The 57,671-nt window shown below is 27.4% G+C and carries 47 protein-coding genes, 1 tRNA gene, 1 CRISPR repeat array and 3 riboswitches (1 of these 52 only partly in view); of the genes, 35 read left to right on the top strand and 13 right to left on the bottom strand.

Annotated features, from left to right (window positions below; all coding sequences use genetic code 11):
- Positions 1-49 precede the first annotated feature (49 nt).
- The 9 genes from Q3223_RS16370 to Q3223_RS16330 all read left to right on the top strand — a co-directional run bounded on the left by Q3223_RS16370 (position 50) and on the right by Q3223_RS16330 (position 10,598).
- The gene (locus tag Q3223_RS16370) at positions 50-418 is read left to right on the top strand and encodes a GntR family transcriptional regulator (RefSeq protein ID WP_074179812.1); all 369 of its coding nucleotides are present in this window, start codon (positions 50-52) and stop codon (positions 416-418) included.
- A 1-nt stretch (position 419) separates the two neighbouring features.
- The gene (locus tag Q3223_RS16365; RefSeq protein ID WP_054270106.1) at positions 420-1,145 is read left to right on the top strand and encodes an ABC transporter ATP-binding protein; all 726 of its coding nucleotides are present in this window, start codon (positions 420-422) and stop codon (positions 1,143-1,145) included.
- Entirely contained in the window at positions 1,139-1,903 is a 765-nt protein-coding gene (locus Q3223_RS16360) for an ABC transporter permease (protein ID WP_054270107.1), read from the top strand. The genes Q3223_RS16365 and Q3223_RS16360 overlap by 7 nt, the downstream gene beginning before the upstream one ends.
- A gap of 248 nt (positions 1,904-2,151) precedes the next feature.
- The gene (locus tag Q3223_RS16355) at positions 2,152-3,402 is read left to right on the top strand and encodes an MFS transporter (protein ID WP_407812209.1); all 1,251 of its coding nucleotides are present in this window, start codon (positions 2,152-2,154) and stop codon (positions 3,400-3,402) included.
- Between the two features lie 199 nt (positions 3,403-3,601).
- Positions 3,602-4,486: a mechanosensitive ion channel family protein gene (locus tag Q3223_RS16350; protein ID WP_074179809.1), complete on the top strand. Its 885-nt coding sequence runs from the start codon at positions 3,602-3,604 to the stop codon at positions 4,484-4,486.
- A gap of 286 nt (positions 4,487-4,772) precedes the next feature.
- Positions 4,773-6,218 (top strand): cell wall-binding repeat-containing protein, encoded by a 1,446-nt coding sequence (locus tag Q3223_RS16345; RefSeq protein WP_407812208.1) that lies wholly within the window; start codon positions 4,773-4,775, stop codon positions 6,216-6,218.
- Between the two features lie 293 nt (positions 6,219-6,511).
- Positions 6,512-7,129, top strand: a complete 618-nt coding sequence (locus Q3223_RS16340; protein ID WP_054270110.1) for a PepSY domain-containing protein — start codon at positions 6,512-6,514, stop codon at positions 7,127-7,129.
- 107 nt (positions 7,130-7,236) lie between these two features.
- The gene (locus Q3223_RS16335) at positions 7,237-9,768 is read left to right on the top strand and encodes an FAD-dependent oxidoreductase (RefSeq protein WP_284181878.1); all 2,532 of its coding nucleotides are present in this window, start codon (positions 7,237-7,239) and stop codon (positions 9,766-9,768) included.
- A gap of 209 nt (positions 9,769-9,977) precedes the next feature.
- Positions 9,978-10,598: a TVP38/TMEM64 family protein gene (locus Q3223_RS16330; RefSeq protein ID WP_054276579.1), complete on the top strand. Its 621-nt coding sequence runs from the start codon at positions 9,978-9,980 to the stop codon at positions 10,596-10,598.
- A 134-nt stretch (positions 10,599-10,732) separates the two neighbouring features.
- Here Q3223_RS16330 and Q3223_RS16325 read toward each other — a convergent pair whose 3' ends face one another.
- A complete protein-coding gene (locus Q3223_RS16325; protein WP_021384404.1) occupies positions 10,733-11,269 on the bottom strand; it encodes a metal-dependent hydrolase in 537 nt (178 codons plus the stop codon).
- Between the two features lie 112 nt (positions 11,270-11,381).
- Positions 11,382-12,086: a superoxide dismutase gene (locus tag Q3223_RS16320; protein WP_054270114.1), complete on the bottom strand. Its 705-nt coding sequence runs from the start codon at positions 12,084-12,086 to the stop codon at positions 11,382-11,384.
- Positions 12,087-12,258: 172 nt separating this feature from the next.
- On the opposite strand from Q3223_RS16320, the gene asnB reads away from it, so the two are divergent.
- Positions 12,259-14,142: an asparagine synthase (glutamine-hydrolyzing) gene (gene asnB / locus Q3223_RS16315; protein WP_074179805.1), complete on the top strand. Its 1,884-nt coding sequence runs from the start codon at positions 12,259-12,261 to the stop codon at positions 14,140-14,142.
- 118 nt (positions 14,143-14,260) lie between these two features.
- Here asnB and Q3223_RS16310 read toward each other — a convergent pair whose 3' ends face one another.
- Positions 14,261-15,697 (bottom strand): trypsin-like peptidase domain-containing protein, encoded by a 1,437-nt coding sequence (locus Q3223_RS16310; protein ID WP_074179804.1) that lies wholly within the window; start codon positions 15,695-15,697, stop codon positions 14,261-14,263.
- Positions 15,698-16,027: 330 nt separating this feature from the next.
- Between Q3223_RS16310 and Q3223_RS16305 the strand changes: the two genes are divergently transcribed.
- From Q3223_RS16305 to Q3223_RS16260, 10 genes are all read left to right on the top strand, one after another.
- Positions 16,028-16,606: a TerD family protein gene (locus Q3223_RS16305; protein WP_003420269.1), complete on the top strand. Its 579-nt coding sequence runs from the start codon at positions 16,028-16,030 to the stop codon at positions 16,604-16,606.
- 37 nt (positions 16,607-16,643) lie between these two features.
- On the top strand, positions 16,644-17,222 hold the full coding sequence (locus Q3223_RS16300) for a TerD family protein (RefSeq protein ID WP_054270117.1): 579 nt from the start codon (positions 16,644-16,646) through the stop codon (positions 17,220-17,222).
- Between the two features lie 84 nt (positions 17,223-17,306).
- Complete coding sequence (locus Q3223_RS16295) at positions 17,307-17,936, top strand: TerD family protein (RefSeq protein ID WP_054270118.1); 630 nt, start codon at positions 17,307-17,309, stop codon at positions 17,934-17,936.
- The gene (locus tag Q3223_RS16290) at positions 17,926-20,685 is read left to right on the top strand and encodes a calcium-translocating P-type ATPase, PMCA-type (RefSeq protein WP_074179803.1); all 2,760 of its coding nucleotides are present in this window, start codon (positions 17,926-17,928) and stop codon (positions 20,683-20,685) included. The genes Q3223_RS16295 and Q3223_RS16290 overlap by 11 nt, the downstream gene beginning before the upstream one ends.
- 86 nt (positions 20,686-20,771) lie before the next feature.
- On the top strand, positions 20,772-22,334 hold the full coding sequence (locus tag Q3223_RS16285; protein ID WP_054270119.1) for a YceG family protein: 1,563 nt from the start codon (positions 20,772-20,774) through the stop codon (positions 22,332-22,334).
- Positions 22,335-23,471: a toxic anion resistance protein gene (locus Q3223_RS16280; protein WP_054270120.1), complete on the top strand. Its 1,137-nt coding sequence runs from the start codon at positions 22,335-22,337 to the stop codon at positions 23,469-23,471.
- A gap of 60 nt (positions 23,472-23,531) precedes the next feature.
- On the top strand, positions 23,532-24,608 hold the full coding sequence (locus Q3223_RS16275) for an HpcH/HpaI aldolase/citrate lyase family protein (protein WP_231301329.1): 1,077 nt from the start codon (positions 23,532-23,534) through the stop codon (positions 24,606-24,608).
- On the top strand, positions 24,586-25,824 hold the full coding sequence (locus tag Q3223_RS16270; RefSeq protein ID WP_284181880.1) for a phosphoribosyltransferase family protein: 1,239 nt from the start codon (positions 24,586-24,588) through the stop codon (positions 25,822-25,824). The genes Q3223_RS16275 and Q3223_RS16270 overlap by 23 nt, the downstream gene beginning before the upstream one ends.
- 53 nt (positions 25,825-25,877) lie before the next feature.
- The gene (locus Q3223_RS16265) at positions 25,878-26,966 is read left to right on the top strand and encodes a cysteine protease StiP family protein (protein WP_074179801.1); all 1,089 of its coding nucleotides are present in this window, start codon (positions 25,878-25,880) and stop codon (positions 26,964-26,966) included.
- A gap of 27 nt (positions 26,967-26,993) precedes the next feature.
- Positions 26,994-27,785: an HAD hydrolase family protein gene (locus tag Q3223_RS16260; protein ID WP_054270124.1), complete on the top strand. Its 792-nt coding sequence runs from the start codon at positions 26,994-26,996 to the stop codon at positions 27,783-27,785.
- A 116-nt stretch (positions 27,786-27,901) separates the two neighbouring features.
- On the opposite strand, the gene Q3223_RS16255 is transcribed toward Q3223_RS16260, so the two are convergent.
- A complete protein-coding gene (locus Q3223_RS16255) occupies positions 27,902-28,456 on the bottom strand; it encodes a cupin domain-containing protein (protein ID WP_161803435.1) in 555 nt (184 codons plus the stop codon).
- Positions 28,457-28,649: 193 nt separating this feature from the next.
- On the opposite strand from Q3223_RS16255, the gene Q3223_RS16250 reads away from it, so the two are divergent.
- The 7 genes from Q3223_RS16250 to Q3223_RS16220 all read left to right on the top strand — a co-directional run bounded on the left by Q3223_RS16250 (position 28,650) and on the right by Q3223_RS16220 (position 37,187).
- The gene (locus tag Q3223_RS16250) at positions 28,650-29,852 is read left to right on the top strand and encodes a DUF819 domain-containing protein (protein ID WP_054270125.1); all 1,203 of its coding nucleotides are present in this window, start codon (positions 28,650-28,652) and stop codon (positions 29,850-29,852) included.
- Positions 29,853-29,926: 74 nt separating this feature from the next.
- A complete protein-coding gene (locus Q3223_RS16245) occupies positions 29,927-30,907 on the top strand; it encodes a membrane dipeptidase (protein ID WP_231301331.1) in 981 nt (326 codons plus the stop codon).
- 258 nt (positions 30,908-31,165) lie between these two features.
- A complete protein-coding gene (locus Q3223_RS16240; protein ID WP_074179798.1) occupies positions 31,166-32,119 on the top strand; it encodes an ABC transporter permease in 954 nt (317 codons plus the stop codon).
- Positions 32,109-33,065, top strand: a complete 957-nt coding sequence (locus tag Q3223_RS16235) for an iron chelate uptake ABC transporter family permease subunit (RefSeq protein ID WP_074179797.1) — start codon at positions 32,109-32,111, stop codon at positions 33,063-33,065. The genes Q3223_RS16240 and Q3223_RS16235 overlap by 11 nt, the downstream gene beginning before the upstream one ends.
- A complete protein-coding gene (locus Q3223_RS16230; RefSeq protein WP_054270129.1) occupies positions 33,062-33,817 on the top strand; it encodes an ABC transporter ATP-binding protein in 756 nt (251 codons plus the stop codon). The genes Q3223_RS16235 and Q3223_RS16230 overlap by 4 nt, the downstream gene beginning before the upstream one ends.
- Positions 33,818-33,916: 99 nt before the next feature.
- Positions 33,917-34,885: a siderophore ABC transporter substrate-binding protein gene (locus Q3223_RS16225; RefSeq protein ID WP_231301332.1), complete on the top strand. Its 969-nt coding sequence runs from the start codon at positions 33,917-33,919 to the stop codon at positions 34,883-34,885.
- A 427-nt stretch (positions 34,886-35,312) separates the two neighbouring features.
- Complete coding sequence (locus Q3223_RS16220; protein ID WP_407812207.1) at positions 35,313-37,187, top strand: putative bifunctional diguanylate cyclase/phosphodiesterase; 1,875 nt, start codon at positions 35,313-35,315, stop codon at positions 37,185-37,187.
- A 50-nt stretch (positions 37,188-37,237) separates the two neighbouring features.
- Here Q3223_RS16220 and Q3223_RS16215 read toward each other — a convergent pair whose 3' ends face one another.
- From Q3223_RS16215 to Q3223_RS16205, 3 genes are all read right to left on the bottom strand, one after another.
- Positions 37,238-37,837: a TerD family protein gene (locus Q3223_RS16215; protein WP_054270132.1), complete on the bottom strand. Its 600-nt coding sequence runs from the start codon at positions 37,835-37,837 to the stop codon at positions 37,238-37,240.
- A gap of 102 nt (positions 37,838-37,939) precedes the next feature.
- On the bottom strand, positions 37,940-38,737 hold the full coding sequence (locus Q3223_RS16210; RefSeq protein ID WP_054270133.1) for a MetQ/NlpA family ABC transporter substrate-binding protein: 798 nt from the start codon (positions 38,735-38,737) through the stop codon (positions 37,940-37,942).
- Positions 38,738-38,848: 111 nt separating this feature from the next.
- A riboswitch (SAM riboswitch) is annotated at positions 38,849-38,954 on the bottom strand.
- 90 nt (positions 38,955-39,044) lie between these two features.
- Positions 39,045-40,031 (bottom strand): lipoate--protein ligase, encoded by a 987-nt coding sequence (locus Q3223_RS16205; RefSeq protein WP_054276593.1) that lies wholly within the window; start codon positions 40,029-40,031, stop codon positions 39,045-39,047.
- Between the two features lie 258 nt (positions 40,032-40,289).
- Positions 40,290-40,466, top strand: a riboswitch (Lysine riboswitch).
- A 137-nt stretch (positions 40,467-40,603) separates the two neighbouring features.
- On the opposite strand from Q3223_RS16205, the gene Q3223_RS16200 reads away from it, so the two are divergent.
- The 5 genes from Q3223_RS16200 (at position 40,604) to Q3223_RS16180 (ending at position 50,069) form a co-directional block, all read left to right on the top strand.
- A complete protein-coding gene (locus tag Q3223_RS16200) occupies positions 40,604-42,334 on the top strand; it encodes a Na+/H+ antiporter NhaC family protein (RefSeq protein WP_054270135.1) in 1,731 nt (576 codons plus the stop codon).
- Between the two features lie 109 nt (positions 42,335-42,443).
- Positions 42,444-42,524, top strand: a tRNA-Leu gene (locus Q3223_RS16195).
- 519 nt (positions 42,525-43,043) lie between these two features.
- Positions 43,044-43,148, top strand: a riboswitch (glycine riboswitch).
- A 209-nt stretch (positions 43,149-43,357) separates the two neighbouring features.
- Complete coding sequence (gcvPA, locus tag Q3223_RS16190; RefSeq protein ID WP_407812206.1) at positions 43,358-45,832, top strand: aminomethyl-transferring glycine dehydrogenase subunit GcvPA; 2,475 nt, start codon at positions 43,358-43,360, stop codon at positions 45,830-45,832.
- Complete coding sequence (gene gcvPB / locus Q3223_RS16185) at positions 45,832-47,289, top strand: aminomethyl-transferring glycine dehydrogenase subunit GcvPB (RefSeq protein WP_219673113.1); 1,458 nt, start codon at positions 45,832-45,834, stop codon at positions 47,287-47,289. Before gcvPA ends, gcvPB begins: the two co-directional genes overlap by 1 nt.
- Before the next feature lie 422 nt (positions 47,290-47,711).
- On the top strand, positions 47,712-50,069 hold the full coding sequence (locus Q3223_RS16180) for an HAD-IC family P-type ATPase (protein WP_223195540.1): 2,358 nt from the start codon (positions 47,712-47,714) through the stop codon (positions 50,067-50,069).
- Positions 50,070-50,155: 86 nt separating this feature from the next.
- Here Q3223_RS16180 and Q3223_RS16175 read toward each other — a convergent pair whose 3' ends face one another.
- The 3 genes from Q3223_RS16175 to Q3223_RS16165 form a co-directional block, all read right to left on the bottom strand.
- Positions 50,156-50,473 carry a pyrimidine/purine nucleoside phosphorylase gene (locus Q3223_RS16175; RefSeq protein ID WP_054270138.1) on the bottom strand — a complete coding sequence of 106 codons (318 nt, stop codon included), beginning with the start codon at positions 50,471-50,473 and terminating at the stop codon, positions 50,156-50,158.
- 726 nt (positions 50,474-51,199) lie between these two features.
- Positions 51,200-52,477 carry an amidohydrolase family protein gene (locus tag Q3223_RS16170; RefSeq protein ID WP_219673110.1) on the bottom strand — a complete coding sequence of 426 codons (1,278 nt, stop codon included), beginning with the start codon at positions 52,475-52,477 and terminating at the stop codon, positions 51,200-51,202.
- A gap of 205 nt (positions 52,478-52,682) precedes the next feature.
- Complete coding sequence (locus Q3223_RS16165; RefSeq protein ID WP_207644662.1) at positions 52,683-52,847, bottom strand: integrase; 165 nt, start codon at positions 52,845-52,847, stop codon at positions 52,683-52,685.
- A 657-nt stretch (positions 52,848-53,504) separates the two neighbouring features.
- A CRISPR array of direct repeats spans positions 53,505-54,252; the repeat unit is 29 nt; unit sequence GTTTTATATTAACTATGTGGTATGTAAAT.
- Positions 54,253-54,410: 158 nt separating this feature from the next.
- Here Q3223_RS16165 and Q3223_RS16160 point away from each other — a divergent pair.
- On the top strand, positions 54,411-54,668 hold the full coding sequence (locus Q3223_RS16160) for a hypothetical protein (protein ID WP_074178329.1): 258 nt from the start codon (positions 54,411-54,413) through the stop codon (positions 54,666-54,668).
- A 59-nt stretch (positions 54,669-54,727) separates the two neighbouring features.
- Here the strand turns inward: Q3223_RS16160 and Q3223_RS16155 are convergent, their stop codons facing one another.
- Positions 54,728-55,075 carry a hypothetical protein gene (locus Q3223_RS16155; protein ID WP_407812205.1) on the bottom strand — a complete coding sequence of 116 codons (348 nt, stop codon included), beginning with the start codon at positions 55,073-55,075 and terminating at the stop codon, positions 54,728-54,730.
- 625 nt (positions 55,076-55,700) lie between these two features.
- Between Q3223_RS16155 and Q3223_RS16150 the strand changes: the two genes are divergently transcribed.
- Both Q3223_RS16150 and Q3223_RS16145 read left to right on the top strand, forming a co-directional pair.
- On the top strand, positions 55,701-55,877 hold the full coding sequence (locus Q3223_RS16150) for a hypothetical protein (protein WP_407812204.1): 177 nt from the start codon (positions 55,701-55,703) through the stop codon (positions 55,875-55,877).
- A 136-nt stretch (positions 55,878-56,013) separates the two neighbouring features.
- Positions 56,014-56,301, top strand: coding sequence for a hypothetical protein (locus tag Q3223_RS16145; RefSeq protein ID WP_054276600.1), 288 nt, complete (start codon positions 56,014-56,016; stop codon positions 56,299-56,301).
- Between the two features lie 232 nt (positions 56,302-56,533).
- Here Q3223_RS16145 and Q3223_RS16140 read toward each other — a convergent pair whose 3' ends face one another.
- Both Q3223_RS16140 and Q3223_RS16135 read right to left on the bottom strand, forming a co-directional pair.
- A complete protein-coding gene (locus tag Q3223_RS16140; protein ID WP_227832301.1) occupies positions 56,534-56,719 on the bottom strand; it encodes a hypothetical protein in 186 nt (61 codons plus the stop codon).
- 893 nt (positions 56,720-57,612) lie between these two features.
- Positions 57,613-57,671, bottom strand: partial view of a VOC family protein gene (locus Q3223_RS16135; protein ID WP_407812203.1) — the 3' portion only. 307 nt of this gene lie beyond the right edge of the window; the window shows 59 of its 366 coding nt (coding positions 308-366); the start codon falls outside the window, past its right edge — the gene reads right to left on this strand; the stop codon is at positions 57,613-57,615.

Raw genomic sequence — 57,671 nt, 5'->3', positions numbered from 1 at the left:
TTATTGTATTAAGTTATTAATACAATAATATAAACAAGGAGGTATAAACATGGAATGGGAACTTGATAATAATAAGCCTATATATATACAATTAGTAGAACATTTAAAATTGAAAATAATTTCAGGTGAGATTGAAATAGGATCTAAACTAGAAACAGTAAGAGCACTAGCAGAAGATGCTGAAGTAAATCCAAATACAATGCAAAAAGCTCTAACAGAGCTTGAAAGACAAGGATTAGTTTATAGCCAAAGAACTAAAGGAAGATTTGTAACAGATGATAAGGAAAAAATAAAAGCTATGAAAGCGGAAATAGCTAATGTTGAGATAAATACATTAAAAGAGACTTTAGAAAAACTTGGGTATGATAAAGATGAAATGATAAAACTTATTACAGAAAATTTGAAAGGAGAATTATAAAATGGATAAAAATATAAATAATATTTCTCAAGATGGAATAGTTGAATTTAAAGGTGTAAATAAAAGTTATGGAACTAAAAAGGTTTTGAAAAATGTTGAATTGAATATACCAAAGGGAAAGATAGTGGGATTGTTAGGTCCTAATGGAAGTGGCAAAAGTACAATGATTAAGCTAATAAATGGATTATTACAGCCTGATAATGGTGAAATTGTAATAAATGGAATGAAACCATCAATAGAGACTAAGAAAATAGTATCTTATTTACCAGAAAGAACTTATTTAAATGACTGGATGAAGGTATCAGATTTACTGAAATTTTTCTATGATTTTTATAGTGACTTCGATGTTAGAAGAGCAAATGAGATGATTAAAAGTTTAGATATTGATGTGAATGAAAAACTAAAAACAATGTCTAAAGGAACCAAAGAAAAGGTTCAACTTATCTTAGTTATGTCAAGAAAAGCAAGTATATATATCCTGGATGAACCTATTGGTGGTGTTGACCCAGCTGCAAGGTCATATATACTTAAAACTATATTAAAAAATTATTCTGAAGATAGTACTTTACTAATCGCTACTCACTTAATAAGTGAAATAGAGAATATATGTGATGAAGTAATATTTATATCTAAGGGACAAATAGTATTGCAAGGAGATGTTGAAACAATAAGAGAAGAAAAAGGAAAATCTATAGATGCATTATTTAGGGAGGAATTCAAATGTTAGGTAAATTATTAAAATATGAATTAAAGGCAAGTGGAAGAACATTTATACCATTATATATAGCTATATTGGTAGTAGCTGTATTCAATGGAATATTTATAAACACAGATATATTCCAAATACAGGGAATAGGAATACTGGTATTGACGAGTCTTTTCATGGCATTAGGTGTTTTAACTATTGTAGTTACAATTCAAAGATTCAGAAAAAATCTTTTGGGTGATGAAGGGTATTTAATGTTTACTCTTCCTGTTAGTACTAGTTCACTTATTTTATCTAAATGTATAACAGCACTTATATATGCTGTACTTAGTTTTATAGTTGCAATGTTCACATTTGGAATGCTTATGCTTTTTAGTGCTTCTGGAATACACTTACCTGAATTTTTAGATTTTTTTAATACTGTTTTTACAAAAGGTTCTGAATATTTTTTAGATGTTGTATTATTTTCAGTAACAATGCTTATTTCATATTCATCATTTATTTTGTTATTATATACATCAATTTCAATGGGTCAATTGCCAAGATTTAACAAGCATAGAAATATAGTAGCATTTGTTTCTTTTATAGCTATAAATATAGTAATATCAAGTGTTGGAAATGCTATAGAAAGAATTTTACCACATAAAGATACAAATATGATATACCATTTTTATCAAAGTCCTCATTTTGCACTTGCAATGCTTGGGAGTATTGCAGTTGTAGTAATATTATTTTTCGCTACAAAATATATATTAGATAAAAAATTAAATTTAGAATAGATATTTTTATAGAGAGCCATCTTTTGAGTAATGTTCAAAGATGGCTTTTTATATTTAAGGAGTTAATTTATATATATAACAGGAATGAAACTTTATTTCTAGTTAAATATGTATAGATGTAGTATAATGAGACTATATGTTAAAATTTGTAATAAATAGATGTATACTTGATATAATCACTTAGGAAGCATGAATTTTATAGAGTATATCAAGAAAATTTAAAGCTATGTAGATTTGAGGGAGAAAATATGAAAAGTTATACAAAGGCTAAATGGAGTGTTTGGGGCATAATTACATTTTCATTCATTTTAGTCTTATTTTTAAGGATGTCAACTGCTGTTGTTTCAGATAATTTATCAAATGAGTTAGGTTTTAATTCTATACAAATTTCAAATATAGCATCTTTTTGCCTCTATGCATATGCATTTATGCAAATACCAGCAGGAATCTTAATTGATAAATATGGAGCAAGAAAAATTAGTAGTCTTGGAATAATAATGGCAAGTTTAGGTTCTATTTTATTTGGATTGATTCAAAGTATAGAGTTAGCATATATTTCTCGTATAGTTGTAGGTGCAGGGACCTCAGTAATATTGCTTTGTATTTTAAAAATTCAGGGTAGATGGTTTAATAAATCAGAATTTGCTTCTGCAACAGCTAAATTTTCATTTGTAGGGAATTTAGGGGGAGTTCTTGCTACTTTTCCACTTGTGTTTCTATCTGAATTTGTTGGCTGGAGAAATTCATTTTTATTGATAGGCATAATTGGTGTTGTAATCGGATGTTTTATGTATATTATTGTTAGAGATACTCCAAGAGAATACGGATTCAATATAGATATGGAACCTAATGAAGAGCCAGAGAAGATTGGTATTGTTGATGGAATTAAGTCTGTTATAAAAAATAAATCAACATGGTATAACTCAATGATAATGTTCTCTTTTGTAGGTCTGACAAGTGCATTTACAAGTCTATGGGGAGTGAAATACATAATGGATGTTTATGGGGTTAGTAAGAGTTTTTCTGCATTTATAGTATCATTTTTTACATATGGATTTATATTTGGTTCAATAATTATGGACTTTGTATTTGCTAAAACAAGCTCTAGTAAATTTAATATAATCAAATATGGAGCAATAATAGATTTATTTATATGGATTCTAATTGTAGTTGTATATAAAGTAAAACCACCAATAATGATTTTACCAATAGCATTTTTTATTATGGGATGTATAGTGATGTCTCATTTACAAGTTTTCAATGATGCTAAGTATAAAAATAAAGAAATTTATTCTGGATTGGCAACTAGTGTCATTAATACTTTCGAATTTATAGGTAGTGGTATTATTAATTTAATTATAGCAGTATCTTTGCAAGTAAATTCACATAATGTAGTTGATGGATATAAAAGAGGATTTGTGATATTTATAGTACTCAGTATTATAACTATAACAGCATCTCATATAGGTGTAAAAAATGATAATTCTAAGACTGAATAGAATCTTATTATTGATTCAATTTAATGCAATATTTTATAGATAAAAAAGAATTTATATTTATTACAAGGATATATACCAAGATATAATTGGAATATAAATCTTGTTTACTATGTCGAAATGATATTGTATTATATTAAATAGAAAATAAGAACTTTAAACTATAATATTGGTTCTAAAAATATAAAGTAAGGAGTTTTTTATGGATACGACAAAAATAGATGATATAAGCAAGTTGGATTTAAACAATCTAGATATTAATAAAATGGATATGGGCGGTATAATGGAAAGCTTTTTAGAATGGGCTACTACAAGTGGAGTAAAACTTATAATAGGTATACTTATACTTTCCATTGGATTTAAAATAATAAAGAAATTTGTAAACCATGTAATGTTATTACTTGGAAAAAGGGATATTGATTTAACCCTAAGAAGGTTTTTGAAATCTCTTCTTTTAAGTGTGCTTAAAGTTGCTGTTGTAATCATTGTTTTAGAATATTGGGGAATGAGCTTATCTAGCTTTGCTGCTGTGATAGCATCAGCAGGGGTAGCTATAGGTTTAGCATTACAAGGTAGTTTATCAAATTTTGCTGGAGGATTTATCATACTTTTGATTAGACCTTTTAAAGTAGGAGATTACATAGAAGCAGCAGGTCATGGAGGAACAGTTGAGCAAATAGGACTTTTTTATACACAATTGGTTACTCCAGATAATAAGCAGATACTTATACCTAATGGCTCTGTATCAAATGATAGCCTAACAAACTATTCAGCAAAGAATACTAGACGAGTTGACTTAACTTTTAGTGTAGGATATGAAGATGATATAGTACAGGTGAGAAGAGTATTGAAAGAGATTGTGAATAGCCATAAATTAATAATAAATGAACCAGAACCATTTATAGGAATAGTGGAACATGGAGATAATGCCATTAAATTTGCTGTTAGAGTTTGGTGTAATACAGAAGATTATTGGACAATTTATCTTGATTTATTGGAAGAGGTTAAAGTTAGATTTGATGAAGAAGGAATTACAATTCCTTATCCTAAGATGGATTTAACATTAAGAGAGCTAAAAAGAATTTAATATTATAAAGTCAAGGCACCTTTAGATTTAATCTTTGGGTGCCTATTTTTCATTTTTTTCTTATGAGGGCTGATTTAATATCTATAAGAATCTTATGTTTTGACTTAAAACAATTAACTACTTATATATTATATATAAGAGTTTTTTATATTTTATTAAAAAAATATTTTGTTTTTTTACAATTTAATGTCGTTAAATGATTGGAAATAGTTTTTGTTTTCGACAACATATAATATGTGCTTGTTATACAATTTAATTATGAAGTATTAATAAGGGGGGAAATATTGTGAAATCAAAGAAATTATTATCGTTAGGGATAGCTATGTCAATGTTTGTTGCTGGTTGTCCTATATCTGCAAATGCACTTGATAAAATTGATAAAATTCAAGGTGCAGATAAATATGAAACTGCTGGACTTATTGCAGATAGAGAAAACTATACTACTGCAATACTTGTAAATGCAGATAGTACTATGGCTGATGGATTAAGTGCGAGTGGTCTTGCAGGAGCAACAAATGCACCAATTCTTTTAACTAAAAAGAATAATATACCAAGTGCAACTATGAAAAGAGTTGAAAAAGCTAATAAAGTGTACATAATTGGTGGTGAAAGTTCTATTGATAAAGCAACTGAAAACGTTTTGAAAGGTAAGAATATAGAAGTTAAAAGACTTCAAGGTAGTGATAGAATTAAGACAAGTTATAATGTAGCAAAAGAAATAGGAGCTATTAACAAGGTTAGTAAGGTTATATTAACTAATGCTTTTAAAGGTGAACCAGATGCTATGAGTATTGCATCTGTAGCTGTTAGAGATAAAGCACCTATAGTATTAACTGATGGAAAGAGTGTACCATTTAACACTACTGGAACAGAAAGTTATATAATAGGAGGTACTTCATCAATGAGTGATAACTTAGTAAATGATACTAATTCAACTAGATTGGGTGGAGTAGATAGATATGATACTAATAAGAAGATAATAAATAAGTTCTATAATGGAGCAAAAGAGTTTTATATAGCTAGCGGAACAGATTTAGTGTATGCACTTGCTGGTTCTACAATAGCTAAAAATACTCCAACAGTTTTAGTTGATGATAATAGCAATAAGACTGTATTAAAAAGTGCAACTAAAATAACAGCAATAGGAAATCTAAATGATAGTATATTACAGCAGTGTTTAAATGTAACAAAAAATATAGGAAATTCAGATACTGGAAAACAATATACAGTAGAGGATGCTGCTAATGCTGTGAAAAAATTGCTAGGTGTTGATAAACTTTATTATAATGAAAATTATCCAGAAGATGAAGACTTAATATTTTTATTAGATACTAGCTTTGAATATTCAGGAAAACAATTCTACGTATTTGGTTATGTCACAGAGAATTCTGAAGGTGATGTTAGATATTGTGTAGAGAAAAATGATATGAGCAAAGTATATACATACAATGTTAGTGGCATTATGGAAGTATGTAACCCAGCTGACTATGAAAATAGAAAAATGATAACAGAAGATAAAGCGAAAGAATTAGCATTAGCAGAGTGTGCTAGAAAGCATAAGGTTAGTGTTAATTTATTAAGAGTAAATACTGCTTATATTGATAATATTAATAATATAAAAGTATATGCTGTAAGAATAGATTCAAAGCCACAACCAAAACAGACTTATGGATGGTATTTCATAGATGTTTATAGTGGATATGCTTATAAAGATATTTGGAATAACATTTAAAAAAGTATTTTTAAAAATAATTACAAATATATTCCTTCTGTAAAAGATAATAAAGCAATAATTAAAAGTATTAATCGAATAATTTTATAATTACAATTAAGCATTCTCGTACTGGGGAATGCTTTTTTTATTTATATAAACAACATATTTTGTTTTAGTAAATTTATTTTAGTAGATATAAATTTTATAGTCTTAAAACTAGCAAAGTAGGAAGTAAATTTAATATAAAAGGGTAAATAAAGGGTTTAGAGGGCATAATATAGAATAAATTAAGTATTTAAGGAGGGTTTTTTATGTGTAAAAAAACATATTTATTAGTAGTAAGTATACTTGTTGCAGGTTTATTGACTGCATGTAGTGGAAATCCAACTACAGATTCAGGACAGGCACAAGATAATACGAAGAAAGAGACAAATGCGTCAAATAATGATTTAAAAGATGAAAAAAATAATGAAAATTTGAATGAACAAGATTTTAAAGTACCATACACAGATGCAGTAAGCATATTTAAAGATAAGTATAAAGATGCTGATATAGTAGATTTAAGCCTTGAAAGAGACTTAAATAAATTTGTTTATACTGTTGAAGGTGTAGATGATAATAATGAGTATAAGATGAAAATAGACGCTAATACAAAAGATGTACTACAGGATAAAACAGAAAAATTGGATTCAGAAGATTTAAATGGAGCAGCTAGAAAAGAAAAATTAGATTTAAATGATATAATAACACCTCAAAAAGCTATGGAGATTGCATTAAAAGAACAAAATGGAAGAGTAAAAAAATGGAGTTTAGATAAAGATTTAGATGTTACTTTTTATAAAATAAGAATAGATAAAGATAAAAATGAATATGACATAAAGGTAGATTCTAAAAAGGGAACTATATTGGAGGTAGAAAAAGAAGATTAGAAGCTTTAAATTACTTTTGTAATAATTTCTTTTTTAAATAAAATTTGTTTAAAATATAACAAGCAGGGTATAAAAAGATTAAATAACTATTTTAGGAGGAGTACGGTATGTCATTGAAATCATTAAAAATAAAAGAAAATTTATATTGGGTAGGTTCACTTGACCCTGACTTAAGAGTATTTGACATAATTATGTATACACCTTATGGAACTACTTATAATTCATATGTATTAAAAGGAACAGAAAAAACAGTTTTATTTGAGACAGTTAAAGATAAGCATTTTGACAATTATATTGAACGATTAAATGATTTAAATATAGATTTTGAAAAAATAGACTATATTGTTGTAAGTCATACTGAACCAGACCATGCAGGAAGTGTTGAAAAACTTTTGGATTTAGCTAAGAATGCAAAAGTAGTAGCTTCAGAAACTGCAATTAAATATCTTAATGAAATAGTAAACAAAGATTTTGAGTATATTGCAGTTGCAGATGGAGATACATTATCAATTGGAGACAAGACTTTAGAATTCTTCTCTGTTCCTATGCTTCATTGGCCAGATACTATATACACATATATTAAAGAAGACAAGACTCTTGTAACATGTGATTCATTTGGTAGTCATTATAGTAATGATAAGATAGTAAACACACTTGATGAAGATGAAGAAAAGGATTACTTAGATGCTTTAAGATACTATTATGATTGTATAATGGGACCATTCAAGCCATCTATGGTAACTGCTATAGAAAAGATAAGAGACTTAGATATAGATACTGTATGTCCAGGTCATGGACCAGTATTAACTGAAAATCCTAGAAAAATTATAGACCTTTATTATAACTGGAGTGTAAATGAACAAATAAAATTAGAAAAAGAAGTTACAATTTGTTATGTTTCTGCACATGGATATACAAAGATTATGGCAGAGGCTATAAAAGCATATATTGAACAAAACAGCAATTATAAAGTAAACTTATTTGATGTAATAGAGAATAAACAAGAAGATATTTTAGCAAAGATAGCAGTATCACAAGGTGTATTGTTTGGTACACCAACAATATTAGGAGACGCATTAAAGCCTATATGGGATATTTTAGTATCCTTAAATCCAGTTATTCATGGTGGAAAGGTTGCTTCAGTATTTGGTTCATATGGATGGAGTGGAGAAGGTATAGAAAATGCTATGGAGAGAATAAATCAGCTTAGAATGAAAGCTGTAAAACCATTTGCTGTTAACTTTAAACCATCAAATGAAGAGTTAGAAAAATTACATTCTTATACAGGTAAATTCTTGGATAAATTAAATTCTACTTTTGGAAGTAAAAAGAAAACTAAGAAATTTAAATGTGTAATTTGTAATGAAGTATTTGAAGGGGATAGTGCTCCTAGTGTATGTCCTGTATGTGGAGCGAAAGAAGACCAATTTATAGAAGTTGAAGAAGATGAAGTTACTTTTAGAAAAGATACTGATGAATATTTTGTAATAGTAGGAAATGGAGCAGCTGGTTTTTATGCAGCTGATGCTATAAGAAAAAGAAATAAAACTTGTAAGATAACTATGATTTCTAATGAAGATGAATTAACTTACTATAGACCTGCACTTTCTGATGGCATAAATGAAGAGCTTGGTTCAGATTTTTATATGGAAGATAAAGCTTGGTATGACGAAAACAATATAGTAGTAATATTAGGAACAAATGTAGATAAGTTAGATGAAGTAAATAAAACTATTATAGTAAATGATGGTGCCATTAAATTTGATAAACTTGTAATAGCTACAGGAAGTAGAAACTTTATACCACCAATTAAAGGGCATGATTTAGAAAATGTGTTTACTCTTAGAAATATAAAAGATTTATACAGTGTAAAGGAAGCCTTAGAAAAATCTAAGAAAGTTGTGGTAATTGGTGGAGGTCTATTAGGACTTGAAGCTGCATGGGAATTTAGATTAAAAGGATTAGAAGTAGTAGTAGTTGAAGCGATGGATAGTATACTATCAAAACAACTTGATAAAGAAGGTAGTAAAATATTAGAGCAATGTGTAAGAGATACAGGTATAGATGTACGATTAGGTGTAGCGGTTGATGGTATCGATGGAAATGGAAAAGCACAAAAAGTTATATTCAAAGATGGAGATAGTGTTGAATGTGATATGGTAGTATTTTCTATTGGTGTAAGAGCAAATACACAAATAGTTCAAGATACATCTGTAAAAACTGACAGGGGTATTGTTGTAGATAAGACATTACAGACAACTGTTAAAGATATATATGCTTGTGGAGATGTTGCACAAGTAGAAAATACTAGTTTAGCAATATGGCCATCCTCAGTGGAAATGGGAAAAATAGCAGGTGCAAATGCAAGTGGAGATAATTTGACATTTGAAAGTGATGTGTATCCAGTTTCATTAGATGCAATGAATGTAAAAGTATTTAGTATTGGTAATATACAAAATTTTGATAAAGAAATTTCATCAAAAGATGAAGGAAAGAGAATATACAAAAAATTATTTATGAAAGACAGTTCATTAGTTGGAGCTATACTTATAAATGATTTAAGTTGTACTGTTAAATTGATAAGATTAATATCTGAAAAGGGTGATTTTGAAGATATTATGAAAGCAGATATACTATAGTTTAAATATAAGACCGAAAAAGTCTTAAAATATGACAATTCATATTTTAAGACTTTTTTGTTATAATATATAATAAAATAATCATACCTTAACTGTAAATTTATATAGATTGTTTACTTTTTAATGTTAGATTCCTTTTTTGAGATTGGTATATAATAACAATATAGAGTATATAATAATAGTTAAAGTTAAAAAAGGGGAAAAGCAATATGCAGTATATACAAGAATTACTTGATTTGACTCAAAACTATTGGGTACTAGCTACAATAATTGGTTTGTTAAGTGCATTTATAGAAAGCTTTATACCAGCCCTACCACTTGTTGCCATAGTTACAGCAAATGCTGCAATACAAGGGTTATTTCTTGGATGTTTGTTATCATGGATTGGCTCAGGACTTGGGACAACCTCATTATTTTTATTAATAAGCAGATTTAATGATAGTAAGCTTTTTAATAAGTTGAGAAATAGTAAAACTGAAAGGGCAATAAGTTGGATGGATAAACAGGGATTTAAGTTATTGTTTATAGCATATGCCTGTCCATTTATGCCTGGTTGTTTAGTTACTATTGCATCAGCTTTTGGTAAAAAAGATATAAAGGATTTTGTGCCAGCAATGTTGGCAGGCAAATTTGTAATGTTTATAGTAATAAGTTATGTGGCAAGTGACATAGAAGGATTTATAACAAGTCCTTTAAAGATAGCATCATTTATATTGCTGGTATTTTTATCATGGAAGATTGGAAATAGAGTCAATAAAAACCTTGAAAATCATAATTATGAATTTCATCATAAAAAACACAATGATGATAGAGATAATAGAAAAATTTAGTTTTCTAAAAAATAAAAAGTATCAAAAAATAATTGACTTCCAAAGCATTATTTTAAGATACTTTTTATTTTTTTGTTTATTAGGTACAACACCCTTTAAGAACTATTAAACAAAATATGAGTCGACAAACGTAACTATAGTAAAATATAAAATTGATATCCAATCAAAAAAATAACTATGAAATTTAAGAGCTTAGATATGAATTTTTCTGTTTTTGAGTTAGTTTTTATAGGGAGTAAAGAAATGTTTATGGTAATGGGGTAAAACAGTTCAATACCTTCTTTAGTAATAAGGTCAAGGCACAGGTGAGATAGATATCCTATTATAAATCCACTAGACAAACATGAGAAAACTATATTATTGTGAGTAAAGATTGTTAGAGATTTAAAAAAACTATAAAGAAGCAATAAAGCAATTAGGCTATGGGTAAATCCTCTATGTCTAAACCTGCTTCCAAATAATTTGTATATCAATATAAATTTTTTACTTATATGAGAACCTCGCATATCTATATCTGGAAACAAAGACCCTAAATATGCAAAATAAATATAAACTATAATTAATACTATTTTATATGTAATATCGTATTTGACTAGATATATATTGTTTATAAAGGGGAGTATCAAAAGTGCAAATATATATCCTCCCCTTTCATGTGTTTCTTTTATCATATAAAAATCCTCCTGAATCGTCACTATAAACATAATATTGGTAAATTTAGACTATCTTTTATTCTATTATATAGCAAACATAAGTTTTTTTCAAAAGGATTTTAATATTTAATTAATCTTGAGATTTTAAATTTTTATAGTTTTCTAAAGCTCCATTCCAATTTATTACATTAAACCAGTTGTCAATGTATTCATTTCTTCTATTTTGATATTTTAAATAGTAAGCATGTTCCCAAACATCAAGTCCTATTATAGGAGTTAAGTTTTTACTTATAGGACTATCTTGGTTTGGAGTAGTTATAATGGATAATTTGCCATCCTTAGTAGCTACAAGCCAAGCCCAACCAGAACCGAAAACATCTAAAGAAGCTTTTTTGAATTCTTCTTTAAATTTTTCAAAAGAACCAAAGTCTCTATCGATTGCTTCTTTTAAAGATTCAGAAGGGATAGTTTTTTCAGGAGTCATTATATCAAAAAAGAATTTATGATTGTAAGCACCTCCTGCATTGTTTCTTACTGCTGTAACAATATCTTTAGGCAAAGAGTCTAAATTCTGCAATAATTCACATAAAGAATAATTGTAAAGCTCAGGATATTTTTCAAGAGCAGCATTTAATTTATCAACATAAGCTTGATAGTGTTTATCATGATGCAATTTCATAGTTTCTTTATCTATATAAGGTTCAAGTGCATCATATGCATAAGGTAATGGTTTAACCTTAAACTTATTGTTTTCAGGTGTAAAAGCAAATGAAGTTATACACTGTGAAATTATAAATAAAGACATAATAACTGGTATTAACATTTTTTTCTTCATAAAAATCACCTCCTAATATAGTATTTCTAGAAATAAAAAAAATATGAAAGATTAGCAAATAATTTATAAAAATTTGATAGTAATTTTCTTTTAAATTGAATAAGTTTTAAATCTAAAGACAAAACTATGAGATATAGAACAAGACTAAAAGATAGGAAGGAATTTTGATAGTATGGATGGCAATATTTCAATTTATTATAAAGGAGATATATCTAAAAAAGAAGATATTAAACTTAAAAAAAAAGAGTCTATAAATAATATTAATAATGTAAATCTCGATAGTAGAGAAAAATTTAAAAATGATGAAAAAACTTTTGATTTTGAGAGATTTGATGTAATAGATGTTATTTGTGGGAATAAACCATTTGAAAAGGATGGAAAAGTTATTGTTTTTAATGGAAGTATATATAATTGTCATGAAATAAAAGCAGAATTGATTGAAAAAGGGCATACTTTTACTACTGATGATGATATTGAAATCTTATTGGCATCTTATATAGAGTTTGGTAAGAATTGTGTACATAAGATAAAAGGTATGTTTAGTTTTATAATATATGATAAAGTAAGTGAAAGTATATTTGGAGCGAGAGATTTATTTGGAATAAAACCACTTTATTATATAAATAATGAACAATCAATCATTTTTGCCTCAGAGTATAAATTTATGCTTCAATATATAAAAAATCTAAATATAAATGAAAGAAGTTTGCAAAGCTATTTTTCATTTCAATATGTACTTCCTGAAGATACTATGATACAAGGAATAAGGTTGATACCAGCAGGTCATTTTTTTAGAGTGGAAAATGGAATATTATCTTTAAAAAGATATAACAAACTTGAATTTAGAAGTAGTACAAAATTTTTTTATACTAAGAATCATTTAGGAAATAGAGATATAAGCGAGGAAGATGTAAGAAATGTGATAATGGATTCAGTAAAAAGTCATATGATAGGAAATAGAGCAATTGGAACATTTCTATCTAGTGGTATAGATTCATCTATTATAACTACTTTAGCTTCACAAATTAATCCAAATATAAAATCCTTTTCTGTAGGATTTAATGTTAAAGGATATAGTGAGTTAGAAATAGCAAAGAAAACAGCTGATAAGTTAGGTATAGAAAATATCCAAATTAATATAACACAAGATGAATATATAAAAGCATTACCAAAAATAATTTATTCTTTGGATGACCCTGTAGCAGACCCTTCAGAAGTAGGACTTTATTTTCTAATCAAGGAAGCAGGTAAACATGTTGAAGTAGCATTGTCTGGAGAAGGTGCAGATGAATTATTTGGAGGATATAATATATATAAGGAATATAATAATATGAAATCTATTGTAAACTCACCTACGTATGTTAAAAGTATCTTAGGAAGAGTTTCAGAACTTATGCCTAACATGAAGGGAAAAAATTACTTTTATAGAGCTACAACACCACTAGAAAAAAGATATATAGGAAATGCAAAGATTTTTGAAAATAGTGAAGTAAAAAATTTCTTTTATAAATATAAAGAGAAAAATATATATGAGTACTTGTTATCTAACTTGTATAGAGATGCACAGAAGCATAATTATGATTATATAAGCAAGATGCAACATATAGATATGAATACATGGCTTCAGGGTGATATACTTCAAAAAATGAGTAAAATTTCTATATGTGAGCAACTTGAACTTAGAGCTCCATTTTTATATAAAGATGTATTTGATGTAGCAAAGAACTTGAGGATGGATCAAAAGACAACAAAGAGTAATACAAAAGTTTTACTTAGAGAAGCATTTAAAGATATAGTTCCAGAACATGTTATTCAAAGAAAAAAATTAGGATTTCCAACACCAATAAGAATTTGGTTAAAAGATTCTTTAGGAGAAGTTGTAAAAGAAACTATTTCTAATTCAAATGTAGATGATTTTATAGATAAAAAATATGCAATAAATCTTTTAGAGGAACATTTTAAAGGACATAAGGATAATTCAAGAAAAATATGGACTATATTCATCTTTTGTATGTGGTATCAAATATTTATGGAAGATAAAAATATTAAATACTAATCTTGTGTTAGATTTTTCTTGTATTGTATTTTAGAAATAGCCAGAACTAAATTTCTGATATATATTATTATCAAAAACTTAGTTCTGGCTATTTTATTAAAAGTTTATCCAGATACATTTATTTTATTATTTCAATAAAATTGTTGGCAAACATTTTGACAAGGTTACTTTCTACTGCTAAATTTAGATTTTGCCCATCATCATAACCAGCAGAAATCAACCCTAGTAAATTTCCAAACATATCTAAAAGTGCTCCACCTGAACTACCACTAGAGATTGGAGCTGTAAATTGTATCATTTGAACTGTTTCAAAATCACGAAAAGCTGAGATAATTCCATCTGAAACTGTATTGAAAAGACCTAAAGGGCTTCCGATTGCAACTATTTTTTGACCTCTTACAGGTTTTTTACTAACATTGATAGGTATTGGTTTACATTTTCTATCAACCTTTATTACAGCTAAATCATAATCTGTATGATACTTTATAATTTGGTAAGATGTATAAACATTATCATCATTTTCAAATCTAACCAAAAATGAGTACCCATCGTTAACTACATGAAGATTTGTAAGTATATAACCTTCGCTATTTATTACTACTCCAGAACCACTCTTGAATGGTTTTTCCTCACTATTACACACAACAATCATAACGATAGAAGATGATAACATTGCAAGTTCTTCATAAGAAAGTTCTATTTCTTTATTTTGTATAGGTTTTTTAGATGTATGTTTTGTGTTAATAAAAGTACTTTCAGAGTGAGGTCTATCTGTAGAAGTGTAGATTTTATTGGTATCTTCTTTATAGTTTATATTCGAAACAGATTTTTCAAAAGGTATTTCTAATATCTCTGTACTCTTTTTAGAAAGCTCAAATAGAGTAGAAAAATTTGAACATTCAGGATATAAATCAATAATATCTTTACATGGGTTTATATATAAAATATCACATCCAAGTTGTGATAAAAAATATAAGAAAAAAAGTTCTTGTCTCTTAATATTTCCAAAGTACACTATTTTTGGTGAGATATTAGTTTTTGTTTTATTATAAAATAACTTAGGTAGAAAGTATTCTATCCAACACAAAAGTTTAACAGCAAAGTTTTTAACAATAGAAGGTGTTGAATTTGGCATACTTGTATCAAATAAATCTAAGGTATTTTTAAATGCAATTTTTTTAGTCCAATCTAAAGTATCATTTTCTAGCTTGCATGGAAAGTCAATACTATATAAGTTCCAGCTGTTAAATTTGACTTTATCATAAGTATTAAAAACCTTAAGCATATTATCTGTTTGTGATTTGTCAAAACTCATATTTAAATTACTTAATCTAATATAAGGAATTTTTGGATTATTAAAAAAATAATCGTCTATCTTTTTGATTTTTTCTATGTACTTATCAATTGAATATTCAACACCTATATATCGTGTAAAGTAGACTTCCTTAATGTATGAAGAACTTTTACTTGCATATGGCATATTAGACATAAATTCAATTAGAGGTTCATGTGATTTTTTTATTAAAATCTTTAATGGTTTAATAGTACAAAGCATATTTTTTCTCCTATAAAATAAGATGATATAATCTATTATAAAACAACTTAAAACAATATAGTACAAGAATTTTGTAGTTTCAAAATAAAATATGTACTTGTTCATACAAATGATATATAATTACATATTAAACATAGATTTTACATATTTAATAAAGTATGTAAAATCTATGTAAAAAGTAAGAAATATAAACATTTTTTTAATTATATTTTAAAAATATCAAGTAAGTTTTCTTCACAAATGAATAAAAAATGATATAATATGATTAAAGAAAAAGATAAATAATTAGCAAGATTTGTTTAGCTAAAATTAACAAGGGAGCGATAAATTATGGGTATAACATTATCAAAAGGCCAAAAGGTTGATTTAACTAAAGGAAATCCAGGCCTTAAAAATATTTTAGTTGGTTTAGGATGGGACACTAACAAGTATGATGGTGGATTTGACTTTGATTTAGATACAGCAGCATTTTTAACAGGAGCAAGTGGAAGTGTTACTAATGATGGAGATTTTGTATTTTACAATAATTTAAAACATACATCTGGAGCAGTTGAACATTTAGGTGATAACAGAACTGGTGAAGGTGATGGAGATGATGAACAAATAGTTGTTGATTTATCTAAGATTCCTGGAGAAATAAGCAAGATTTCTTTTACAGTTACAATTCATGATGCAACTGAGAGAAGACAGAACTTTGGACAAGTAAGTAATTCTTATATAAGAATAGTAGATAAAGATACGAATGAAGAGCTAATAAAGTATGAATTAGGAGAAGATTTTAGTATAGAAACTGCTATAGTAGTAGCTGAAATATATAAGCATAATGGAGAATGGAAGTTTAATGCACTAGGCTCTGGTTTTGAAGGTGGTCTCGCTGCACTATGTGGAAACTTTGGAATAAACTTATAATTTCAAATATAATAATAAACTAGAGGGGGTATTTTCCATGGCTATAGTATTAAAAAAAGGACAAAAAATTGATTTAACTAAAGGAAATCCAGGTCTTAAAAATATAAAACTTGGATTAGGATGGGATACAAATTCATTTGATAGTGGATATGATTATGATTTAGATGTAAGTGTTTTCATGGTAGGAGAATCACAAAGAGTTGAAAAAGATGAAGATTTTATATTCTATAATAACTTAAAACATACATCAGGAGCAGTTGAACACTTGGGTGACAATAGAACTGGTGAAGGTGATGGAGATGACGAGGAAATACTAGTAAATTTAGATGTAATGCCAAAGCATATTCAAAAGATAGCTGTAACAGTTACAATATATGAAGCTGCCGAAAGAAGACAAAATTTTGGACAAGTAAGTAACTCATATATAAGAGTCTTAAATTCTGAAAATGACGAAGAAATATTAAGATATGACTTGGGTGAAGAATTTAGTATAGAAACTGCAATTACAGTATGTGAGATATATAAGTATAATGGAGAATGGAAGTTTAATGCAGTTGGAGCAGGTTTTGAAGGTGGCTTAGAAGCACTTTGTAGAAATTATGGATTAAATGTTTAATTTGAGTAATATAATATATTAAATATAAATAACCTATACAAAAATGTATAGGTTATATTATATAAAATTTTGTGGAGGTTTAGTATGTCGATTAATTTATCAAAAGGTGATAAAATAGATTTAAAAAAATCGAACCCTGGACTGAGTAATATACTTGTAGGTTTGGGATGGGACCCTGTGCAACAAGCAGGTGGAGGATTTTTTAAATCTCTGTTTGGTGGAGGACAAGCTGATATAGATTGTGATGCATCTGTATTTATGCTTAATCAAGAAGGAAAATTGAGTGGAATAAAAGATTTAATTTATTTTGGAAATCTAAAAAGTGCCTGTAAGTCAGTATTGCATACAGGAGACAATTTAACTGGTGAAGGTACAGGTGATGATGAACAAATCCTAGTTAATTTGGATAAGGTTCCATCAAATATTCACAAATTGTTATTTGTAGTAAACATATACAACTGTGTGGATAGAAAACAACATTTTGGTATGATAGAAAATGCCTATATAAGAGTTGAAGACCAAAATAATAAGAAAGAGATAGCCAAATATAATCTATCTGATAATTATTCTGAAAAAACTACTCTTATAGTAGGAGCTATATATAGAAAAGATGGAAGTTGGCAATTTAAAGCAATAGGTGAAGGAACAAAGGATGCGGGTCTTAAGGAAGTAATGCAAAATTTAGACAGGATTGAGTGTGCATATGGAATTTAATAATGATATCAAATATTATAATGTAGATAAAGAAGAGGTAACAGAAGACTTATCTGTTAACCCTGAAAAAGGTTTATCAGAACCAGAAGTCAAGAAAAGAAGAGAAAAGTATGGTTTAAATGAGTTTACACCAAAAGAAGAAGGAAGCTTTTGGGATGATTTAAAAGACAGTTTAAGTGAACCAATGATAGTTATTTTGATTATTGCAGCAGTAGTAAGTGCAGTAATTGGAGAAACTCATGATGCAATAGGTATAGTAGGAGCTATAGCAATAGGTATAGCAATAGGTATGATTACAGAAGGTCGTTCTAAGAAAGCAGCAGATGCTCTTTCTAAATTGACTGAAAACATAGAAGTTAAAGTATTGAGAGACGGAGAAGTACATCAAATCTCTAAAAGTGAATTGGTACCAGGAGATATAGTATATATCGAAACTGGTGACATGGTACCTGCTGACGGTAGACTTATAGAGACTATAAATCTTAAAGTTAGAGAAGATATGTTAACTGGGGAATCTGATGATGTATCTAAAAAGTGTGATGTAGTAGTTTCTATGGAAGAAATAGAATCTAAAGGAGCATTAGTAGTACAAGAGCCAATACCTGCAAAACAAATAAATATGGTATTTGGTGGTACACTTGTAGCTTATGGTAGAGGAACTCTAGTTGTAACTTCAATTGGAGATAGTAGTGAGATGGGTAAAATAGCTCAAAACTTATCAGATACAGATGAGCAAACTCCACTTCAGATAAAACTTGGAAATTTAGGTGGATTGATAGCTAAAGTTTCTAGTGCAGTAGCAGGATTATTATTTATATTTATGGTTTTCCAAATGGTAAGTAAGAATGTATTAAATGTAGACATGTCTGGAATATTACCATTTTTAGAATCAATAGACCCTGTTAAAACGGCATTTACAGTATGTGTTGCGTTAATAGTTGCAGCAGTACCAGAAGGTCTTCCAACTATGATAAATATGACACTTGCAATAACAATGCAAAAAATGGCCAAAATAAATGCATTAGTTACTAAAAAAGAAGCTTGTGAAACTATAGGTTCTGTTTCTGTAATATGTTCAGATAAAACTGGTACATTAACTGAAAATAGAATGACTGTAGAAGTCGCATATATTGATGGAAGATATATTGAAAGTTCAGAAGAAGAAATAAATAGTTATTTTGAAGAAAACTGTATGATAAACTCTACAGCTGATATAGAGCATAACGATGGTGATGTTAAGTATTTGGGAAGTGCTACTGAATGTGCATTACTTTTATACTATAAAAACGTAGACTATAGAAAATTTAGAAAAGATTGTAATATAGTAGCTCAAAATCCTTTTACTTCTGACTCAAAAAGGATGACTTCTGTTATGGGTAGAGATAATCATCATGTACTATTATCAAAAGGAGCACCAGAAGTTTTACTTGAGTTATGTTCACATATCCAAAGGGGAAAAGACATAGTTCCAATAACTGAAAATGTGAAACATGAAATTTTAGAAGAAATAAAAAAATTACAAATAAAATCAATGAGAACTTTAGGTTTTGCATATAAAGAAATCTCACAAGCTGAAGAAGAAGCAGCAGTAACTGCTGAAAGTGATGCTATGAATGTTAGTGCAATGGAAAGTAATTTAGTATTCAGTGGTTTTGTTGGTATAAGAGACCCACTTAGAAAAGATGTTATAGAGTCTGTAAATACAGCAAACAAAGCTGGTGTTTCTGTAAAAATGCTTACAGGAGATAATATAAATACAGCAAAAGCTATAGGTGAAGAATTAGGTTTATTAAAAGGAAATATGAGAGCAGTTGAAGCTTCATATATAGATACTTTAGATGATGAAGAATTAAAAGAAGAGATACAAACTATCTCAATCGTTGCAAGAAGTAAGCCAGATAGTAAAATGAGAATAGTTTCAGCTTTACAAAAGAGTGGAGATGTTGTTGCAGTAACAGGTGATGGTATAAATGATGCTCCAGCACTTTCAAAAGCAGATGTTGGTATAGCAATGGGTATCTCTGGTACAGAGGTGTCTAAAAATGCAGCAGATATAATTTTAACTGATGATAGTTTTAGTACTATTGTAAAAGGTATTAAATGGGGTAGAGGAATTTATGATAACTTCCAAAGATTCGTTCAATTCCAATTAACAGTAAATGTAATTGCCTTTTTAGTGGCTATAATATCTCAGGTAATGGGACAAGAGATGCCATTTACTACAATACAATTATTATGGGTAAACATAATTATGGATGGTCCACCAGCACTAGCATTAGGTCTAGAGCCTGTTAGAAACCATGTATTAAATAGAAAGCCTGTTGATAGAAAAGCTAATATAATTTCTAAATCAATGGTATATACGATAGTATTAAATGCAATCTATATAACAACAATACTAATGCTACAATCTACATTTAACTTCTTAGGAGTTGATGAAGCTCACAAAGGAACTGTAATGTTTGCATTGTTTGCTTTTAGTGCATTGTTTAATGCATTTAACTGTAGAGAATTTAATGCAGATAGTATTTTTCCAAACTTTACACATAACAAATTAGCATTACAAATAATAGTTTTAACAGGAATTGCGCAAGTAATATTTACTCAGCTATTCCAAGATTTCTTTAACTCTGTAGCTATGGATGTTATGACATGGGGAAAAGTTCTATGTGTAGCAGCAAGTGTAGTTGTAGTTAATGAAGTTGTAAAATGTATAATAAGACTAGTAAAACCAAAAAAAGCCGCTTAAAATAAATTTTTTAAAAAATAACAAACTGACTCAAAATATGTATTTTGAGTCAGTTCTAAATAAACATTTAAATTGGGAGGATAATTATGGGCGACTCAAAGGTATTTGAAAAAATATTCTCCAGCCAATCAGACAGAGGAAATTACACTCCTTCAAAAGGATATCTAAGTTATTTTATTTCATATATTGGTTTAGAAGATGAGGTTTTGTACAATCTTGAGATATTTAAGGCAAAACAAAATATTGATAGTAAAAAAGATATTGTTTTATTTACTGATGCTATAGCAAATCCTAGTGATTTTGATATTATAAATTATTTTAAAAATGGACTTAAAAAATATAGAAACAGTATGGAAGATGTAGATATAAATATTTTAGGGTTCGATGGGATTGATTATAAACTAAAAAAAGCTATAGATAAAGTTTTAAAAGAGGAAGAAAAAGAATTTACTAATGATAGAGTTAAACAAAATTTTATAGTGAAAATAATGGCATGGATAAAAATCTATATCGGTGCTTTAGATATAAATAAAAATGAGGCTCCAAAAGTAATATTTTATGGGGATATAAAAAAGCATGAAGTTTATCTACTCTTAATATTGTACTTGGCAGGCTTTGATGTTTTATATCTTAACCCAAATTCAAAGAGTAATATAGATATTTTAAACATAGAAAAATACAAGGTAGAGTTTGAAGAAGCCAATATAATAGAAGAAAAAGTTGCTTTTGAAGAAAGGGTTATCTTAGGAGAAAAAATAGATAAAGGTTCTGTAAAAAAAGCTTTTACTGTGGGAGCAGAAGCATCAAAACGTATAAGCGAAGAGTTATTAAATGATGCAGGATTTATAAAACCTTGGCAGCTTCAAGATAGAAAAATAAAAAATTTACTTTTAAGTTCAACTGTTGATGAAATATCAATATACTGGAATCAGCCATTAAAATTAAGACCAGGATTTAAGTTTAATGATGTTACTGTAGAAGTTCCAAATTTTCTCTCTAAGATTAATGGAATATATAATGACAAAAATGAGTATATTAAGTTTTTAGATTTATTGAGAGATTCGGAAAGTTCAACATTTATTGAATTTAATGGAGATATAGACAAATTTTCGAAAGAGTTTACAAGAGATGCTTTTAGTTTGTCTTTTTTACTGAATTCAAAAGGCGTTATAGATAAAAATTCTGTTTTAAATAATAAAGATTATTCTATTTCAACATTGGCATTAAATCAACAAATTATGATTTTAGAAAAGGTTGAAGAGTTATTAGAAGGAAATATGTTCTTAAATGGTTTAAGTGGAGAGGACAAGATAAAAGGTCTGTTTACAATACTTCATATGGATAAGAAGTTTGTTCATATGATGAATAATTTTGATTATTCTCTTATAAATCCAAAATTGATTATATATATGTACAAGAGTATAGTATTTGATAAAGAAATAGTTTTCCTTATGCTTTTACTAAGTAAAATTGGATTTGATATTATTATATTGTGTCCAGGAGGAGAAAATAATATAGAGAATGTTATAAATAACCAATTGATTGATGTACACAGATTGGATAAAATGGTATATGACCTTAGATTAAATTCACTTGAAGATGATATACCTTTACTTAAAAAAATTTTTGGAAAGAGGAGAAGATTTTAGATGGGGATAAATATAAATAGTTTTTCAAAAGATAAAAATTCTGTAGAGGTTACTGAAAATTTACCTACAGTTGTTGAAGAAGAAAATTTTGATATAATGGAATATACAAATAATAAAAAAAATGAACTGAGAAAGTCTAAGGAAGTTGAGGCATTGACGTCTCTTATAGAAGTAGAAAACCCAGATACAATTTTACAATTTGGTAGAAAAGCATCTGAAGGAGTAGCAAGGGTTTCTGATAGTCTTTTAAATACAATAAAACTAAATAGAAATGAAGAAAACTCTAAAATGTTGGTTCATTTGACTAAAATAATGGACAAGTTTGATTTAGATGATTTTCAAGAAACTAAGGAACCAAATTTTGTTCAAAAACTTTTCAAAAAAGCTAATAATGCTATTGAAATGATGTTTCAAAAATATGAAACATTGGGAGGAGAAGTTGAAAAAATCCAAATTGAACTTGAACAATATGAAAGAGATATAGCACTTTCTAATAAGCAAATAGGTTCTATGTTAAATGAAAACTTTGAGTTTTATAATGAACTTCAAAAATATATTGTTGCTGGAGAAATGGCAATAGAAGAAATGGATAACGAGATATTACCTTTCTTTAAGCAAAAATCGGAAACTAGTGGAGACCAAATGGATGTTGTTAATTATCAAGAGCTATTGAAAGTTTATGATATGTTAAATCAAAGAATATATGATTTAAGAATAGCAGAAAATATAGCCATACAGACAATACCTATGCTTAGAGGTATGCAACATAATAACTATGGTTTAATTAGAAAAATAAACAGTGCATTTGTTGTAACTTTACCAGTATTTAAACAATGTTTATCTCAAGCTATATTGCTTAAAAAGCAAGAATTGCAAGCAAAATCTCTAAAAGCACTTGATGATAAGACTAATGAATTATTGCTTAGAAATGCTCAAAATGTAAGTACTCAAAGTGCACAAATAGCTAGAATGGCTGGAACAAGTTCTGTTCAAATAGAGACATTAGAAAAAATGTATACTACTATTAAGTCTGGTATAGATGAAACTATGAGAATAGAAGAAAACAATAGAGTTTTAATTAAGGATAATACAAAGAGGTTGGAAGAATTAAATACAGCTATAATTTATAATAAGTAGTATATTAGGGGCTAATTTGTATAAAGTTGGCCCTTTCTATGTATATGAGGAGGCCATACATTGAAATATTTCGATTATATCTGCAAAGATGATTTGAAAAAAATTTTTTTGAAAGAGCCAGAAGACTTTAATGCTAAGACTGAAAAAGATGTATTGAAATATGCACTAGGTGCTTTTTTATACGTTCCAGCTACTCAATATAATATGATTTATAAGAGTATTATAGGAGATGTTAGAGGAGTTAGACCATTGGCTATTTGCTTAGAAGATGCTGTTGGGGTAAATGGAGAGTTAGAGGCTATAGAAAATCTTAGGTTAATTTTGAAAGATATTAGTGATGAAAGTATAACAAACAAAGATGGAATACCATTAATTTTTGTAAGGATAAAAGATGTGGAGCAATTGTTGAGGATTAAAGATATTATAGTTAAAAATAGTCATACTATAACAGGCATATTAATTCCTAAAGCAAATTCAGAGTTAATAGAAAATTGTATAAAAGCTTTGAGCTCTATGAATCTTCAAGATATGTATGTTATTCCAATAATAGAGACAAAGGAATTTATATATAAGGAAAGTAAAGAATTGAGTTTTAATAATTTATACAATTCTATTTTAAAACACAAGTCAAGAATACTCAGTATTAGAGTAGGTATAACTGACATATTAGGTATGTATGGTATAAGAAGAGACAAAAACTTTTCTATATATGACAATTTGATTTGCTCTTCATTTATACTAGATATAATTACGTATCTTCAAAGGCCAGAGTTAGATATACCTATAAGTGGAGGAGTATCAGAGTTCTTTGATATGACAAATAAAGATATAAGAAGTAAGTATATAGAAGAAATATTGTTGGATAAATTTCATGGGCTAATTGGAAAGACAGTAATTCATCCAATGCAAATTCAGATTGTACAAGCACTATCTGCAGTGTCATATGAAGATTTTACTGATGCTTTGGATATATTGAATAGCACAAATAGCAAATATGGTGTGAGCAAAGGTATACTAGGAGAGAGAATGAATGAGACAAATCCACATTTTTTATGGGCTAAAAAAACATTGATTCTATCTAAAATATATGGTGTATTAAATAAAGGAGTAGACTATGAAGAATTGCTTAAATTTTAATTGTGAAATTGACATTATTGATAATCCATTAAATTTAGAATTAAATGATTTTTTAGATATAGGAATAAGAAACAATAGTAAGAGACGTTTTTTATTCATATCAAAGACACTTGGTAAGCATCTAGCATGCAAACCAAGTGAGATGGATAATTTGGGAAAATTAATAGCCACAATTTATAATGAAAAAAATAAAGTAACATCAAAGGGTACTGTTATAGCTTTTGCTGAAACTGGCACAGCTATTGGGCATAGTTTTTTTGATTACTTATGTGGAGAATACGAATTTATTCACACTACTAGAGAACAGTTTGATGGGTTAGAGAATCTAGAATTTTTAGAGGAACATTCTCATGCAACAGACCAAAATCTATACTTTGGAATGCTTAACAACTTCAAAACTGGAGATGAGGTGATATTAGTTGATGATGAGATTACCACAGCTAATACATGTATGAATATAATTAGGAAGATTCAAAGTATTTATCCTAAAAAGAAGTACACAATATGTTCCATACTTAATTGGGTGAGTGATGAAAACTTAAGAAAAGTTACTCATTTAGAAAAAGAACTAGATTGTAAGATAGAATTTGTATACTTATTTAAAGGAAACTTTGATTTTGATATAAATGAAGATATTATTTCAAATTACAATGATAATTATAATACTGCTGAGTCACAATCTATTTCAAATGATAAAGTAAACTTAGTAGTAAATCACATTAATGTTGACCTAGAAGATTATATTGGGAATAAGAAATACGTAAAATATACAGGTAGATTTGGAATCAATAGAAGAGAACAGTTTAGATTAAAAGAAATTGTAAAGAGAGAAAGCAAAAAAATAACTATGGATAATAAAGAATCTTTAAAAAATGAAAATGAAAAGATTCTATTTTTAGGTACTGAAGAATTTATGTATATACCAATGTTGTTTGCTAAAGAAAAAGAAAATCAATATGATGTGTACTATCATTCAACAACAAGAAGTCCAATTATTGATATTGAAAAAAATAATTATCCTATTAGAAGTAAGTTTAAATTAAAGAGTTTTTATAATATAGATGTTCAAAATTATATTTATAATATAGATAAACATAATTTTTCTAAATGTTATTTATTTGTAGAGTTAAATAAGAGTAAAAATTCTTATCTGGAATTTATTGATATAATTAAAAATACAAGTATAAAAGAACTTACTATAGTATGTTGTAGCTAAATGCTTTAAGGAGAGTAAGATATATCACAGTTTTAAGATAGGAGTTGAATCATATGGCAGATTTTAGCACATATTCTAAGGATGATGTTATCTTTTTATTAAAAGATATATCAAATTTAATTAAAGAAGAAGGAAATAAAGAGAGAGAATTAAAAATACAAAGTGGTAGTCATTATTCAGAAATGATACCAATAGAGTATGAAGTTAGTGAAGATTATCTGAATTTATATCATGATAAACTAGAGCAAAATAAAGATAAGCTTGCATTTTCAATAGGGGTTATGTGTGAAAAAATAATTAAAAAAAATGGGAATGATGTGGTTTTAGTTTCACTTGCTAGAGCAGGTACACCTATTGGAATTTTGGCAAAGAGATATCTGAAAAACAAGTATAATCTAAATTTACCTCATTATACAATCTCTATAATAAGAGATAAAGGAATAGATATGAATGCAGTTGAATATATAGTAAAGAATCATCCAAATTCAGAGATTCAATTTTTAGATGGTTGGACTGGAAAAGGAACTATATCAAAAGAACTTGAAAAGGCATGTGATGAGCTTAATAGTAAATTTAAAAAAACTTTTGACTCAACCCTTGCTGTATTGGCTGACCCTGCTGGATATTCAGGTCTTTATGGAATTAGAGAAGATTTCTTAATACCAAGTGCATGTTTAAATTCAACTGTTTCTGGATTAATAAGTAGAACTGTATTAAGAGATGATTTAATTGGTAAAGATGATTTTCATGGAGCTAAGTTCTATAAACATTTAAAAGATAAAGACGAATCTATAAATTATATAGAAACTATAGAAGCATGTTTTAAAAATCAATTTAAGAACATATCTGATGAAGTTAATAAATGGGAAAGTGATATTATAACAAAAGATGGGTATTTTGATGTTTTAAATATAAAGGAAAAGTACAACATAACAGACATTAATTTTATCAAACCAGGCGTTGGAGAAACAACAAGAGTTTTACTTAGAAGAGTTCCATATAAGATTCTAGTTAAAGACTTAAATGATAAATCTTTAGAGCACATATTTATATTAGCTAAAGAGAAAAATGTTGAAGTTGAACAAATGGACTTAAAAGCATATAAATGTTGTGGAATAATAAAAAATATGAAAGATATTTAGAAAATATATTAGACAGGAGAATACTGAATGATTGTTTTTTCAGACTTAGACAGGAGTATTATTTACTCTGATAAATTTTTAGACACTGATAAGAAATATACTAATATAGAAATTTATAGAGAAAAAGAAATATCTTATATATCTTTAGATACTATAAATTTAATAAAGCAAATACAATATTATGGTATGTTTATACCTACAACTACTAGAACAGTAGAGCAATTTAAGCGTATAGAATTTAATAAATATGGGATTCATTTTCCATTTAGTATAACTTCAAATGGAGCAATTATACTTAAAAATAATGAAATATTAAAATCGTGGAGTAAAGAAATAGATAAATTAAAGTCTAACTATGAACCCATTGAAAGTATGATTGTAAAATTTAAAGATTATCTGAATGTAGAAGGAATAACCAACTTTAAAGTTGCAGAAGATACATTTTTTTATATAGTTGTTGATTTTGCAAAATTTAGTTTGGATTCAATTAGGGAGTATCTAGATATATTGGAATCAAAAAATTGGAAATTCTATGTTAGTGGCAGAAAAATCTATTTTATACCAAAAGAAATCTCAAAAGAAAATGCTATAAAGTATTTGACTAAGGAATTAAAAATAGAGTCTTTTTATGCAATAGGAGATTCTGTTATGGATTATGGTATGCTCAATATTTCAAATAAAGCATATGTATTAAAGCATGGTGATATAAATAAAAATGAAACAGAAAGTTCATTTATATCGAGTACTTTTAATGGAATGAGTGGAACAGAAGAGATACTATCTAATATTTTAGATGAAAGTTGTCTGCTTAATATATAATAATAAATATATATAATTAATAAACTAAAAAAATCTGAAATAAATTAGAATAAAATTTGTCATACTAATTTATTTCAGATTTTTATTAATTTATATTCAAGTAAGAGTTCAATATATTAAAATGAAGGTGGAGTCATTGCCCAAACTGAGATACATACATCATCATCATAATTTTCATATACATGTGGAATAGTACTATTAAAATAAAAACTATCTCCTTCTTCTAGTACATATTCCTTATTTCCAAGTATTATCTTCATTTTTCCTTTTATTATATAACCACATTCTTCCCCTTCATGTGTTACAAATTCACTACTTTTTTTTGTATGACCATCTAGCGTAACAAGTAAAAATTCTATTTTCTTACCAGATAAATTAGGAACAAGAAGTTCATAAAATTTTGTAGAATCATTAGTTACTATTTTTTTTCTATTGTTTTTCTTTACTACTATATCAGAGTCTTCTTTTCCAATCTCATCAAAAAAATAACCTATATTTATATCAAGAGCTTTTGATATCTTCCACATTGCTACAATTGATGGAACAACCATATTCCGCTCAATTTGGCTTATTAAGCCTGTACTTAAATCCGAGTTCTTTGCTAAGGTAGAGATACTGATATTTTTAGATTTTCTAAGAGCTCTAATTTTACTTCCGACATCTATATTCATTAGATACAAACCCCCTTAGACATGATTATAACATATAATTTCTAAAGAGTAATAAAATAAAAAAGTTTTATTATTCATGTATTTTCCATGTTATATTGAATTTTCTGAAAAGATGGATTATAATAAAACTAATATTCAATATATTGAATATTGATTTGAATATTTTAATTTAATGAAATAGGAGGTAGGTAAGATGAAGAGTTTTGTAAGTCCTGATAATATTTGGGTACTATGGGCAGTCATAACTGGATGGGCAGCATTTAGTATTTATCTGGAACAAAAGTACAACTGGGCATCGAAAATATCAGGGGCAATAATAGCTCTTGTAGGAGCCATGTTACTATCAAATCTAAATATCATACCAGTAGAGTCTGTTGTGTATGACCAGGTATGGGGATATGTTGTTCCTTTAGCTATAGCTTTACTGTTATATCAATGTAACATTAAAAAGATATGGAAAGAAAGTGGAAGATTACTTGTAATATTTCTTGTAGGCTCTGTAGGAACTGTTCTTGGAGCTATGGTTGGATTTTTACTATTAAAAAATGCAGTACCAGATTTAAATATTGTTGCAGCTATGATGACGGGTTCTTATATAGGTGGAAATGTAAACTTCGCAGCCATGTCAGGAGCATTTAATGCACCTGGAGAATTAGTATCAGCAACAGTTGTAGCAGATAATCTTTTAATGGCTTTATATTTCTTTGTTTTAATAGCTATCCCATCCATTGGATTTTTTAGAAAACATTTTAAACATCCACATGTAGATGAGATGGAACGTACTGATGTAACTGAAGGAGAAACAATAGCAGCAAACTATTGGGGAAGAAAAGAAATATCTTTAAAAGATATAGCAATAGCTATTGGTAGTGCCTTTATAATTGTTGCAGTATCTGTAGAGTTATCAACTTGGTTCAAAGCTATAATACCAACATCAAATCCTTTTTTAGCAATGTTAAATACTCTATTCGGTAATCAATATTTAATAATAACTACTTTGACTATGTTATTTGCTACATTTATGCCTAAATTCTTTAGTGATATAAAAGGAGCACAAGAGATAGGTACGTTTTTGATTTATATCTTCTTTGTAGTAGTAGGTGTTCCTGCTTCTATAACATTAATAATTCAAAAATCACCACTACTACTTTTATACTGTGGAATAATGGTACTAATAAATATGTTAGTTACATTTATAGTTGCCAAAATATTTAAATTTAGTTTAGAAGAAGCCATTCTTGCATCTAATGCAAATATTGGTGGACCTACAACAGCAGCAGCTATGGCAATATCAAAAGGCTGGTCTAAACTAGTAGGACCAATACTTATAGTTGGAACATTTGGATACATAGTTGGTAATTATTTTGGCCTTTTAGTTGGAAATATTTTAATATAATTTTAATTTAATATAGTTTTTCGTGAATTAAAAAGTTTATTTTGATAAAGATTTTTATTTAACTGGAGGTTGTTATGATTTTCGATGGACATTCAGATACTTGGGCAGATGTAACAATAAGAAGACTTAACGGGGAGAAAGATGTATTTAGAAGAATTCATCTTGATAATTTTAAAAGGGCAAATATAGAAGGAGCTATCTTTGTAATATGGATAGACCCTCCATATGATAAGAAACCTGAAAAAAGAGTTAAACAAATTGTAAATTCCATAAAAGATGAAATTGAAGATATGAAAGATATTGTAAATATAGTAAAAAAATATTCTGATATAAGTAAAGGTATAAGTGAAAATAAAATAAATATTTTAATTGGAATAGAAGGATTAAGTCATATTGGGAAAAATATAGATTTAATAGATTATTTTTACAAGGAAGTTGAAGCAAGACATGCATCGTTAACTTGGAATGAGCAAAATGAACTTGCTACAGGATGTTTAGGAGATAAGAACAGAGGTTTAACTGAAATAGGGAAAAAAGCAGTAAATAAGATGGAAGAATTGGGCATGATTGTGGATGTGTCACATTTGAATGACAAGTCATTTTGGGATTTGATGTCTATTGTAAGTAAGCCAGTAATAGCTTCTCATTCTAACGCAAGAAATCTATGTGATGCTAAAAGAAATCTTACAGATGCTCAATTAAAAGAAATTTCAAAGACAGGTGGATTAGTAGGAATAAATAGTTTTAGAGGATTTACTAATAGTAATCCCAAAAAACAAGATTTGATACACTTAGTTGACCATATAGACTATATGGTAAATCTTATAGGTATAGAACATGTATCTTTTGGGTTTGACTTTAGTGACTACTTGGGGACAGAAACTATAGGTTCTTTTACTGAAAATGCCAGTATTCCAAGTGTAGATGGTCTTGAAAGCACACATACAGCACATAATATAATAGTAGAACTTGAAAATAGAGGTTATAAAAAAAGAGATATAGATTTAATTTCTAGTGGTAATTTTTATAGACTCTTTAAAGATATATTAAAATAATATAATGAATAGCTTAAACGTATAAGATATTTATTATATTTAATGTAACACATACATATTTAAATTAGCATTTATAATTTATTTTATTAAATTGAATTTTAATGTTACTAGAAGTTTCAATTCTAGTAACATTTTTTATATGTAAAACAAAAAAATATATATATCTATTGACAATGATAATTATTATTGATAAACTATAAAAGTAAAAAATGATAATAATTATCATTTTAAAAAAAGAAAAGTTTTTAAGGAGGGAGAATGAAAAAAAGGTATTTAGTCATAGGAATAATAATTTTGTCTTATTTTTCTTTATTTATAGGAGCTGAAGATATAAATATAATGCATCTATTTGCAAAAAATCAACATAAACTTATGGTATTTGTTATAAGTAGAATACCAAGATTGATAAGTATATTGATTGCAGGTGTAGGGATGAGTATAGCAGGTCTTATAATGCAACAGATAAGTAAAAATAAATTTGTATCACCCACAACAGGGGCTACAATAGATGCAGCTCAATTTGGTATAGTAATTTGTATGCTTTTAATACCAACTGCGTCTATTCTTACAAAGACCATAATAGCATTTGTATTTTCTCTTATAGGGACTTTTATGTTTATGAAAATAATAAGCAGATTACAATTTAAAAATATAATTTTCGTACCATTAGTAGGTATAATGTTTGGAAATATAATAGGTTCTATGACAGATTTTATTGCATATAAATACGATTTGAGTCAAAATGTAAGTTCTTGGATGCAAGGTGACTTTTCTATGATACTTAAAGGAAATTATGAGATATTATACATTACAATACCTCTTATAATATTAGCATATATCTATGCAAATAAATTTACTGTTGTTGGCATGGGCATAGATTTTGCAACAAACTTAGGGTTGAGCTACAAAAAGGTTGTTAATATAGGTTTGGTAATAGTGGCCCTTGTCACAGTATGTGTAGTCGTTACAGCTGGTAATATACCTTTTATAGGTCTAATAGTTCCAAACATTGTGTCCTTATATATGGGTGATAATATAAGAGCAAACATATGGTATACTGGTTTATTTGGAGCTATATTTGTGCTTATATGCGATATTTTTGGAAGGATAATTATTTATCCATATGAAATATCTATAGGACTTACAGTTGGAGTCATAGGAAGTATACTATTCCTTTATTTGATACTAAGGAGGAATGTAAATGAAGCTTAGTCTTAATAAAAAAATTTATTTCATTAGTATATTACTATTAATATCAATAGTGATTTTTACAATTTATGGAATAGATATGAATAATATAGATTATGCACTATCACAAAGAATACCAAAAATACTTGCTATGATATTAGGTGGAGGGTGTATAGCATTTACTACTGTAGTGTTTCAAACAATTACAAACAATCAAATACTAACACCAAGCGTATTAGGATTGGATTCATTATATGTAATGATTCAAACTATAATAGTATTTATATTTGGTTCAACTAGCAGTTTGATTATTAATGAAAATTATAATTTTATTGTCAATGTTGCTGTTATGATTGGAGCATCAATGTTATTATATAAGACATTATTTGAAAAAAATAAAAATAATATTTTCTTTTTAGTCCTAGTAGGTATGATATTTGGAACATTATTTAAAAGTGCAACAACCTTTATTCAAGTAATGATAGACCCAAATGAATTTCTAGCTTTACAAACTAGTATAATGGCCAGTTTAAATAATATAAATACTAATGTACTTTTAATAGCATTTATAATAATTATTGCCATGATACCTTTTATATATGACGAAATAAAGTATTTAGATGTATTATCATTGGGTAGAGAGCAATCAATTAATTTAGGTGTAGATTTTGATAAAGTAGTTAAAAAAATGATAATAGTAATAGCGATTTTAGTTTCAATATCAACAGCACTTATTGGTCCAATGACATTTTTAGGGCTTTTACTTGCTAATATATCTAGAGAAGTTTTTAAAACGTATAAGCATACATATTTAATTTTTGGTTCTATGCTAATAGGCATGATTACATTAATAATTGGTCAATTTTTTATACAACATGTATTTAAATTTGATACTACTTTGAGTGTAGTAATAAATTTCATAGGAGGAATTTACTTTATTCAGTTATTGTTAAAGGGGGCAAATAAGTGATAGAAATAAGAAATATATTTAAAAAATATAAGAACAAAAATGTTGTAGAAGATGTTTCTTTTAATATAGAGAAAGGAAAGATAACTTCTTTTATAGGACCAAATGGAGCTGGGAAAAGTACTGTATTATCAATAGTAACAAGGCTTATAGGTGGTGATAGTGGCGAAGTAATAATAGAAGGAAAAAACTTAGCTAGCTACACTAACAAGGAATTAGCTAAAAAAATAGCTATTCTTAAACAATCTAATAATATAACTTTAAGGCTCACAATAAGGGAATTGGTTGGGTTTGGAAGATTTCCGTATAGTGAAGGAAATCTAACTAAAGAGGATGAGAAGTATATTGATGAAGCGATAGAATATATGAAATTGACTGATATACAACATAAATATCTAGATGAGTTGAGCGGAGGTCAGAGACAAAGAGCCTATATAGCAATGGTAATAGCCCAAGATACAGAGTATATATTGCTTGATGAACCACTTAATAATTTAGATATGAATCATTCAGTTCAGATGATGAAAGTGCTTAGAGACCTTTGTGATGACCTAGATAAGACTATAGTGTTAGTAATGCATGATATAAACTTCGCATCATGCTATTCAGATAATATAGTTGCGTTAAAAAATGGGAAAATTGAGAAGGTAGGTCGTACAGATGAGATAGTCAATGAAAAAGTTTTAGAAGATATTTATGAGATGAACTTCAATATTAAAAATATAAATGGAAATCGAATTTGTATTTATTTTTAATGAATCATCTATAAAATTCAAAGTATTATATAAAAACAAACGAATTTTATAAAAATTTAAATTAAAATAGACATCAATAAGAAAGAAGGAGATATCAGCATGAATAAAAAAGTAGCAATAGTAGCCACAGTGGTAATAGTAGTATTGGTGACAGTGTTTGCATTAGGTGGAGGCAAAAAAAATGAATCTAAGACATCAGATAATTCAAATGATACTGTAAAGATAACTCATAGTTTGGGAGAAACAGATGTAAAGCTAAATCCTAAGAAGGTAGTAGTATTTGATTATTCAGCTCTAGATACAATGGATACGTTAGGAGTAGGAGAGAGCTTAGTAGGACTTCCAAAATCAAGTTTGCCAACATCTTTAGAAAAATATAAAGATGAAAAATATGCAGATTTAGGAGGATTGAAAGAACCAGACTTAGAAGGTATAAAATCAGCAAATCCAGATTTAATTATAATAAATGGAAGACAAGAAGATTTTTATGAGCAATTATCGAAAATAGCACCAACAATAAGTACAAGTAAAGATGATAAGAAGTATTTGGATTCTGTTAAAAATAATATAGATAAAATAGGAAAAATATTTGGAGTGGAAGAAAAAGCTAATCAAGAATTTAGTAAAATTGAAAAGAAGATAGAGACTTTAAATAAAAAAGTAAAAGAAAAAAACTTAAATGCTTTAACCCTAATGGTAAATGAAGGTAATTTAAGTGTATTTGGTGAAGAATCAAGATTTAGTATATTATACAATAGTTTTGGATTTGAAAATAAAGATAAAAATATAAAAGAATCAAGTCATGGTCAAAATATTACTTTTGAGTATATAGCTAAACAAAATCCAGAAGTTATGTTTGTTATAGATAGAGGAATAGCTACAGGTAGTGATGTAAAAGAGGGTTCAACAGCAAAGTCTGTTTTAAATAATGATATAATAAAATCTATGGATGCATATAAAAATGATAATATAATCTATCTGGATTCACCAACATGGTATGTGAATGATGGAGGTCTAACTTCTTTAAATAAAATGATAGATGATGCATCACAAGCAGTTAATAAGTAAATCTATTATTTACAATAAACATGTTTTATTTATTACTTATTTAATCAGCCACTTTAAGTGGCTGATTTTTTATGATTTAAATAATAATCTTAATTACAATATAAATCTATTCAAAATATAATAAAATACAAAGTTATACTGGACAAAAAGAATAATTTTTAAATATAATTGAACTATATAGATGTATGTTGTCGCAATTATATAGTTTTAAGCTATGTTTTACAACTAAAAGTAAGATAACTATATTTGAAAATAAGAATTTCTATATAAAAAACGTTTTTGTAAATGGATATAATGCTAAAAATAAACTATGTAAAATAAAAATTTCTATATCTTAATTGCATATAAGTTTTTATTGGAATTTCATGCATCTTATTTGAAAAATGATTATACACATGAAAAACAACATAGAGGATAGGGGTATTTTATGAAGAGAGTTTTGAAGGTAACTATCTTAGTATTATTTATTTTATTAATTTCTATAAGTTCCATTTCGATTAAATTGATTCATAATATTGGGGACTATGGAAAACTTATTAATTATGTTGGCATTGTTCGGGGAGCTAGTCAGCGTTTAAGCAAATTAGAAATGAACAATAAACCTAATGATGAGTTGATAGATTATATTGATGGGATTTTACATGAATTGATTACAGGGGATGGAAAGTACGGTTTGGTAGATGCTGATTGCAAAAAATATAATGAGTACTTATTTTTACTAGAAAAAAAGTGGAAAGATTTAAACAATGAAATAGAAAAAGTAAGGATGAATGAAGAGAATAATCATTTATTAGATATAAGTGAAGAATTTTTTAATCTTGCAAATAGTACTGTGTTTGAGATAGAAAATTTCTCTAAAGAAAAAAGTGATTATCTAATGACTTTAATAATCATTATATCTACTATAGGTATGTTAGCATGGATTATATTGATTATACAATATAATAGAAAATTAATTAGTTTGGAAAAGCTAAATGTAGATTTAAAAAACATTGCATATAAAGATGAGCTAACAGGAGCAAATACTATAGAAAAGTTTAAGATAGATGCAAATCAAAATATTCACAAATATAAAGATAAGAAATTTGCTATATTCTATATTGATTTTGAAAATTTTAAATACGTTAATGATATATTTGGATATGATTATGGAGATATGATACTGAAAAGATATGCTAATCTTATGATGAATGATATTGGAAAATATGAGATATTCGCAAGAGAAATTGCAGATAGATTTATTGCTTTAAGATGTTATGTAGATAAGTCAGATTTAGTAATAAGGCAAAGAGTTGTAGATGATAAACTAATTAATATTACAAATGAAATTAAAAACAAATATAGTATCACTATTGTCAGTGGAATTTGTTGTATTGAAGATGTGATTGAAAAACTAAACATAGATGATTTAATAAATCGGGCAAACTTTGCACAAAAAACTGTTAAAAATAAACCAGGGACTAATTATGCTTTTTATAATGAAAATATCCGTAAAAAAATGATTGAAGAAAATACAATCAAAAGTAGAATACATGAAGCTATTGAAAATAAAGAATTTATAGTTTATTTTCAACCTAAAGTTAATTTACATAATCAAAAAATAGATTGTGCAGAAGCTTTAGTACGTTGGATGACTCCAGATAAAGGGATTATATCTCCTGCAGTATTTATTCCAATATTAGAAAAGGATTTTTTTATTGGTTTAGTAGATAAGTATGTTTTTGAAGAAGTCTGTATATGGATTAGAAAGAGATTAGATGAAAATAAACCATTTGTTCAGATATCAGTTAATGTTTCTAGAATACAGTTCTATAATACTAAATTTGTGGAAACTTACTCAAATATACAAAAGAAATATAATATACCACGAAATACTATAGAAATTGAATTTACTGAGAGTGTTGCTTTTGAGAATCAAGAACACTTTTTGGAAATTATACATGATTTACATGAAAATGGATTTACTTGTTCTCTAGATGACTTTGGAAAAGGTTACTCATCTTTAGGTGTCTTAAAAGATTTACCATTTGATGCTTTGAAGCTTGATTCTATGTTTTTTAATGCTAGTTTAGACAAAGAAAAAGAAAGAACAGTAATAAAAAATATTATACATATGCTAAAAGAATTGAATATTACAACTGTTGCTGAAGGTATTGAATATAAGGAGCAAGTTGAGTTTCTAAAGGAGATTGGATGTGATTTAGTTCAAGGATATGTATTTTATAAACCAATGCCCATGTTAGAATTTGAGGAACTACTGGATAAAGAATGTGTTTATAATAGTTATCAAGTAAATACTTAATGAAAAAAGGGACTGTAAGTAAACTTACTTATAGTCCCTTATAAATACACTTATTTTCTTCCTGCAACCCATTTTAAGCCCCAATGGAACTCATTGTCCATTTCTCTATGACCTTTAAAGTATTTAATTACTTTTTCAACACTGAATGTCTCATCATTTACATTTTCTATCAAGGCTATTGAACACATATTATAGCCATTTTTATGTTCATCAAGTTTAACAACTAAATCTGAATCCTGTTTCTGTTTAATTGTTACAATTCCATCAGCCTCAGACCAATTAGCTACACCTTCATAGATAAAAGCATAAATAAGTATTCTTTTTATTTCTTTTATTTTATTACCATTTATTCTTATGTTTTCTCCTTGTGTATTGCTACCTGTTCGGTCATCTCCATCTAATTGAGCAAAAGGCGGATGTCCTAAACTACCAAAAGAATTACCTAATGCCTGTACAGCACCTTTTACACCATTTTTCATTTCAAACAAGCAACCTAAATCTAAATCTATATTACTGCTTTTTAGAGAGCCAAAAAAACCTTTTTTTTGTATTTTTTGATTCCAATTTAAATTAACTAAGATTTCACCTAAATCACTATTTTCTTTTTTTGTAAGGTTTATTTTTTGCCCCTTTTTTAATTCTATAGCCATAGTAATTTTCCTCCATAAACATAGATTTACTTAAATGGTAGCACTTAACAAGTCAATATTCAACAAGATTAGAATAATAATATTAAAATTATACTAAATATACTAGAAAACAGGAATTACAATGCCTTTATATTTCTCTTCAATTATACTTCTTGCTTTATCTGATGTAAGAACATCTTGTAGAACTTTAATTTTTTCACTATCTTTATCTTCAGTTCTAAATGCCAAAAGATTTGCATACTCATCATTTATAGGTGCTGTATAAAGTCCATTTTTCTTAGCATCAAGGCCAGCAGGTACTGCGTATGTAGTATCTATAAATGCAGCAGTTACATCTGGAAGAGAAGATGGAATTTGAGCGATATCCAATTCTTTAAATTGTATGCCTTTTGGATTTTCTATTATATCTTTAGGACTAACTAATCCATCACCTTTAGGTAAAGTTAAAAGTCCGATACTTTCAAGGTATCTAAGGTCTTTAGAACAAGAAGATGGGTTGTTACTTATTGCGATTGTATCTCCTTTTTTAAATTCATCAATAGATTTTATCTTGTAAGAGTAAAGGATTGCTGGGCATACATATAGTTTTTTTCCAGCCATTATTTTATATCCTTTAGCTTTAACAGCTTCTTTTAGATAAGGTTCATGTTGGAATAGATTTGCATCAATTTCTCCGTTATTTAAAGCTTCGTTTGGAAGTATGTAGTCATCAAAATTTTTAACCTCCAAAGTATAACCTTTTTCTTCGATAAGTGGTTTTAATTCTTCTAATAATTCTCCACCTGGTACTAAAGTAGCGCCAACAACAATTTTTTTATCATCGTTACCTTTAGAACATCCAACTATAGATAAAGTAAAAACTAGACATAATAATAAACTTAATAATTTTTTGAATTTCATATAAATTCCCTCCTGAATATGATTGATTAGTTAAAAATAAAATACCCTCTTTTATCACACTGCAAAATAAAATAAGCCTGAGTTTAAACTCAGGCTTTAAAAGCTAATTTAGACTCATCTTTCAGTATAATACTGCAGGATTTAGCACCAATGTATATAAAAATATACTGGTTGCTGGGTTTCATAGGGCCAGTCCCTTCACCACTCTGGATAAGAAGTATCAATTTTTAATTATGTTATAAATATTATCATGATTTTTTACATATGTAAACATAATTTTATAAATATTTTAAAATTTTTAATATTTCTATTTAACACCTAAGATTCCAGAAATTAGAATATCAGTGTCAGCTCCTAAGAAATAATCATTTATTTCAATGGAATCTAAAACATTCCTTAAAGCATTCTCTTCATGTTTCGTTCCAGCAAGTTTATCTTCCACAAATGAAACATCACGTTTTCCAAAAAAGTCTCCAAAAAATTTTATAGTAGTTATTATTCCCTTATCAACATTTAGATTAAACTCAACGTTTCCACCAGAATATTTTAACTCATTTGAAAGGGTATATTTTGGTGAATTACCAAAGTTCCAATCCCAAGTTTCATATTTTGACTTAGTAAGTTTTTCTATTTGTTCTATGTCATAATCACTTAAATAATAATTAGTATTATCAGTGTTAGTTTTAGAGAGATAATTCATTATTGCGTCCTTAAATTCTAGTATATCCATTTTAGATTGTAGATGTTCACTTATATTAGTTACACGAGATTTTACAGACTTTATGCCCTTTCCTTCAAATTTTATAGGTTTTACCTTTAGAGCTTTTGAAAGGTCATTTATCTCAGATGAAAATAACAGTGTACCATGATGCATCACCTTATTTTTGTAGTTGTATTGAGCATTTCCAGAAAACTTCTTACCATCTATAAGAAGGTCATTTCTTCCAGAAAATTCAGCGTTTACATCTAATGTTTTAAGTAAGTCTATTATTGGTTGAGTGAATCTTCTGAAATCACTAAAGCTATTATTATTGCAGGCTATGAATGTAAAATTTATATTTCCTAAATCATGAAATACAGCTCCACCACCAGATTGTCTCCTAACAACAGGTATAGAATTTTCTTTTATATATTCTAAATTTATTTCTGAAAGTGTATTTTGATTTTTTCCAACAATTATAGAAGGTTCATTCCTCCATAAAATAAATAAGTCTTCGTCAAAATTTTTTAGAAGATATTCTTCCATCGCTAAATTGAAGTAAGGGTTTGTCTTTTCATTGTAAATTAGTAACATTAAAGTAATTCCTCCATATAATTGATAAAATTTTTTTGTTATTCTTAGTACAATTAATTTTATAATTCGACAATAATGTAAAAAGTCCTTTAAATTAGAAGATTTAAAAAAGAAGACAATCTTATATTAATAGAAGTGTATATTAAACATAATTAGAAAAGTTTGGGATTTTATGTAAAAAATAAAAAGGAATTTTAAAAACTAACTTGCAAAGTTTAAATAAATAATATATACTCAAAATATACTTAAAAAAGTGAATAGAAGGGTAGAGGCGCAATAATCTATCAGTACTAATAATGAGTTAAGCACAAAGATTTATTAGGAAAGGAGATATTGCCGAAGTTTTATAATCGATGCTTTAAGATTATATTGCTGGGGGTACATAGAAAATATGTACAACTGTCACAGGTTTATTTGTGGTGAGCTATCATTTAAGGAATTATATTATATTTATTTTAATACTGTTGATGTATTGTAATTTTCAAGCCTTGAGTGTTTAGCACTTAAGGCTTTTTTAGTTTTATCAAATACCCTGTATAATTCACAAAACTAAAAAAGAGAGGGAGATTTATATGAGAAACAAAAAAATTAATATTATTTTTCTGACGACAATTATGTTTATAATGTCAACAGTAATGGTTTTTGCAGAGGAAGATATAGACACTATCGCACTAGCTAATGCAGAAAAATTTGGAATCTTAACTTTAATACCACCATTAGTTGCTATAATACTTGCATTTATAACTAAAAACGTAATAATTTCTTTACTTATAGGGATTCTTTCTGGGAGTTTTATAATTAAAGCTAGTGGTATAAATGTGTTTGCTACATTCATACAAGCATTTTTAGACTTAGTGGATAGAGCTTTGGTATCGTTATCAGACCCGTGGAATGCAGGGATAATACTACAAGTTCTAGCAATTGGAGGGGTTATAAATCTTGTTGCAAAGATGGGAGGAGCTAAGGCTATAGCTGAGGCACTTGCCAAAAGAGCGAAATCAGCGAAAGGTACACAAATTATAACATGGTTTTTAGGTCTTTTGGTATTCTTTGATGATTATGCAAATTCATTAATAGTAGGTCCTATGATGAGACCTGTTGCAGATAAAATGAAAATATCAAGAGAAAAATTAGCCTTTATAATAGATGCTACAGCAGCACCAGTTGCTGGATTAGCTATAATATCTACATGGATAGGTCTTGAAGTTGGTTTGATACATGATGCTTTTGAAAGTATAAGTGTAGATGTTGATGCATTTGGTATATTTTTAAATACAATACCATTTAGATTTTATAATATATTAATATTAGCATTTATTGTAATATCAGCATTATTATTAAAAGAATTTGGGCCAATGAAAAAAGCAGAAATAAAATCTAGAAGTAGAAAAGTTGGTACAGACCTTGATGAAGGTGTAGAAGAATTAGATGATTTAGCACCAAAAAATGGAGTAAAATTGAGTGTGTGGAATGCTATAATCCCAATAGGAACATTAATAATAGTTGCTTTGGCATCATTCTATTATAGTGGATATACGTCTATAATGGGTGGTGAAGATAAAGCTCTAATACAACTATTTACAAATTCACCATATTCTTTTGGAGCAATAAAAGAAGCATTTAGTGCATCTGATGCATCTAGAGCATTATTCCAATCTGCACTTGTTGCAAGTTTAGTTGCTATTATAATGGCTGTAGTTAAGAAGATTTTTACAGTGTCAGAAGCAATTGATGTTTGGATAGATGGGATGAAAAGTTTAGTAATAACTGGTGTAATATTAATACTTGCATGGTCATTAAGTTCAGTAATAAAAGAATTAGGTACAGCTAAATTTTTGATACACTTATTATCAGGTTCACTACCTCCATTCTTATTGCCAAGTTTAATATTTGGTTTAGGAGCAATAATATCTTTTGCTACTGGAACAGCTTATGGAACAATGGGTATACTTATGCCACTAGCAATACCACTAGCTTACTCATTAAATCCTGATATGTCTTATGTAATAGTGAGTACAAGTGCAGTCTTAACAGGTGCAATATTTGGAGACCACTGTTCTCCGATTTCAGATACAACAATACTTTCTTCGATGGGAGCTGGTTGTAATCATATAGACCATGTTAATACTCAAATGCCATATGCTATATTTACAGCAGTAATCACTATTGTATTTGGATATATACCAGCTGGATTAGGATTGCCAATATATATAGTATTACCAGTAGCTATAGCTGCTGTATTTGTTGGTATTCAAATAATTGGTAAGAGAGTTGATGAAGCAGAGATAGAACTTGCAGAATAAAGATATAAATAAATTTAACCTTTTATTATCATTCTTTTGTTAGTTTTTAGATAATTTTAAAAAGTTATTGAAAATAATAGCGAAATATAGTAAAATAAAAGAGTGATAAGCGGATGTGGCGGAATTGGCAGACGCACTAGACTTAGGATCTAGCGCCATTGGCGTGGGGGTTCGACTCCCTTCATCCGCACTCTACAGTACTTAGTTGTGCTGAAAAAAACTGGGATTGCTGGCTTTCGGAGTGGGCTATCCCGTTTTTATTTTTTGATAAATCAAATATAATATGAATATATTTCTAAGGATATTTTATTAATAAATATAAAAGCACATTGAGTGCTTTTTTTGTTGTTTAAAATTACAATTACATATAAATTCTTAGATATTTGTCAATAAGATAAAATCTTATTTTTCACAAAGATAAATTTGCAAACGATTCTATTGCATGTATAAATATATCTTTAACATAATATAGTAAATTACAATATAACTTTACTTTTAGTGTTTTATATGACATGCTAGTAATAAATTAAATAAATATATTATTTTACATTAATATATAACATATATGTATAAAAGTTAATATTATAAAAGTAGTATAATTGATAATAAAAACTTAACAAAAAAATTAATACATAAAAAAAAATAAATATAATGTGTTGACATTTAATTGAAATATTCATACAATAAAAATGAAAATAAATATTTCCAAATGAGATTAGCGAGAGAGATCTTTATATAAAAAGGCGCCGAAGAAGCAATTTAAGAAATGCCAATTCTTAGAGAAACTTTCAGGCAAATATATCGCTAATTGATGGGACTCTGGAGAGACTTAGGTTAATAGACTATAAGTCACCGAAGAAGCAAAATAATATTAAATTATTAAATCTTTCAGGTATACAAACAGGGATATATAGGCTAGGATTATTTTCTATGCTGATATATCTTTTTTTTATGAAAAAGTACAGGACATAATATCGAAATTACTTAAATATAGTGGGTCTAAATTTATAGGGAGGGTTATATATGAATGAATTGAAAAGAGTACCTTTGTATAATATACACAAAGAGCTTGGAGCAAAACTTGTTGAATTTGCTGGCTGGGAAATGCCTTTAGAATATGAAGGAATAAATAAAGAGCATGAAATGGTTAGAAAAAGTGCAGGTATATTTGATGTATCTCATATGGGAGAGGTACAAATAAAAGGTGCAGATTCAGAAAAATTTATACAAAATTTAGTTACAAATGATATAAGCACATTAAAGATAAATGACATTATATATACACCTATGTGTTATGAAAATGGAGGAGTAGTTGACGATTTATTAATATATAAATTTGGTGAAGAAGATTATTTATTAGTAATAAATGCAGGGAATATAGATAAAGATGTAGCATGGATAATAAAACAAAGTGAAGGATACCATGTAGATATAAAAAATGTTTCTAATGAAGTTAGTCAACTAGCAGTTCAAGGGCCTAAAGCAGAAGAAATTCTTCAAAAAATCATAGATATAGATTTAAAATCAATAAAATTTTATAAGTCAATTCCATCAACAAAAATATGTGGTTTAACTTGTTTAGTTTCAAGAACAGGATATACTGGAGAAGATGGATTTGAGATATATTGTAAAAGCGAACATACAGAAATAATTTGGAATGAAGTTTTAAAGGCTGGAGGAGAAGACATATGTCCTGCTGGTTTAGGCTGTAGAGATACTTTGAGATTTGAAGCAGCTCTACCTCTGTATGGCCATGAAATAAATGAACATATATCTCCAATTGAAGGAGGCTTATCAATTTTTGTAAAAACAAACAAGGAAGGTTTTGTTGGGAAAACAATCTTATCAGAAGAAAAAGAAAGTGGAGCTAAAAGAAAATTAATAGGCTTTGAGATGCAAGGTAAAGGGATGCCTAGAAATGGATACGATATAAAGATTGGCGACAAAACAGTAGGTTTTGTAACAACAGGATGTGCATCCCCAACAACAGGAAAAATTTTAGGTATGGGAATTATAGATTCTGAATATGCAAAATTAGGAAATGAAATAGGAATAGCAATAAGAAAAAAAGTTGTTCCTGCGATGATAGTTAAGAAACCTTTTTACAAAAAGCAATATAAAAAAGATAATACTATATCAAATGAAGAGAATAAATTTTCATATATACCTGCCACAAGTGAAGATAAATCAAAAATGCTAAAGGTAGTAGGATTAAATTCAGTTGATGAATTATTTTCAGATATACCAGATGAAATAAAGTTAAAAAGAGATTTGAATTTAGAAAGTGGGAAATCTGAATTAGAAGTAAGTAAAATAGTAAAAAGATTGTCAGAAGAAAATTTAAGTTTAGAAGATTTAACTTGTTTTCTTGGAGCTGGTGCATATGACCATTATATACCATCAATTATAAAACATATAACTTCAAGATCTGAGTTTTATACAGCATATACTCCATATCAAGCTGAAATAAGTCAAGGGACTTTACAAGTAGTGTTTGAGTTCCAATCTATGATTGCAGAAATTACTGGTATGGAAATTGCAAATGCATCAATGTATGATGGGGCAACTGCTGCAATAGAAGCATGTATAATGGCTATGAACCAGACGAGAAAAAGTAAAATAGTAGTATCAAAAACTACACATCCTGAAACTTTATCAGTACTAAAGACTTATCTGCAATATAAAGATTGTGAAATAGTAGAAATTGATTTTTGTAATGAATATGGAATTACAGATATAGAAAAATTAAGAGCTTCAGTAGATAAAGATACAGCATGTGTTCTTATACAGACTCCTAACTTCTTTGGAATTATTGAAGAAATGGAAGAAATAGAAAAAATAACTCATGAAAATAAGGCTATGTTAATTATGAGTGTTGACCCAATATCATTAGGTGTTTTAAAGACACCAGGTGAAATAGGAGCAGATATTGTTGTTGGAGAAGCTCAATCATTAGGAAATCCTATCAATTTTGGAGGTCCTTATGTAGGATTTTTGGCTAGCAAATCTAAGTATACAAGAAAAATGCCAGGAAGAATAGTTGGGCAAAGTTTAGATACAGAAGGTAAAACTGCATATGTACTAACTTTACAAACTAGAGAACAACATGTAAGGAGAGAAAAAGCAACTTCTAATATATGTTCAAATCAAGCCTTAAATGCTCTTGTAGCCTCAATATATATGGCTACTATGGGTAAAGAAGGTTTTAAAGAAGTTGGCATGCAATCTATGAAAAAAGCACATTATGCTTATAATAAACTTATACAAACTGGGAAATATAAGCCAATGTTCAAAGGTAAATTTTTCAAAGAATTTACTGTACAAGGAAATCTTAATGTAGAAACTATAAATAATAAACTTTTAGAAGAAAATATATTAGGTGGTTATAATTTAGAACACAATTATCCAGAATTAAAAAATTCAACTTTACTTTGTGTGACTGAGAAAAGAAGCAAAGAAGAAATAGATAAGTTAGTTGGAATAATGGAGGGATTATAATGAAAGAATATAATAGTTTGTTGATAGATATATCTAAAAAAGGTAGAAAAGCATATTCACTTCCAAAGTTAGATATAGATGATATAAAAGTAGAAGATATGATTGACCAAAGTATGGTTAGACAAAGTGAATTGAATTTGCCAGAAGTTGGTGAATTAGAATTAGTTAGACATTATACCCTATTATCGAATAAAAATTTTGGAGTTGATACAGGTTTTTATCCTTTAGGTTCTTGTACTATGAAATATAACCCTAAAATAAATGAAGATATGGCAGCACTTCCAAACTTTACAGGAATGCATCCATACCAATCTTCAGATACAGCACAAGGTTCTCTTTCTTTAATGTATGACTTGTCAAGTAGACTTGCAGAAATTACAGGTATGGATGAAGTCACACTACAACCTTCAGCAGGTTCACATGGAGAATTTACAGGGTTAATGATTATAAAAGCATACCATGAAAACAGAGGAGACCATAAGAGAACTAAAGTAATAATTCCTGATTCTGCACATGGAACAAATCCAGCAAGTGCAGCTATGGCAAACTTTGATGTGATTCAGATAGCATCTGATAAAAATGGAGCTGTAGACATAGATGCATTAAAAGAAGTCTTAAGTGATGAAGTAGCAGCTCTTATGCTTACTAACCCAAGTACTCTTGGATTGTTTGAAAAAAATATAAAAGAAATAGCAAGCCTTGTACATGAAGCAGGAGGGCTTTTGTACTATGATGGTGCAAATATGAATGCTATTATGGGAATAACAAGACCTGGAGATATGGGATTTGATGTAGTGCATCTTAATCTTCATAAGACTTTTTCTACTCCTCATGGTGGAGGAGGGCCAGGAGCTGGTCCTGTTGGAGTTAAAAAAGAATTGGTACCTTTTTTACCAATACCAGTGATTGAGAAACAAGAAGATAAGTTTGTATTAAATTATGATAGAGAAAAATCTATTGGAAAAATTAAAAACTTCTATGGTAATTTTGGAGTGCTTGTAAGAGCTTACACATATATATTAACTATGGGAAGAGATGGCCTTAAAGAAGCAAGTGAGATGGCAGTTTTAAATGCTAATTATATCAAAGAGAGTATAAAAGATAATTATATCTTACCAATAGATACTTTATGTAAACATGAGTTTGTATTAGGTGGATTACCAAGAGGAGAGGCAAATATAAAAACTATCGATATAGCAAAGAGACTTTTAGATTATGGATACCATCCTCCAACAATGTATTTTCCTCTTATTATAAATGAAGCACTTATGATAGAGCCTACAGAAAGTGAAAGCATTGAAACATTAGATAGTTTTATAGAAGCTATGAAAAATGTTGCTAAAGAGGCAAAAGAAGAGCCAGAGCTATTGAAAACTGCTCCACATAATACTTTAGTTAAGAGAGTGGATGACGCAAGAGCGGTAAAGAAACCTATACTTACATGGTCACAAAGATAAAAAATTAAAAATAAAAATTGTAAATATAAATAAATTTGTATTTATAAGAAAAAGCTATCTAACTTAATCTGGTTTAGATAGCTTTTTTATGTATTAATATATATGATATTTACTACAGAAGTTTTAAATTACATTAGCATCTATATAGAGTGTTAGGATAATGATTATAATACCAATATTTATAGGAATTATAGAAATTTATTTTGGTAAAATTTTATTTACTTTTTTAGCTTAAGAGAAGCTTAACTAAAATATATCGAAATTTATAAAAATTTAGGAAATCTTAAGAATTATAATATTTAAATCTTTAGATTTATATTTTATTATATAAACTATAGAATAATAAAATAAAAAATTGATACTTTTATAATATATTTGTAGCTTTAAGTATAAAAAAATCGTTAAGTTGAAAGGAGTAGAATATGGATAATATTAATTTAAAAAGGTATAATTGTGATATAAATATGGGGTTAAGCAGTAGACAACTTCAAAGTAGAATAGATGATAATTTAATTAATGTATTTGATAATGGAAAAACTAAAACATATAAACAAATTCTTAAAGATAATGTGTTTACACTTTTTAACTTGATAAATATTGTTTTAGTATGTCTATTAGTATCAGTTGGTTCTTTTAAGAATACTCTATTTATATTTATTGCTGTAATTAATACTATTATAGGGGTAATTCAAGAAATAAGAGCTAAAAGGTTGCTGGACAATCTATCTGTCATAGTCTCAAATAAGGTATCCGTTATAAGAGAAAGAGAGAAAAAAGAAATTGATGTACAAGAATTGGTACTAGATGATATTATGATTTTAAAAACAGGTAATCAAATTTGTGCAGATTCAAAAGTTTTAGATGGAAAATTAGAGGTAAATGAGTCTTTAATTACAGGAGAATCTGATATTATTGTAAAAAACAAAGGTGATTTCTTATATTCTGGTAGTTTTATAGTTTCTGGAGAAGCTTTTGTGAGAGTTGAAAATATAGGTAAAGACAACTATGCAAATAAGATAGCTAATGATGCTAAGGTTTCTAGAAAACATAACTCTCAACTTAGAAATTCATTAAATACAATATTAAAAGTTGTAGGTATAATAATTATTCCTCTAGGAATTATATTATTTGCAAAGCAACATTTTGGAAATGGAGATTCTATAACAACATCTGTAGTAGGAACTGTGGCAGCTGTAAATGGAATGATACCAGAGGGATTGACACTACTTACAAGTATTGCATTAGCTGTAGGAACTATAAAGCTTGCAAGTCATAAAACTTTAGTGCAGGAGTTATACTGTGTAGAAACTCTTGCCAGAGTCGATACATTATGCCTTGATAAAACAGGTACAATTACAGAGGGTAAAATGCAAGTTGATGATGTAGTAATGCTAGAGAAAGTAGATATTGATGATATAATGGGCAATATATGTAATGCCCTTAAAGATGATAATGCAACATTAAATGCAATAAGAGATAAATACAATATTTTAGATACATATAAAGTTAAAAATTTAATTCCATTTTCATCAGAAAGAAAATACAGTGGAGTATCCTTTGAAAATAAAGGGACATATTTATTAGGAGCATTTGAGTTTATTTTTAAGGAGAAATATAAAGAGTTTAAAGCAGAGGTTGAAAGATATTCTAAAAAAGGTAATAGAGTAATAGTTTTAGCTCATAGTAATTCTTGTATGGAAGGAAACAATATACCTAAAGATATAAAACCACTAGCTTTTATATTGATACTGGACAAAATTAGAGATGAAGCTAAAGAGACATTAGAATTTTTTTATAATGAGGGTGTAGATATAAAAATTATATCTGGAGACAATCCAATAACAGTAAGTGAAGTGGCTAGAAAAGCAGGTCTTAAAACGGCTAGTAATTTTATTGATGCTACAACACTTAAAAATGATGAAGATATATATGAAGCTGTTGATAAATATAGTGTTTTTGGAAGGGTAAGTCCACAACAGAAAAAACAAATGATTTTAGCGCTAAAAAAACAAAATCATACAGTGGCTATGACTGGAGATGGTGTAAATGACGTGTTGGCACTTAAAGAAGCTGATTGTAGTATAGCAATGGCTTCTGGAAGTGATATTACTAAAAATGTTTCTAATTTAGTATTACTGGACTCAAATTTTGCATCAATGCCAAAAGTTGTTATGGAAGGAAGAAAGATAATTAATAATATTCAAAGAGCATCTTCTTTATTTTTAGTAAAGACAATTTTTTCATTCTTCTTGTCTATATTAACATTATTCTTCTTTAGTAGACAGTATCCATTTGTGCCTATACAATTATCACTAATTGGAGCTGTGACAGTGGGGATACCATCATTCTTCTTAGCTCTTGAAGCAAATAAAAGTAGAATTTCAGGAAATTTTTTACTCAATATATTAAAAAATGCCTTACCAGGAGCATTGTGTGTAACAGTAAATGTAATTATTGTGTACAACATAGTTGAATACTTAGGTTATAGTTCAAGCGTATTTTCTACAATGTGTGCGATATTAACTGGTGTATGTGGTCTTTTAATATTAAGACAACAATGTTTACCATTTAATAAAGAAAGACTATTTTTAATTGTAAGTATGACTATTGCATTTGTTATTGGAATTTTGTTTTTAGGTGGATTATTCTCATTTGTAGCATTGAGTAAAGACTTAATTCTTATAACTATAACATTAGCAGTATTAATGCCAATTATGATAAAAGTAATGCTATTCGTATTAGATGAGATATTAGATACAATAGTTCCAGATTTAAATTAAATTTAAGAATATATAAAAAAGAGCAGTTTTTAATTGAACTGCTCTTTTTAGATGTGTTTTATTTTATGTAAGAATATGTATGTTTATTAATCAGCTATATATGAGCAACAGTAGTCAACAACTTCATTAACTTTTAAATCGAAACTTGAATCACTAGGAACATTAAACTTCTGCCCTTCTTTATAAGTTATAAACTCATTACTTCCAGGTAATTTTACATCCATACTTCCAGCAAGCATTTCCATTATTTCTTCTTCTCTAGTAGAAAAAGTATATTCTCCAGGTAACATTAATCCTAAAGTTTTTCTTTCTCCATTAGGAAATATTATTACTCTACTACTTACTTTACCATCAAAATAAACGTTTGCCTTTTTTACTGCAGTAACATTTTTAAATTCACTCATTAGATAAAACCTCCAAAATTATTTATACATATATATTATATAAAAATAACACAAAAATTACTAGATATTTACAAATAAAATTTAGTATTTATTAAAAATTTTAATATAAATAAAAAATAAAGAAAAATAATATATAATATTAGGACTTTTTGAAAGCTTATAATCTTACAAGAGAGTAATTAAATCTTGAATAATTTGAAAATAATAAGATATGAAATGAACAGACTATTCAATAGAGGTTGTGTATCTTCTAACAGCTACAGTTATAATTGTAATAAGTTTTATTTTTTACAATAGATTATTTCAATTTAATAATTTTGATATTCTTATAAAACCAATACTACTTATTTTAATACTATTAGTATTATTTATGAAAATAAAGTTGCAGATAGGATGGGTAATCTTAAGATTTAGTGTATGTAAAGCGTACAACAAAAGTAAAAGTAGAGCTTAAGGTTACCTATCAAAATGAGTTATTAATTTTATAAAACTATAGGTGTTCTGTTTAATATCTGGATACATGTAGATAATCTTAATGCTAAGAGGGGATTATATTAAGGAAAATAGTATTAGTAAAAATATGTTACATTCACTAATACTATAAATAAGCTAAAAAGAGTGTATTTTAACCTATAGTTTTGAGTTTTAAAATACACTCTTTTATTAATTGTAGTCATATAAATGAAACGGATTATATGGACAAATTTTATATAATTAAAATTTTTATTATAATTCTATACTAGGCTCTTCAATTAATTTTCCACATACATATCTATGAATGATATTTCTATCATCACCAACATAGATAAACCTTTCAAGTCTTTCAAGTATAGAATAATTGGCATGATTCAAATCTGAATCATCAATAATTAATGCATCAAAATCATAATCTTCTTCAAAACTACCAACTTTTCCAAAGAAACTTCCTCCACTTTTTGTTGCAATATAAAAAGCTTCAGATAAAGATAAGAAATTACACTTCTTACCAGAATTTACCCAATATAATTTAGATAATTGTATTGCAGATACTATGGCTTTAAATATTGACAAAGTATGCCCACCACTTATATCTGAACCAAGAGCTAATTTAATATTATTATCAATTAATTTTCTAATAGGCATAGCTCCACTACCAACATTAAAGTTAGAAGCTGGGCAGTGAACTGCCATAACATTATTTTCTCTCATTAAATCTATTTCTTCCTGAGAACAATGAATACAGTGAGCCATTAGTGTAGGAGTCTGACCAAATAAATTATATCTATTATAAGCATCTCCATAAAATTTAGATTCAGGTTCTAAACTTTTAACCCATTCGATTTCATCATGATTTTCAGATAAGTGTGATTGCATAGGAATATTATACTTTAAACATAAATCACCCAAACCTTTTAAAAGTTCACTTGTACAGCTTGGTATAAATCTAGGGGTTATTATTGGTTTTACAATAGAATCTGTATCATTGTATTTGTTTATAATTTCTTCTGTGTCAGTAATAGAATCATGAGTATTTTCTAGTAAAGTGTCAGGGCAATTCATATTCATATTTACTTTACCAACGTATGCTCCAAGTCCAACCTCTTTGAATATATCCATAAGTTTCATAGACGCTTCTTTATGTACTGTAGCAAATACAGTTATTCTTGTAGTTCCAAATTTCCAAACCTCTTTCACAAATTTTCTATACATTTTTGTTGCATATTCTATATCTGCATAATTTGATTCTTCTGGAAATGTATAAGTTTCAAGCCATGGTAGAAGTTCTTTATCCATAGCCATTCCTAGATTTTTAAATTGAGATGCATGACAGTGAAGGTCATTCATGCCAGGTATTATAAGTTTGTCAGTGTAATCTATTATTTCTGTGTTTTTATATTCTTTAGGTATTTCTTTAAAGATTCCTTTTACTTTACCTTTATCTAGTATTATGTAACTATTTTCAAATACTGTGAAAGCATCTGAAGTTTTTGTGAAAATTATATTTCCTTTTATTGCTTTTAACATATAAGTCTCCTTAGTTTTAAATTTGTTAATTTTAATATATGTAGGTCATGTTTTGGTTTTATAAATTAAAATTTTACCATATGTATTATATCAAATCTAAGATATAAATTCTATTATATAATATTAAATAGTAGTTAAATACAGTTGTTTGCTATTATCTTCTAAGATACATGCTACTGACATTCAACTGACATTTAGCTGATATTTAATAAAAATATAATGCTAACTGACATAAAACTGAACCTTGTTTAAAGAGAATATTACTTATATTCTCATATGCTTCTTTATCCATTTCATATAAAATGTGAGAATATCTATTCATAGTCATTTTTATATCTGTATGTCCTAATCTTTCAGAAATTATTTTTATGTTGGTTCCAGCTAGAAGAATTAAGTGTGCATTTGTATGTTTTAATTCATGTATATTTAATATCTCGAAGATTATTATTTTTTAATAATATTTTGAAAGGCATACAAAATTTTGCTTGAGTCTAAGGTTTGAGTTTAGAGTTTAGACATATTAGGTCTAATTCATTTTTTAATACTCCTTGTAATTTTAATTTGTTTTGTTTTAGTTTTTCTTCTTTTAATAAACTTATTAATTCATCAAGTGCTGATAATGTTCTCTTTGATTTTGATTTTTTATTATATCTCTTCTGTTTTTAATTTTTTTCTTATGAAGGCTGACTTAGTATCCATAAGAGCACCATCCTTTGAGTTAGTTTGAATTAATTACTTAATTATATTTTATAACAAGTGAAAAAAATTTTCAGAGTTTATTAAAAAAATGTTTATTTTTATTAAATTATAAATTGGTACAAATATTCAAAAATAATCTATTTATGATATAATAAAAATATAAGAGTTTTGCAGCGTGCGATTTTTCTATTTAAGTATAGTTTAACAGTTGAAACATAAGGCATTGAGAGTGTATGATAAGTGTTATCAATTGCACGACTATCCGCGCACTGCAAATTTAAGAGAGTTGTATATATGTAAGTATTAGAAATGCTAAGTTTATTTTGGGGTTTTATATTAACTATGTGGTATGTAAATTCAAATTAAATGCTATATTTCTTGCAGCTGCTGCATGGTTTTATATTAACTATGTGGTATGTAAATAAATTTGAGTTTAATTTAATGAATTATCCTCTTATTGTTTTATATTAACTATGTGGTATGTAAATAGATATAAAAATTTGGACTTTAGATACAGAAACAAGGTTTTATATTAACTATGTGGTATGTAAATGAAATAATAGATATATTAATGAATACAGGAGCGATGGTTTTATATTAACTATGTGGTATGTAAATTCATTAAGCGGGTAAGCACCCCATACTAAAAACCATCGTTTTATATTAACTATGTGGTATGTAAATTGCAACGTTGGACTGGTACAAGCCTTAAATACTCTACGTTTTATATTAACTATGTGGTATGTAAATTAAAGTATTCGGGTGTTGATAGCTCCATGGCTAACAGTTTTATATTAACTATGTGGTATGTAAATGCTAAAAATACTTTAGTTGTAAACTTAGATAAAAGAGTTTTATATTAACTATGTGGTATGTAAATCGTATCATACTTATTGACTGTTCATCTAATCCTTTTGTTTTATATTAACTATGTGGTATGTAAATAGAGCTACGCAATTCTTAAAATCTTCTATATCATAGAGTTTTATATTAACTATGTGGTATGTAAATATTTTTCAAACAGCTTTTGGAGCTGTATCTTCGATTGTTTTATATTAACTATGTGGATTTAAAATTAAAAATACTAAAAACACTTACTTAAATAGTAGGTGTTTTTCAAATTAAAAGGATGTAATAATATTATAAAAAACAATATATAGGAAAAACATGTAAATACATATGTTATAATATTTTTAGCAAGAAGATGGAATCTACAATTTATAGAGTGGAGTTCATGTATCAAAAAATTATCCTCCCAACATTGATAAGGGAGGTGAATATAGTAAGTACTTACTCAAAAGGTAGGTATTTTTTTATACAAAAAATAAAAGTAAGTGATAATTTGGGAATAGACATACACCTAAAAAATGGAAAAGAAAAAATAGATTTCCATTTTCCAGTTAATCCACAAGATTCTTTATCTATTAAAAAAGAAAAAAGATTTGAAACTGTTGATATAGTGAATTTAGGTGAATTTGACATTAAAAAATAAGGGGAGAAGATAAGAGAAGTCTCATTCAAGACACTCTTACTTAACTTATATGATGCTTCTTATTGCAGATATAGTGAGTTAAAAATCCAATTGAAATAGTTGCAATGCTTGAAAATGGGTAGGCCAAGCCGAGTTGTTATAATAGCTATTAATATCATTGCTATTATTGTAATATCTAATTTTCTTGTGAATAAACCTATTACTATATATTCAAGACCCATTACATAGCGAGAAAGTACTTCTAGTTTAACAATTCTTTTTCTATATATATTTCCATACATTGATTCTAATTTATTAAAATATTTTTCACTGCAAAAACTAGTTTTAGGTTTAATTAAAGATATTATTGTAGTTAATATTATAATTCCTATTCCAATAAGTATAAGATAGGTATTACAAAGTTTCATAGAAAAGACCTCCTTTAAAATATAATTTATTAAGGTGAAAATTTTAAAAAAATCATTTAGCTTTATCTATTTTTATTTAAATAATAAAATATTATGTGAATTAGAGTACCTATAAGCACCCCCACAAATAAAAACATAAATGGTTTAATTTTATTAAAGCTTATTTCTTTTGCAAAAATAAATTCATAAGAAGGCTACAATACAAAAACCTAACATAGTGGGAAAAGAAGTCTTTAAAATATTTTTCATAAATAATCACCAACTCATGTAAGGTTTATTTTTCTTAATCAAAGTATATCAGTAACATAAGTACAAAGAGTATCTAAAATATTACAAATATATGTAATAAAATTTAATGATAATATATTAAATATCAAAAAATATAACTATTCTAGAAAAAAGATTTAAAATTCTGAATATTTATATTATAATTTATATAAACAAGGAGGTGTTCTTATGAAATTAAAAAACTTGTACCATTTGTAATATCAGTGTTAATGATTTTTCAAGTATGTGTACCATTTACTTTTGTTGATGAAGACCCCCTGAAAAAATTTCTCAAAGGATAATAGATTTAGCAAATCACAACATTAGATCTAGAAATGAAGACCCTAAGAGTAAAGTAATGTTAAACAGTAAAGATATCAAAAACTTAATATCAACAGAAGAAGATACGATATTAGATGTTGTAAAAATAGTTGAAAATAAAGATTTAGAAATATTTGACGCAACTGTAATAGTAACTAGAGCTATACTTAACAAATATCAGGAAGAAATAACTACTATGATGCTAGTGGAGTAGGTGGAGTAAATGCACAGGCTCATTTAACAGTAAAGAGAAGTGTATCAAGTGCCACTTGGACTGATTATGTAGATGTTTTTATAGGAACTAGATTTGGTTTAACATAAAATATAAATATGGAATTTAGGTGCTTTTTATGAAAATTTTTTTATATGTTTTATATAGTTTTATAGTTATTACGATTAATTTTATATTAAAAGAAAAAAATTACAACTTTATTTTATTAGCAATATTTTTTATACTTCTATTAATTCAAAATGGGGTATTAAAAACAGGTTATCAAAATAGAGCCACATTTTATCAAGATAATTACTTTAATGAAGAAAATAAAAATGATGAGATAAAACTTATGACTATAAAGAATTTTATATTTTTGTCTTTACCAGTATGCTTTAATATACTATTCAACTATTTAATTTCTTAAATTGCATTTAGATTTATTTTAGTAGTATATAAATTAAATTTAAATATTAGACAAAAAGGTGATAGATAATTTCTATCACCTTTTTAATATATTCTACTTCAAAAATAATTTTTTATTAGTTAAAAAAATTATAGTATATGTTGTAATAATACGAACGAAATTTATTCTACAAAATAAAATATAATAAAAATAATTCATTTTGATATTTGTGTCCTTAAACACTTCAAACATCTTAAAAGGGTGATTTTTTCATTTCTCCAAACAACCTTGTTTTTTTATCTGTAATTATTAAATCAATCTTATTTTCTTCTAATATTTCTGTTACAGTACAAATGAGATTATCTAAGTCAAAACTTCGAGTTATTTTTAGTTGCTTGTTATTTACTACTCTTTTAAGTATATAAGTCTTAAAACACATTTATATCACCCCATATATTTATAAAGTAGATGAAACTTAAAAAGATGCTCTAGAAAAGAAAATCTATATAACTATGTATCTATAAAATTATAATAATCATATGAACTATCAGTATAAACAATCAATATATGTGTATATCCATACAATTTATTTTTAAATATACATATTATTACCCACATAAAAACTTTCACAAAACCAAAAGAGTATATATTTTTGATGACTGCTTGATATAACTTATAATTCGTTTTATAAGTCTTATTTAATATATATTTATGACACTAAATTCCTTTGGTTTTGCCAATTTAGTTTTATTCTACAATTAAAACAATATAATACAACTAGATATTATTCAACAGATATGTTTGAAAATTGAATAAATTTATAGATATGAATAATCTTTTTTATATGTAAAAAGGGTAATGAAATATTTAGTAAGTAATAATAGAAGATATTAAAAAAGAGTGCAAAAGCACTCCAATTGTGAGAAATATATACATGAAATCATTATTACAACAATGAAAAATGTACATATAAGAGACAGTTTGTATTTATCTTACATGATAACCTATTAATGTTAACTAGATGTTCATCATAGTAACATAAAAGAAAAAAGGAGTAATTCATACTCCATTTGTCAAAAATATAAAACTTTCATATAAGGTTATTATAACATAATTAATAAAAGTGTAAAGATATATAATAAATTTGTAAAGCTAAAGATAGAAACATAAATCCTAGTTTAAAGGATTTATCTCAGATTGTTGACTAATAGCTTCTTGGTTTGATAAAATTTAAGAAGCTATCTCGACTTTACCATAAGTTTTTTTAAGACTTCAAAGATTGGTATTAACAAGCTAAATTTACAATAGGGTTACTTACTAATATACAATCAGCTATACCCAAAATGCCCACCTTATACCAAATCTATCTTCAAATCTTATAGTGCATGGAC

The organism is Clostridioides sp. GD02367 (assembly GCF_045900275.1).
Taxonomy (GTDB): domain Bacteria; phylum Bacillota; class Clostridia; order Peptostreptococcales; family Peptostreptococcaceae; genus Clostridioides; species Clostridioides difficile_A.
Note: the sequence above shows the minus strand (reverse complement) of the source record. Positions and strands in the feature narration are given on the sequence as shown.

Bases quoted from the DNA above. Each gene is read 5' to 3' on its own strand.
- Q3223_RS16370 (WP_074179812.1), top strand. From the start codon at position 50: ATGGAATGGGAACTTGATAATAATAAGCCTATATATATACAATTAGTA.
- Q3223_RS16365 (WP_054270106.1), top strand. From the start codon at position 420: ATGGATAAAAATATAAATAATATTTCTCAAGATGGAATAGTTGAATTT.
- Q3223_RS16360 (WP_054270107.1), top strand. From the start codon at position 1,139: ATGTTAGGTAAATTATTAAAATATGAATTAAAGGCAAGTGGAAGAACA.
- Q3223_RS16355 (WP_407812209.1), top strand. From the start codon at position 2,152: ATGAAAAGTTATACAAAGGCTAAATGGAGTGTTTGGGGCATAATTACA.
- Q3223_RS16350 (WP_074179809.1), top strand. From the start codon at position 3,602: ATGGATACGACAAAAATAGATGATATAAGCAAGTTGGATTTAAACAAT.
- Q3223_RS16340 (WP_054270110.1), top strand. From the start codon at position 6,512: ATGTGTAAAAAAACATATTTATTAGTAGTAAGTATACTTGTTGCAGGT.
- Q3223_RS16335 (WP_284181878.1), top strand. From the start codon at position 7,237: ATGTCATTGAAATCATTAAAAATAAAAGAAAATTTATATTGGGTAGGT.
- Q3223_RS16330 (WP_054276579.1), top strand. From the start codon at position 9,978: ATGCAGTATATACAAGAATTACTTGATTTGACTCAAAACTATTGGGTA.
- Q3223_RS16325 (WP_021384404.1), bottom strand. From the start codon at position 11,269: ATGATAAAAGAAACACATGAAAGGGGAGGATATATATTTGCACTTTTG.
- Q3223_RS16320 (WP_054270114.1), bottom strand. From the start codon at position 12,086: ATGAAGAAAAAAATGTTAATACCAGTTATTATGTCTTTATTTATAATT.
- asnB (WP_074179805.1), top strand. From the start codon at position 12,259: ATGGATGGCAATATTTCAATTTATTATAAAGGAGATATATCTAAAAAA.
- Q3223_RS16310 (WP_074179804.1), bottom strand. From the start codon at position 15,697: ATGCTTTGTACTATTAAACCATTAAAGATTTTAATAAAAAAATCACAT.
- Q3223_RS16305 (WP_003420269.1), top strand. From the start codon at position 16,028: ATGGGTATAACATTATCAAAAGGCCAAAAGGTTGATTTAACTAAAGGA.
- Q3223_RS16300 (WP_054270117.1), top strand. From the start codon at position 16,644: ATGGCTATAGTATTAAAAAAAGGACAAAAAATTGATTTAACTAAAGGA.
- Q3223_RS16295 (WP_054270118.1), top strand. From the start codon at position 17,307: ATGTCGATTAATTTATCAAAAGGTGATAAAATAGATTTAAAAAAATCG.
- Q3223_RS16290 (WP_074179803.1), top strand. From the start codon at position 17,926: ATGGAATTTAATAATGATATCAAATATTATAATGTAGATAAAGAAGAG.
- Q3223_RS16285 (WP_054270119.1), top strand. From the start codon at position 20,772: ATGGGCGACTCAAAGGTATTTGAAAAAATATTCTCCAGCCAATCAGAC.
- Q3223_RS16280 (WP_054270120.1), top strand. From the start codon at position 22,335: ATGGGGATAAATATAAATAGTTTTTCAAAAGATAAAAATTCTGTAGAG.
- Q3223_RS16270 (WP_284181880.1), top strand. From the start codon at position 24,586: ATGAAGAATTGCTTAAATTTTAATTGTGAAATTGACATTATTGATAAT.
- Q3223_RS16265 (WP_074179801.1), top strand. From the start codon at position 25,878: ATGGCAGATTTTAGCACATATTCTAAGGATGATGTTATCTTTTTATTA.
- Q3223_RS16260 (WP_054270124.1), top strand. From the start codon at position 26,994: ATGATTGTTTTTTCAGACTTAGACAGGAGTATTATTTACTCTGATAAA.
- Q3223_RS16255 (WP_161803435.1), bottom strand. From the start codon at position 28,456: ATGAATATAGATGTCGGAAGTAAAATTAGAGCTCTTAGAAAATCTAAA.
- Q3223_RS16250 (WP_054270125.1), top strand. From the start codon at position 28,650: ATGAAGAGTTTTGTAAGTCCTGATAATATTTGGGTACTATGGGCAGTC.
- Q3223_RS16245 (WP_231301331.1), top strand. From the start codon at position 29,927: ATGATTTTCGATGGACATTCAGATACTTGGGCAGATGTAACAATAAGA.
- Q3223_RS16240 (WP_074179798.1), top strand. From the start codon at position 31,166: ATGAAAAAAAGGTATTTAGTCATAGGAATAATAATTTTGTCTTATTTT.
- Q3223_RS16235 (WP_074179797.1), top strand. From the start codon at position 32,109: ATGAAGCTTAGTCTTAATAAAAAAATTTATTTCATTAGTATATTACTA.
- Q3223_RS16225 (WP_231301332.1), top strand. From the start codon at position 33,917: ATGAATAAAAAAGTAGCAATAGTAGCCACAGTGGTAATAGTAGTATTG.
- Q3223_RS16220 (WP_407812207.1), top strand. From the start codon at position 35,313: ATGAAGAGAGTTTTGAAGGTAACTATCTTAGTATTATTTATTTTATTA.
- Q3223_RS16215 (WP_054270132.1), bottom strand. From the start codon at position 37,837: ATGGCTATAGAATTAAAAAAGGGGCAAAAAATAAACCTTACAAAAAAA.
- Q3223_RS16210 (WP_054270133.1), bottom strand. From the start codon at position 38,737: ATGAAATTCAAAAAATTATTAAGTTTATTATTATGTCTAGTTTTTACT.
- Q3223_RS16205 (WP_054276593.1), bottom strand. From the start codon at position 40,031: ATGTTACTAATTTACAATGAAAAGACAAACCCTTACTTCAATTTAGCG.
- Q3223_RS16200 (WP_054270135.1), top strand. From the start codon at position 40,604: ATGAGAAACAAAAAAATTAATATTATTTTTCTGACGACAATTATGTTT.
- gcvPA (WP_407812206.1), top strand. From the start codon at position 43,358: ATGAATGAATTGAAAAGAGTACCTTTGTATAATATACACAAAGAGCTT.
- gcvPB (WP_219673113.1), top strand. From the start codon at position 45,832: ATGAAAGAATATAATAGTTTGTTGATAGATATATCTAAAAAAGGTAGA.
- Q3223_RS16180 (WP_223195540.1), top strand. From the start codon at position 47,712: ATGGATAATATTAATTTAAAAAGGTATAATTGTGATATAAATATGGGG.
- Q3223_RS16175 (WP_054270138.1), bottom strand. From the start codon at position 50,473: ATGAGTGAATTTAAAAATGTTACTGCAGTAAAAAAGGCAAACGTTTAT.
- Q3223_RS16170 (WP_219673110.1), bottom strand. From the start codon at position 52,477: ATGTTAAAAGCAATAAAAGGAAATATAATTTTCACAAAAACTTCAGAT.
- Q3223_RS16160 (WP_074178329.1), top strand. From the start codon at position 54,411: ATGTATCAAAAAATTATCCTCCCAACATTGATAAGGGAGGTGAATATA.
- Q3223_RS16155 (WP_407812205.1), bottom strand. From the start codon at position 55,075: ATGAAACTTTGTAATACCTATCTTATACTTATTGGAATAGGAATTATA.
- Q3223_RS16150 (WP_407812204.1), top strand. From the start codon at position 55,701: ATGTTAAACAGTAAAGATATCAAAAACTTAATATCAACAGAAGAAGAT.
- Q3223_RS16145 (WP_054276600.1), top strand. From the start codon at position 56,014: ATGAAAATTTTTTTATATGTTTTATATAGTTTTATAGTTATTACGATT.
- Q3223_RS16140 (WP_227832301.1), bottom strand. From the start codon at position 56,719: ATGTGTTTTAAGACTTATATACTTAAAAGAGTAGTAAATAACAAGCAA.